This is a genomic window from Streptomyces lydicus (assembly GCF_000717345.1).
In the GTDB taxonomy this organism is placed as follows: domain Bacteria; phylum Actinomycetota; class Actinomycetes; order Streptomycetales; family Streptomycetaceae; genus Streptomyces; species Streptomyces lydicus.
The window spans coordinates 1-53,353 of the sequence record NZ_JNZA01000045.1 but is presented as its reverse complement, the minus strand read 5'-3'; the positions used below and the strand labels follow the sequence as shown (position 1 = coordinate 53,353).

Annotated in this window: 44 protein-coding genes and 1 pseudogene; 15 read left to right on the top strand and 30 right to left on the bottom strand. The window is 73.2% G+C overall.

Annotated features, from left to right (window positions below; genetic code table 11):
• Positions 1-250: 250 nt before the first annotated feature.
• On the bottom strand, positions 251-1,534 hold the full coding sequence (locus OO62_RS32235) for a DUF6986 family protein (RefSeq protein ID WP_033271210.1): 1,284 nt from the start codon (positions 1,532-1,534) through the stop codon (positions 251-253).
• A gap of 199 nt (positions 1,535-1,733) precedes the next feature.
• Here OO62_RS32235 and OO62_RS32230 point away from each other — a divergent pair, with 199 nt between their 5' ends.
• Both OO62_RS32230 and OO62_RS32225 read left to right on the top strand, forming a co-directional pair.
• Positions 1,734-2,252 carry a DinB family protein gene (locus OO62_RS32230; RefSeq protein ID WP_033271222.1) on the top strand — a complete coding sequence of 173 codons (519 nt, stop codon included), beginning with the start codon at positions 1,734-1,736 and terminating at the stop codon, positions 2,250-2,252.
• Between the two features lie 193 nt (positions 2,253-2,445).
• Positions 2,446-2,760 (top strand): putative quinol monooxygenase, encoded by a 315-nt coding sequence (locus OO62_RS32225; protein WP_033271209.1) that lies wholly within the window; start codon positions 2,446-2,448, stop codon positions 2,758-2,760.
• 114 nt (positions 2,761-2,874) lie between these two features.
• On the opposite strand, the gene OO62_RS32220 is transcribed toward OO62_RS32225, so the two are convergent.
• From OO62_RS32220 to OO62_RS32205, 4 genes are all read right to left on the bottom strand, one after another.
• On the bottom strand, positions 2,875-3,837 hold the full coding sequence (locus OO62_RS32220) for an electron transfer flavoprotein subunit alpha/FixB family protein (RefSeq protein WP_033271208.1): 963 nt from the start codon (positions 3,835-3,837) through the stop codon (positions 2,875-2,877).
• Positions 3,838-3,887: 50 nt separating this feature from the next.
• Positions 3,888-4,673: an electron transfer flavoprotein subunit beta/FixA family protein gene (locus tag OO62_RS32215; protein WP_033271207.1), complete on the bottom strand. Its 786-nt coding sequence runs from the start codon at positions 4,671-4,673 to the stop codon at positions 3,888-3,890.
• Between the two features lie 213 nt (positions 4,674-4,886).
• Positions 4,887-5,393, bottom strand: coding sequence for a flavin reductase family protein (locus OO62_RS32210; protein WP_033271221.1), 507 nt, complete (start codon positions 5,391-5,393; stop codon positions 4,887-4,889).
• 225 nt (positions 5,394-5,618) lie between these two features.
• Positions 5,619-6,047 carry a TlpA family protein disulfide reductase gene (locus OO62_RS32205; protein WP_033271206.1) on the bottom strand — a complete coding sequence of 143 codons (429 nt, stop codon included), beginning with the start codon at positions 6,045-6,047 and terminating at the stop codon, positions 5,619-5,621.
• A gap of 75 nt (positions 6,048-6,122) precedes the next feature.
• On the opposite strand from OO62_RS32205, the gene OO62_RS32200 reads away from it, so the two are divergent.
• On the top strand, positions 6,123-6,539 hold the full coding sequence (locus tag OO62_RS32200) for a DUF4395 domain-containing protein (protein ID WP_033271205.1): 417 nt from the start codon (positions 6,123-6,125) through the stop codon (positions 6,537-6,539).
• Positions 6,540-6,697: 158 nt separating this feature from the next.
• Entirely contained in the window at positions 6,698-7,414 is a 717-nt protein-coding gene (locus OO62_RS32195) for a lysophospholipid acyltransferase family protein (RefSeq protein ID WP_033271204.1), read from the top strand.
• 11 nt (positions 7,415-7,425) lie between these two features.
• Here OO62_RS32195 and OO62_RS32190 read toward each other — a convergent pair whose 3' ends face one another.
• From OO62_RS32190 to OO62_RS32170, 5 genes are all read right to left on the bottom strand, one after another.
• Positions 7,426-8,151, bottom strand: a complete 726-nt coding sequence (locus tag OO62_RS32190) for a B3/B4 domain-containing protein (protein WP_033271203.1) — start codon at positions 8,149-8,151, stop codon at positions 7,426-7,428.
• A gap of 11 nt (positions 8,152-8,162) precedes the next feature.
• Positions 8,163-8,780 (bottom strand): transglutaminase-like domain-containing protein, encoded by a 618-nt coding sequence (locus OO62_RS32185; RefSeq protein ID WP_033271202.1) that lies wholly within the window; start codon positions 8,778-8,780, stop codon positions 8,163-8,165.
• A gap of 170 nt (positions 8,781-8,950) precedes the next feature.
• Positions 8,951-10,042: a threonine aldolase family protein gene (locus tag OO62_RS32180; protein WP_033271201.1), complete on the bottom strand. Its 1,092-nt coding sequence runs from the start codon at positions 10,040-10,042 to the stop codon at positions 8,951-8,953.
• Positions 10,021-10,782 carry an SDR family NAD(P)-dependent oxidoreductase gene (locus tag OO62_RS32175; RefSeq protein WP_180290095.1) on the bottom strand — a complete coding sequence of 254 codons (762 nt, stop codon included), beginning with the start codon at positions 10,780-10,782 and terminating at the stop codon, positions 10,021-10,023. The genes OO62_RS32180 and OO62_RS32175 overlap by 22 nt, the downstream gene beginning before the upstream one ends.
• 59 nt (positions 10,783-10,841) lie before the next feature.
• A complete protein-coding gene (locus OO62_RS32170; protein ID WP_033271199.1) occupies positions 10,842-12,239 on the bottom strand; it encodes a DUF6421 family protein in 1,398 nt (465 codons plus the stop codon).
• 508 nt (positions 12,240-12,747) lie between these two features.
• On the opposite strand from OO62_RS32170, the gene OO62_RS32165 reads away from it, so the two are divergent.
• On the top strand, positions 12,748-13,431 hold the full coding sequence (locus tag OO62_RS32165; protein ID WP_033271198.1) for a glycerophosphodiester phosphodiesterase: 684 nt from the start codon (positions 12,748-12,750) through the stop codon (positions 13,429-13,431).
• Positions 13,432-13,537: 106 nt separating this feature from the next.
• Here OO62_RS32165 and OO62_RS41055 read toward each other — a convergent pair.
• Positions 13,538-13,668 (bottom strand): annotated as a pseudogene (locus tag OO62_RS41055) (GNAT family N-acetyltransferase); the annotation flags it as partial.
• Positions 13,669-13,800: 132 nt separating this feature from the next.
• Between OO62_RS41055 and OO62_RS32160 the strand changes: the two are divergent.
• Positions 13,801-14,187 (top strand): VOC family protein, encoded by a 387-nt coding sequence (locus OO62_RS32160; RefSeq protein WP_033271197.1) that lies wholly within the window; start codon positions 13,801-13,803, stop codon positions 14,185-14,187.
• Between the two features lie 57 nt (positions 14,188-14,244).
• Positions 14,245-17,253 carry an AAA family ATPase gene (locus OO62_RS32155; RefSeq protein ID WP_078617473.1) on the top strand — a complete coding sequence of 1,003 codons (3,009 nt, stop codon included), beginning with the start codon at positions 14,245-14,247 and terminating at the stop codon, positions 17,251-17,253.
• Between the two features lie 57 nt (positions 17,254-17,310).
• On the opposite strand, the gene OO62_RS32150 is transcribed toward OO62_RS32155, so the two are convergent.
• The 10 genes from OO62_RS32150 to OO62_RS32105 form a co-directional block, all read right to left on the bottom strand.
• Positions 17,311-19,434 (bottom strand): condensation domain-containing protein, encoded by a 2,124-nt coding sequence (locus tag OO62_RS32150; protein WP_033271196.1) that lies wholly within the window; start codon positions 19,432-19,434, stop codon positions 17,311-17,313.
• Between the two features lie 53 nt (positions 19,435-19,487).
• Positions 19,488-20,330: a hypothetical protein gene (locus OO62_RS32145; protein ID WP_033271195.1), complete on the bottom strand. Its 843-nt coding sequence runs from the start codon at positions 20,328-20,330 to the stop codon at positions 19,488-19,490.
• A 54-nt stretch (positions 20,331-20,384) separates the two neighbouring features.
• Positions 20,385-21,665, bottom strand: a complete 1,281-nt coding sequence (locus tag OO62_RS32140; protein WP_033271194.1) for a class I SAM-dependent methyltransferase — start codon at positions 21,663-21,665, stop codon at positions 20,385-20,387.
• A gap of 94 nt (positions 21,666-21,759) precedes the next feature.
• Positions 21,760-22,416 carry a dTDP-4-dehydrorhamnose 3,5-epimerase family protein gene (locus OO62_RS32135; protein ID WP_033271193.1) on the bottom strand — a complete coding sequence of 219 codons (657 nt, stop codon included), beginning with the start codon at positions 22,414-22,416 and terminating at the stop codon, positions 21,760-21,762.
• On the bottom strand, positions 22,398-23,702 hold the full coding sequence (rfbH, locus tag OO62_RS32130) for a lipopolysaccharide biosynthesis protein RfbH (protein WP_033271192.1): 1,305 nt from the start codon (positions 23,700-23,702) through the stop codon (positions 22,398-22,400). Before rfbH ends, OO62_RS32135 begins: the two co-directional genes overlap by 19 nt.
• Before the next feature lie 10 nt (positions 23,703-23,712).
• On the bottom strand, positions 23,713-24,735 hold the full coding sequence (locus OO62_RS32125) for an NAD-dependent epimerase/dehydratase family protein (RefSeq protein WP_051733798.1): 1,023 nt from the start codon (positions 24,733-24,735) through the stop codon (positions 23,713-23,715).
• Positions 24,732-25,766, bottom strand: a complete 1,035-nt coding sequence (locus tag OO62_RS32120) for a Gfo/Idh/MocA family protein (RefSeq protein ID WP_228332400.1) — start codon at positions 25,764-25,766, stop codon at positions 24,732-24,734. Before OO62_RS32120 ends, OO62_RS32125 begins: the two co-directional genes overlap by 4 nt.
• Positions 25,745-27,097 (bottom strand): NDP-hexose 2,3-dehydratase family protein, encoded by a 1,353-nt coding sequence (locus OO62_RS32115; protein WP_033271190.1) that lies wholly within the window; start codon positions 27,095-27,097, stop codon positions 25,745-25,747. The genes OO62_RS32120 and OO62_RS32115 overlap by 22 nt, the downstream gene beginning before the upstream one ends.
• On the bottom strand, positions 27,094-28,335 hold the full coding sequence (locus OO62_RS32110; RefSeq protein ID WP_051733796.1) for a cytochrome P450 family protein: 1,242 nt from the start codon (positions 28,333-28,335) through the stop codon (positions 27,094-27,096). The genes OO62_RS32115 and OO62_RS32110 overlap by 4 nt, the downstream gene beginning before the upstream one ends.
• Positions 28,332-29,186, bottom strand: coding sequence for a glycoside hydrolase family 16 protein (locus tag OO62_RS32105; RefSeq protein ID WP_078617472.1), 855 nt, complete (start codon positions 29,184-29,186; stop codon positions 28,332-28,334). The genes OO62_RS32110 and OO62_RS32105 overlap by 4 nt, the downstream gene beginning before the upstream one ends.
• A gap of 208 nt (positions 29,187-29,394) precedes the next feature.
• Between OO62_RS32105 and OO62_RS32100 the strand changes: the two genes are divergently transcribed.
• The 5 genes from OO62_RS32100 (at position 29,395) to OO62_RS32080 (ending at position 35,294) form a co-directional block, all read left to right on the top strand.
• A complete protein-coding gene (locus OO62_RS32100) occupies positions 29,395-30,570 on the top strand; it encodes a nucleotide disphospho-sugar-binding domain-containing protein (RefSeq protein ID WP_078617471.1) in 1,176 nt (391 codons plus the stop codon).
• A 113-nt stretch (positions 30,571-30,683) separates the two neighbouring features.
• Positions 30,684-31,211, top strand: coding sequence for an allene oxide cyclase barrel-like domain-containing protein (locus tag OO62_RS39230; RefSeq protein WP_033271188.1), 528 nt, complete (start codon positions 30,684-30,686; stop codon positions 31,209-31,211).
• Between the two features lie 83 nt (positions 31,212-31,294).
• Positions 31,295-32,275, top strand: a complete 981-nt coding sequence (locus OO62_RS32090) for an asparagine synthetase A (RefSeq protein WP_033271187.1) — start codon at positions 31,295-31,297, stop codon at positions 32,273-32,275.
• A complete protein-coding gene (locus tag OO62_RS32085) occupies positions 32,272-33,594 on the top strand; it encodes a glutamate synthase-related protein (protein WP_051733794.1) in 1,323 nt (440 codons plus the stop codon). Before OO62_RS32090 ends, OO62_RS32085 begins: the two co-directional genes overlap by 4 nt.
• On the top strand, positions 33,591-35,294 hold the full coding sequence (locus tag OO62_RS32080) for an amino acid adenylation domain-containing protein (protein ID WP_228332401.1): 1,704 nt from the start codon (positions 33,591-33,593) through the stop codon (positions 35,292-35,294). The genes OO62_RS32085 and OO62_RS32080 overlap by 4 nt, the downstream gene beginning before the upstream one ends.
• A gap of 147 nt (positions 35,295-35,441) precedes the next feature.
• Here OO62_RS32080 and rfbB read toward each other — a convergent pair whose 3' ends face one another.
• The 4 genes from rfbB to OO62_RS32060 are packed head-to-tail and all read right to left on the bottom strand — an operon-like array spanning position 35,442 to position 39,296.
• Complete coding sequence (rfbB, locus tag OO62_RS32075; protein ID WP_033271186.1) at positions 35,442-36,428, bottom strand: dTDP-glucose 4,6-dehydratase; 987 nt, start codon at positions 36,426-36,428, stop codon at positions 35,442-35,444.
• Complete coding sequence (locus tag OO62_RS32070; RefSeq protein ID WP_033271185.1) at positions 36,425-37,492, bottom strand: glucose-1-phosphate thymidylyltransferase; 1,068 nt, start codon at positions 37,490-37,492, stop codon at positions 36,425-36,427. The genes rfbB and OO62_RS32070 overlap by 4 nt, the downstream gene beginning before the upstream one ends.
• Positions 37,489-38,838 (bottom strand): methylaspartate mutase, encoded by a 1,350-nt coding sequence (locus OO62_RS32065; RefSeq protein WP_078617469.1) that lies wholly within the window; start codon positions 38,836-38,838, stop codon positions 37,489-37,491. The genes OO62_RS32070 and OO62_RS32065 overlap by 4 nt, the downstream gene beginning before the upstream one ends.
• On the bottom strand, positions 38,835-39,296 hold the full coding sequence (locus OO62_RS32060) for a cobalamin B12-binding domain-containing protein (RefSeq protein ID WP_228332402.1): 462 nt from the start codon (positions 39,294-39,296) through the stop codon (positions 38,835-38,837). The genes OO62_RS32065 and OO62_RS32060 overlap by 4 nt, the downstream gene beginning before the upstream one ends.
• Before the next feature lie 460 nt (positions 39,297-39,756).
• On the opposite strand from OO62_RS32060, the gene OO62_RS32055 reads away from it, so the two are divergent.
• Positions 39,757-41,742, top strand: a complete 1,986-nt coding sequence (locus tag OO62_RS32055; RefSeq protein WP_106974928.1) for a HelD family protein — start codon at positions 39,757-39,759, stop codon at positions 41,740-41,742.
• A 112-nt stretch (positions 41,743-41,854) separates the two neighbouring features.
• Here the strand turns inward: OO62_RS32055 and OO62_RS32050 are convergent, their stop codons facing one another.
• On the bottom strand, positions 41,855-42,496 hold the full coding sequence (locus OO62_RS32050; RefSeq protein WP_033271183.1) for a TetR/AcrR family transcriptional regulator: 642 nt from the start codon (positions 42,494-42,496) through the stop codon (positions 41,855-41,857).
• Positions 42,497-42,668: 172 nt separating this feature from the next.
• Here OO62_RS32050 and OO62_RS32045 point away from each other — a divergent pair, with 172 nt between their 5' ends.
• Together OO62_RS32045 and OO62_RS32040 are read left to right on the top strand one after the other, a co-directional pair.
• Positions 42,669-44,165 carry a DHA2 family efflux MFS transporter permease subunit gene (locus tag OO62_RS32045; protein ID WP_033271182.1) on the top strand — a complete coding sequence of 499 codons (1,497 nt, stop codon included), beginning with the start codon at positions 42,669-42,671 and terminating at the stop codon, positions 44,163-44,165.
• Positions 44,166-44,286: 121 nt separating this feature from the next.
• A complete protein-coding gene (locus tag OO62_RS32040) occupies positions 44,287-45,531 on the top strand; it encodes a cytochrome P450 family protein (RefSeq protein WP_033271181.1) in 1,245 nt (414 codons plus the stop codon).
• Between the two features lie 50 nt (positions 45,532-45,581).
• Here the strand turns inward: OO62_RS32040 and OO62_RS32035 are convergent, their stop codons facing one another.
• The 4 genes from OO62_RS32035 to OO62_RS32020 form a co-directional block, all read right to left on the bottom strand.
• Positions 45,582-47,129, bottom strand: coding sequence for a prenyltransferase/squalene oxidase repeat-containing protein (locus OO62_RS32035; protein ID WP_033271180.1), 1,548 nt, complete (start codon positions 47,127-47,129; stop codon positions 45,582-45,584).
• A complete protein-coding gene (locus OO62_RS32030) occupies positions 47,126-47,983 on the bottom strand; it encodes a glycoside hydrolase family 16 protein (RefSeq protein ID WP_157850182.1) in 858 nt (285 codons plus the stop codon). The genes OO62_RS32035 and OO62_RS32030 overlap by 4 nt, the downstream gene beginning before the upstream one ends.
• 41 nt (positions 47,984-48,024) lie before the next feature.
• On the bottom strand, positions 48,025-48,807 hold the full coding sequence (locus tag OO62_RS32025) for a thioesterase II family protein (protein ID WP_051733792.1): 783 nt from the start codon (positions 48,805-48,807) through the stop codon (positions 48,025-48,027).
• The coding region (locus tag OO62_RS32020; protein WP_157850181.1) for a type I polyketide synthase at positions 48,804-53,353 on the bottom strand (4,550 nt) is incomplete at its 5' end. The genes OO62_RS32025 and OO62_RS32020, both read right to left, overlap by 4 nt.

The following is a 53,353-nucleotide window of genomic DNA, read 5'->3' as shown; positions in this document are numbered from 1 at the left end:
CTCCTCCCCCTTCGGGGGAGGGGGCGGGGGGTGGGTTCGGGGGTGGGGGGAGGAATCAGCGTCGGGAAAGGGGCCGGTGGGGGCGGGAGTGGGCTCGGCGTTGGCGAACGGCTCAGGTTCGGGGCGGCCCTGGCCTCGGCCCCGCCAACAGCCAGCCCCAACCGTGGCCCCGTCGACGACCGGACCCCAGCCTCAGCACCGGCGTCGGCCGACCCCCGCCCCGGCGCCGCCGACAGCTCGCGCCCCAGCCTCAGCCCGTCTTCGTCGGGCGGCCCGCCAAGGCGTCGAGGTCGGTGCGGGTCAGGCCGGTGAGGTGGGTGACCTCGGTGGGGTCCACGGCGCCGCAGTCCAGGCCGCGCAGGAGGTAGCCGCTGAGGGCCTTGGCGGTGGCGGGCTCGTCCATGACATCGCCGCCGGCCTTGGCCACGTACGCGGCGAGTCGGGCTGCCGCCTGTTCGAGTCCCTCGCGGTAGAAGGCGTAGACCGCCGCGTAACGGGTGGGCAGATGCGCCGGGTGCATGTCCCAGCCCTGGTAGTAGGCGCGGGCCAGGGAGCGGCGGACGAGGCCGTGGTGCAGTCGCCAGGCGTCGTGCACCTGCTTGGTGGGGCCGACCGGGAGGACGTTCGTGGAGCCGTCCGAGAGGCGGACGCCGGTGCCCGCCGCGGCCACCTGCATGACGGCCTTGGCGTGGTCGGCCACCGGGTGGTCGAGGGACTGGTGGGCCGCGCTGACGCCGCAGGAGGCGCTGTAGTCGAAGGTGCCGTAGTGCAGCGAGGTGGCCCGGCCCTCGGCGGCCTCGATCATGCGGGACACGGTGGCCCGGCCGTCGGCGCCCAGGATCGACTGGGTGGTCTCGATCTGGATCTCGAAGCCGATCCGGCCGCTCTCCAGGCCGCGCGCCTTCTCAAACGCCTCCAGCAGCCGCACCATGGCGGTGACCTGCTCGGCGTAGGTCACCTTCGGGAGCGTGAGGACCAGGCCGTCGGGCAGGCCGCCGGCCTCCATGAGGCCGGTCAGGAAGATGTCGAGGGTGCGGATGCCGCGGTCCCGGACGGCGGCCTCCATGCACTTCATCCGGATGCCCATGTAGGGGGCCGCGGTGCCGTTCCCGTACGCCGCGGCGACCAGGGCGGCGGCACGGGCCGCGGCCGCGTCCTCCTCGGCGTCCGGGCGCGGGCCGTAGCCGTCCTCGAAGTCGATCCGCAGGTCCTCGATGGGCTCCCGGGTCAGCTTGGCGCGTACGCGGTCGTGGACGTCGGCGGCGAGCGCGTCGGGGATGTCCAGTACGGCGGCGAGCGCGCCGGCGTCGGGGGCGTGCTCGTCGAGGGCGGCGAGCGCCTGGTCGCCCCAGGAACGCACGGTGTCGGCGGCGAAGGCGTCACCGGGGACGTAGACCGTGTGCACCGGCTGGCGGGTGCCGGGGTCGCCGGGGTAGCGCCGCGCCAGGTCCGCGTCCACCTCTGCGAGGGCGGCTCCGATGCCCTCGCGTACGGTGTCCGCGAGGCTCGTCGCCACGGTCTCGTGCTGCCCCATTCGATACCTCCCGGTGACTACGTCCGACGCTGACGCGCGGGCGTTTTCCGCTTAATGGAATCAACAATCCGTAGAGCGAAGTTAACGGGGTCGGTTGACGAGGTCAACACCCTCTCGCCCGAGGCGGCGCAGGTCACGGGCCCGGCCCGGGGCCCAAAACCCGTGGCGCCCACCCGTGGACAAGGTCAGACTCGCCGTCATGACTTGGATCGCACCCTCCATACAGCGCAGAGAACTCCCGACCACGGCCGGCGAACGGGAGATGCTGCAGGGCTGGCTCGACTTCCACCGCGACACCCTGCTCGCCAAGTGCGCCGGGCTCGACGGCGACCAGCTCGCCCTGGCGAGCAACCCGCCGTCCACCCTCACGCTGCTCGGTCTCGTGCGCCACCTGACCGATGTCGAACGCACGTGGTTCCGCCAGCGCTTCCTCGGCGAGGAGATCCCCGACGTGCACCTCACGGCGGAGAACCTGGACGCCGATTTCGACGACCTGGACCCGGCCGCCGCCGAGGCCGACCTGGCGGCCCTGCGTGCCGAGATCGCCGCCTGCGACAAGGCGGTGGCCGACCGCGGGCTGGACGACACCTTCCCGGCGTCGCGGGGACGCACGCTCAGCCTGCGCTGGATCTACGTCCACATGATCGAGGAGTACGCGCGCCACAACGGCCACGCGGACCTGCTGCGCGAGCGGATCGACGGGGTCACCGGCGACTAGGCCGATGCCTTTCGGATCATGTCCGGCCCGCCCTCAAGGATCCCCGCCGGCCGCTCCGGAGCCGTGCCGGGCGATCGGCCCGGAAGACACCCTCTAGGCTTCCGGTGTCCCAAAGGATCATGTCCGTCCAGCGACGGGGCGCCCGGACCTGACCGCGTCCGGCCGTGCCCGTCGCCGCACACCGGGAGGCTCCGTGCCCGTCGTCGTCGCCACCGTCAAGACCAAGCCCGGCCGCCTGGCGGACGTGCTCGCCGCGTTCCGCCGGCACACGCCCGCCGTGCACGCCGAGCCCGGATGCCTGCTCTACGCGGTGCACTCGGGCGAGGACCGGGTCACCGTCATCGAGAACTGGGCCGACCAGGCGAGCCTCGACGCACACTCGGCGGGACCGGCGCTGGAGGCGATCGGGGCGGAGATCGCCGAGGCGCTGGCCGCTCCGGTGGATGTCGCGGTGCTCCAGCCGGTCCCGGCCGGCGAGCCGGGCAAGGACCGGTTGCCGCAGACCTGACCGTCGCACACCTGAAGCGGTCCGTCCGCGCACGCCCGAGGCCCCGTACGCAGCGCGCGTACGGGGCCTCGGGCGTGCGCGGCGCCGCAGGTGCTCCGGCGCCGTCGGACGGGTTCAGCCCTTGCGGGTCTTGACCTCGTCGGTGAGGGCCGGGACGACGTCGAAGAGGTCGCCGACCACGCCGTAGTCGACCAGGTCGAAGATCGGGGCCTCGGCGTCCTTGTTGATGGCGACGATGGTCTTCGAGGTCTGCATACCGGCGCGGTGCTGGATCGCGCCGGAGATGCCCGCCGCGATGTACAGCTGCGGCGAGACCGACTTACCGGTCTGGCCGACCTGGTTGGTGTGCGGGTACCAGCCGGCGTCCACCGCGGCGCGCGAGGCGCCGACGGCCGCGCCGAGCGAGTCGGCGAGCGCCTCGATGACCGGGAAGTTCTCGGCACCGTTGACACCGCGGCCACCGGAGACCACGATCGCGGCCTCGGTCAGCTCCGGGCGACCGGTGGACTCACGCGGGGTGCGCGAGACGATCTTGGTGCCCTTGGAGGAGTCGGCGACGGTCACCGCGAGCTGCTCGACCGTGCCGGCGGCCGGCGCGGCCTCCGGGGCGGCGGAGTTGGGCTTGACGGTGATGACCGGGGTGCCCTTGCTGACACGGGACTTGGTGGTGTACGAGGCCGCGAACACGGACTGCGTGGCCACCGGGCCCTCGTCGCCGGACTCGACGTCGACGGCGTCGGTGATGATGCCGGAGCCGATACGCAGCGCCAGGCGGGCCGCGATCTCCTTGCCCTCGGCGGAGGACGGCAGCAGCACGGCGGCCGGCGAGACCGCGTCGTAGGCGGCCTGCAGCGCGTCGACCTTGGGGGCGACGAGGTACTCGGCGAACTCCGGCGCGTCGGCGGCGAGCACCTTGACCGCACCGTGCTCGGCGAGAACCTTCGCGGCCTCCTCGGCGTTCGGGCCGAGGTGGACGGCTACCGGGTCGCCGATGCGGCGGGCGAGGGTGAGCAGTTCGAGGGTGGGCTTGCGGACGGCGCCGTCCACGTGGTCGACGTAGACAAGGACTTCAGCCATGGGATTGCTCTCCTGCGGGAAGAATGAGGGCGGTTGAGGTAAGGACGGGCCTAGATGAACTTCTGGCCCGCGAGGAACTCGGCGAGCTGCTTGCCGCCCTCGCCCTCGTCCTTGACGATCGTGCCGGCCGTACGGGCCGGACGCTCGGCCGCGTCCTCGACCTTGGTCCAGGCGCCCTCCAGGCCGACCTCGTCCGCGTCGATGCCCAGGTCGTCCAGGTCCAGGGACTCCACCGGCTTCTTCTTGGCGGCCATGATGCCCTTGAAGGAGGGGTAGCGCGCCTCGCCCGACTGGTCGGTGACGGACACGACGGCGGGCAGCGCGGCCTCCAGCTGCTCGCTGGCGGTGTCGCCGTCCCGGCGGCCGGTGACCTTGCCGTCGGCTACGGAAACCTCGGAGAGCTGGGTGACCTGAGGGACGTTCAGCCGCTCGGCCAGCAGCGCCGGGAGCACGCCCATGGTGCCGTCGGTGGAGGCCATGCCGCAGACGACGAGGTCGTAGCCGGTCTTCTCGATCGCCTTGGCGAGCACGAGCGAGGTGCCGAGCGCGTCGGTGCCGTGCAGGTCGTCGTCCTCGACGTGGACGGCCTTGTCGGCGCCCATCGACAGGGCCTTCCGCAGCGCGTCGTTGGCGTCCTCGGGACCGACGGTCAGGACCGTGATCTCCGCGTCGTCGGCGGCTTCCTTGATCTGCAGGGCCTGCTCGACGGCGTACTCGTCGAGCTCCGAGAGGAGGCCGTCCACGTCGTCACGGTCGACGGTCAGGTCCTCGGCGAAGTGCCGGTCGCCGGTGGCGTCGGGCACGTACTTCACACAGACAACGATCCTCAAGCTCACGCCGGCTCTCCTACCTGCTTCGTCTCTTCAGAACTGCCTTGTATTGGCAGCATAGGCGCCTGTTGGGGCGGCTCCCGGTCGGACGTGGATCCCCCACGCCGACCGCCATATTACTCGCCAGTACATACAGTCTGGTGCCCCGAATCAAGGCCGTCGAAATGTGACCTTGCCAACGGCCCTGAACGGAGGAACGAGGCGCCCTGCCGGAACCTCTCAGTTCCGCAGCGCGTTGAAGCGACCCTGGTGATAGAGGAGGGGGCGGCCGGGTCCCGCGGGGTCGCCGACGACGGGCTCGGCGAGCACGATCCGGTGGTCGCCGGCCGGCACCCGGGCGACGACCCGGCACACCATCCAGGCCAGTACGCCGTCCAGCAGGGGCACGCCCTCGGGGCCGGTGCGCCAGGAGGTGGCGGGGCCGAAGCGGTCGGCGCCGCTGCGGGCGAAGGTGGCGGCCAGCTCCTCCTGGTGCTCGCCGAGTATGTGGACGCCGACGTGGGCGGCCTCGGAGACGGCCGGCCAGCTGGAGGCGCCGGTGCCGATGCCGAACGAGAGCAGCGGCGGATCGGCGGCGACGGAGGTGAGGGAGGTGGCGGTGAAGCCGACGGGGGCGGCGCCGTGTGCGGTGATCACCGCGACGCCGGCGGCGTGCTGGCGGAAGACGGAGCGCAGGAGGTCCGGAGTGGCGGTGCGAGGCGTGCCGAGGTCGGGCGAGGCCGTCATGGAGTTGTCCTTCTCCTGTGGTGTACGGGCCGAGGCGGCGCCGCGGGCGGCCCGATAGCTGCCGGCGGCGGTGGTGTCGTCGCTGCTCACACGCCCGGACAGCGCGCGCTGGCGGTCCGCAGAAGGTCGACGTGGGCGCGTCCGTAGAGAAGGGGTCCTGGCCGCATCACGTCAGAGTGACGATGCGGACACCACAGCGTCAAGGGCCGCCCACCATCTGGGAGATCAATCACGGACCGCCGTGCCCAGTGCCGCGATCACATCGGCCTTACGGGGCTGGCCCGCGGCGCGGCGCACGATCCGGCCGTCCGCGTCGAGCACGAGGACGGTGGGCGTGCGCAGCACGTTGAGTTCCCGCACCAGGTCGAGGTGGGCCTCCGCGTCAATCTCGACATGGGCCACGCCGTCGATCATTTCGGCGACCTCGACGAGGGTGCGGCGGGTGGCGCGGCAAGGCTGGCAGAAGGCACTGGAGAACTGCAGCAGGGTGGCCCGCTCCCCCAGCTCCGCGCCGATCTCGGTGGCGCCCAGCCGTGGCGCGTCGCCGTGGTCGTCCCTCTTGTGCACCGTCAGCCTCCCGTTGCGGCGTTGGTGCCACATGCCGAAGGCGCTCGCCGCCGCGAGCACCGCGATGCACACCATGAGTCCGGTCATCTCCGGGTGCAGCGTTCACGAGACCGCAAAGATTCCCGGGCTCCCGGGCGGCCCGTCCTGGGGGAGGGTGGAGACATGACTGCCGAGAGGATCGATGTACGGGGTCCGAGGTTCGGGGCCGCACTGACGACGGTGGTGCTGGCGGCCGTGCTGATCAGCGGGAGCGCGCCGCTACTGGCCCTGCAGACCCTGGTGTTCGCGGTCGGTGCGGTGGCCGGTGTCCAGCACTCGCCCTATGCCCGGCTGTTCAGGGTGGCGGTGCGGCCGCGGCTGTCCGCGCCGACCGAGTTCGAGGACTCCGCTCCGCCGCGCTTCGCCCAGAGCGTCGGACTGTTCTTCGCCGCGGCGGGGCTGACCGGCTACCTCGTGGGGCCGGAGTGGCTGGGGCTCGCGGCCACCGGTTGTGCGCTCGCGGCGGCGTTCCTCAATGCGGTTTTCGGGTACTGCCTGGGGTGCGAGATGTACCTTCTGCTGCGCAGGGCGGTCGGCTGAGCCGGTCGCCACGTGACAAGAATCTCGCCTCCGTGGCGTCCCGTGCGCTGGCCGCCAGGGCCGGGATCGGGCACGATCTCCCGAAAGCCGCAGTTACGGCGGCGTAGCTTTCCGCCGGGAGAACCCTCCCCAGGCACGGAAAAGGGGTCCTCCCGACAATGGCAGAGCTCGTCTATCCGCCCGTGATCGGCGCCGCGCGCACGCTCTTCAAGGCGCTCGATCTCAAGTTCGACATCGCCGGGGCGGATCACATCCCGCGCCGCGGCGGGGCGGTGCTGGTGAGCAATCACATCGGGTACCTCGACTTCGTCTTCGCGGGGCTCGCCGCGCGGCCGGCCAAGCGCCTGGTGCGCTTCATGGCGAAGGAGTCGGTGTTCCGGCACAAGGTGTCGGGGCCGCTGATGCGCGCGATGAAGCACATTCCGGTGGACCGCGCGCAGGGGATGCACGCCTACAAGCACGCGCTGACCGCGCTGCGTTCGGGCGAGATCATCGGGGTCTTCCCGGAGGCGACGATCTCCGAGTCCTTCACCCTCAAGACCTTCAAGTCGGGTGCCGCCCGGCTGGCCCAGGAGGCCGGGGTGCCGCTGCTGCCGGTGGCGCTGTGGGGCACCCAGCGGCTGTGGACCAAGGGCCACAAGCGCGACCTGGGCCGGCACCACATCCCGATAACGATCCGGGTCGGCGAGCCGCTGGAGGCCGACCCGGCCGAGCCCGCCGAGAAGATCACCGACCGGCTGCGCTCCCGGGTGCAGGACCTGCTGGAGGCCGCACAGCGCGCCTACCCGGTGCGTCCCCGCGGCCCGGAGGACACCTGGTGGATCCCGGCGCACCTGGGCGGTACGGCACCGGCGGCGCCGGGGAGCACCGCGTAACGGAGCCCGGATCACCGGGTCCGGACGTCACCGATCTCGATACGGGCGTCGGGGCATGCCTTCTGCAGCGCCTCGGCCAGTTCGGTGCCGGCGGCCGTCAGGTCGTCCAGGGGCATCGGGGCCATCCGCTCCAGCAGGAAGAGGGCGTTGACGGAGTCCTCGGTCAGCCGGGTGCGGGTGCCCTGGCGCCAGTTCCAGCGGCGGCAGGTGACGCCCTCGTCGTCGCACCACACGACCTCGCCCGCGTCCGGGTGCTCGATGACGTCCTCGCCGCCGGCCGCGGTGGCGAACGGCTCGTCACCGGTGGCCCGTACGAGCCGCATCCCGCCCTGGATGCGGTCCAGGTCCTCGCCGCCCACCGGGAGGAGATGGGCGACGCTGACGGCGTTGTAGAGGTCGACGAGGCGGTTGATGCGCGGCAGCCCGCCGTCCGCGAGGGCCCGCTTGGCGAGCGCTTCGGCGGAGTTGCGGGTGCGCGAGGGCTTGCTGCCGAAGGCGGTGTAGGCGGCGCGCCAGGCCGCCATGTGCGGATCGTCCTGCGGGGCGCGCCCGTCGAGGCGCCGGGCGAGGCGGCGGGCGGCGTCGTCCAGGAGCGCGGACCCGGCCTCGTCGCTGGGCCCGTTGGTCAGCCCGTGCGCCGTGACGGCGAGGTGGCCGAAGCCGGGCGCCAGGGCGCTGACCTCGTCGGAGACGGACAGGGGAAGGGTCGCGCCGGAGACGCGCCGGGGGCTGGGCATCGGGCCGTTCCTCAGAGTGCGGTGGGCAGGAGCTGCGCGAGACGGGGCCGGTCGACGGCGTCTCGCAGGCATTGGAGCACGGCCGGGTGCGGTTCAGCAAATAGCACCGGATAGTCCACTTCATTGAACTCCGGGCGGACGGCGAAGGCCAGCTGCTCGCAGTCGAGCCGGAACTGTGCGCCCGCGCCCGCCTCGCCGCCCCGCGCGTCCTGCCGCACCCAGCGCTCCCGGCCGGGCAGCTTCAGCGCGATCAGACCGTGGACGGCCTCGAACTTCTGATAGCAGAGGGCCGCCGGGATGCCCCGGGCGCGCAGCAGGGCGACGAGGGCGTGCGACTTGGCGTAGCAGATGCCGGTGCGCGTCTCCAGGACGTCCGAGGCCCGCCAGGTGACGCTCCCCCAGCCTTCGGCCGGGGGGACCCCCATCTCGCTTCGCTCGTCCCCGGAGTCGAAGCTGTGCGGGATGGCGTCACGCACGAAAGTGAAGGCCGCCTCGGCGTATGCATATGCGTCCGGCGCGTCGGCGGACAGTGTCGCGGCGGTGCGCCGGACGACCGGATGTTCATGGTCGATGGCGTCGTCGGCCGCCAAATAGGCAGCGAGATCAGGGGTGTTCTGGATCAGCTCCATGGACGGGGAGCGTAGCCAGGCACCCGCCGCAGGGCAATGAAATTTCGCAATGTCGCATACCTATGCGTCGAGTCCCTTGCGGCCCGCGCTGCCCTCCCCCGCCACACACGCGCCCGCCGCGGGGGCAACGGCGTGAAGCCCCCGCGGCGGGAAGGTCGGCGACCCGGGAATCAGCCCGCGCGCAGCTCCTCGCGCAGGGCTGCGAGGAAGCCGTCGACGTCCTCCTCGCGGGTGTCGAACGCGCACATCCAGCGGACGTCGCCGGCCTGCTCGTCCCAGAAGTAGAAGCGGTAGCGCTTCTGGAGGCGTTCGCTCACGTCGTGCGGGAGGCGGGCGAAGACCGCGTTGGACTGGACGGGGTAGAGGATCTGGACCCCGTCGATCTGCCGTACGCCGGCCGCCAGCCGCTGGGCCATGGTGTTCGCGTGGCGGGCGTTGCGCAGCCACAGGTCCTTGGCGAGCAGCGCCTCCAACTGGACGGAGACGAAGCGCATCTTGGAGGCGAGCTGCATGGACAGCTTCCGCAGGTGCTTCATCGCGCGCACCCGGTCGGGGTTGAGCACGACCACGGCCTCGCCGAAGACCGCACCGTTCTTGGTGCCGCCGTAGGAGAGGATGTCGACGCCCACGGCGTTGGTGAAGGCCCGCATCGGGACGTCGAGGGTGGCCGCGGCGTTGGCTATCCGCGAGCCGTCCAGGTGGACCACCATGCCGCGCTCATGCGCGTGGTCGCAGATCGCCCGGATCTCGTCGGGCGTGTAGACCGTGCCCAGCTCCGTGCTCTGGGTGATCGAGACGACCTGCGGCATGGCGCGGTGCTCGTCGTCCCAGCCCCACGCCTGGCGGTCGATCAGCTCGGGGGTGAGCTTGCCGTCCTCGGTCGGTACGGTCAGCAGCTTGAGCCCGCCGACGCGCTCGGGCGCACCGCATTCATCGACGTTGATGTGTGCGGTTTCGGCGGCGACCACCGCGCCCCAGCGGTCGGTCACGGCCTGGAGGGCGACGACGTTGGCGCCCGTGCCGTTGAAGACCGGGAACGCCTCGGCGCGCTGCCCGAAGTGGCTGCGGAAGACACGCTGGAGGTGCGCGGTGTAGTCGTCCTCGCCGTAGGCGACCTGGTGGCCGCCGTTGGCGAGGGCGAGCGCCGCCAGGACCTCCGGGTGGGCGCCGGCGTAGTTGTCGCTGGCGAAGCCGCGGATCCCGGGATCGTGGTGCTGCCGTGCGTCGGTCGTCGCTCCGCTTACGGCTCGGGGGTCAGCCACAGACGCTGTCCATTCACTTCCTGGGCGGGCCGGTCCCAGACGCCGGCGATGGCCTCGGCCAGCTCCTTGACGTCCGTGAAGCCCGCGAACTTTGCGTTCGGTCGCTCGGCACGCATCTGGTCGTGGACGAGCGCCTTGACGATCAGGATCGCAGCCGCGGCGCGCGGCCCCTGCTCGCCCCCCGACTTGCGGAAGCCGTCAGCCATGGCGAGCGTCCACGCCTCGGCGGCGGCCTTCGCTGCGGCGTAGGCGGCGTTGCCGCCGGTGGGCTTGGAGGCACCGGCCGCGCTGGTGAGCAGGTAGCGGCCGTTGCCGCTGCGCTCCAGGGCGTCCTGGAAGGCGAGGGAGGTGTGCTGGACGGTGCGGATCAGCAGCTTGTGCAGGAGGTCCCAGTCCCCCAGGTCCGTCTCCGCGAAGGTCGACGAGCCGCGCCAGCCGCCGACGAGGTGCACCAGGCCGTCGATCCGGCCGAATTCCTTCTCCGTACGGGCCGCCCACTCGCGGGTCTGGTCCAGGTCGAGGAGGTCGACGGTCTCCCCTATGACCGTGGCACCGCCATGGGCGTAGCGGGCCGCGTCCACGGCCTCGGCGAGCCGCTCGGGGTTGGAGTCCGAGCCGACGACCACCGCGCCTGCCTCGGCCAGCCGCATCAGCGTGGCCCGGCCCGCCGGTCCGGCCGCTCCGGCCACCGCGATGACCGCGCCCTCCAGCGGCCCCTGGCCGCCCGTCGAAGTAACCATCTCCGTCGCCTCCTCGTCCTGCTCCTGGACGGCCTGTGGCCGGGTGTTCCGGTCGTTGTTCACGCCGCCGCCAGTTCGTCGCTGTGAGCAGTGATGCCCTTGGTGGAGGCGATCACACCGCGCAGCTTCTTGGCGAGCGCCTCGTAGAACATGCTCAGCGGGAACTCGTCGGGGAGCACGTCGTCCACGAGCTTGCGCGGCGGCAGGTCCAGGTCGAGGGCGTCGGGACCCTTGGCCCAGACCGAACCCGGGTGCGGCGCGAGGTAGGTCGAGACGAGGTCGTACGCGGCGAACCAGTGGACCAGCTTGGGCCGGTCGATGCCGTCGCGGTAGAGCTTTTCGATCTCACCGCACAGCTGGTTGGTGACCTTGGGCGCCCGCTCCCAGTCGATGTGCAGTGTGTTGTCCGTCCAGCGTACGACGTCGTGCTTGTGCAGGTAGGCGAAGAGCAGCTGGCCGCCGAGGCCGTCGTAGTTGCGGACCCGGTCGCCGGTGACGGGGAAGCGGAACATCCGGTCGAAGATCACCGCGAACTGCACGTCACGGGCCTGGGAGTATCCCTCGGCCTCCAGCTTCACGGCCTCCTTGAAGGCGGTGAGGTCGCAGCGCAGCTCCTCCAGGCCGTACATCCAGAACGGCTGGCGCTGCTTGATCATGAACGGGTCGAAGGGCAGGTCGCCGTGGCTGTGGGTGCGGTCGTGGACCATGTCCCACAGGACGAACGCCTCCTGGCAGCGCTCCTGGTCGGTCAGCATCTCCCGGATGTCCTCGGGGAGTTCGATGCCGAGCGTCTCGACGGCGGCCTCGCTGACCCGGCGGAAGCGGGCGGCCTCGCGGTCGCAGAAGATGCCGCCCCAGGTGAAGCGCTCGGGGGCCTCGCGCACCGCGATGGTCTCCGGGAAGAGCACGGCGGAGTTGGTGTCGTAGCCGGCCGTGAAGTCCTCGAAGGCGATACCGCAGAAGAGGGGGTTGTCGTAGCGGGTGCGCTCCAGGTCGGCGAGCCAGTCCGGCCAGACCATGCGCAGCACGACGGCCTCGAAGTTGCGGTCCAGGTTGCCGTTCTGCGTGTACATCGGGAACAGCACGAGGTGCGGGAGGCCGTCGGCGCGCTGCCGGGCGGGCTGGAAGGCGAGCAGCGAGTCCAGGAAGTCCGGCACGCTGAAGCCCTCGTCGGCCCAGCGGCGCAGGTCGGCGACGAGCGCGCGGTGGTAGGCGTCGTTGTGCGGCAGCAGCGGCGCGAGCTCCTCGACGGCCGCTATCACGCGCTCGACCTCGGCGCGGACGGCGCCGGCGGACGGCGCGCCCTCCGCGGCCAGGTCGATCGAGCCGTCCTTGGACTGCCACGGCCGGATGGCCTCGACGGCGTCCTTGAGCGCGGGCCATGCAGGGTGCGCGACCACACGCTCTGCGGTGGGAGTGCCTCCCTGGACACCCACAGGCGAAAGAATTTCCGTCATGACTGCCCTCCGGCGGTAGATCGTGCTGTCAGCACACGGTAACCAGCCGGGGTTCGCCGACTCAAGTGGGGTTGCCGAAAATTATTCTGTGGACCCCCGGCAGTCACGCAACTTTTTCCTGTTGGTAGCGACTCGGACCTCACTTCCTGCCAGCAATGCCAAGGGATTCCGCGCTTCCTCCGGCGGCCGACGCTGTCGGCACAGGACGTACGGCGCTCCCGCGACGGCCGTATGGCATATGCCACACGACTACTCCATGCTGCCCGGAATGCCCCTTCCGCCCCCTTGGTGTCAGCGCGGCGCGGGCGCGCCCACGCACGGGTGAGTGTCTGGGCCCCCGATATGGCGGGTACCCGTACTGGACACACCGCGGTCGACTCCGCAACCGGTTCATCGCCTCGTGGGCCCGTTAGGCTGAGCGCCATTTCGTTCCGCCGTTGTCGACGGTCGACGGTCGACACTGACGAAGAGCCGACAGCAGTACCGAGCCGACAGAAGCGAGGCAGCCTTGTCCTTTCTGACCATCGGACACCGCGGGATGATGGGCGTCGAGCCCGAGAACACCCTGCGCTCCTTCGTACGCGCCGAGCACGAGGGTCTGGACGTCATCGAACTGGATCTGCACCTGAGCAAGGACGGCGCGCTCGTGGTCATGCACGACGCGGACGTGGACCGGACCACCGACGGCACCGGCCCGATCGCCGAGCGCACCCTGGCCGAGCTGCGGGAACTGGACGCCGGGAAGGGCGAGCGGATCCCCGTCTTCGAGCAGGTGGTGGAGGCGGTCAAGGCGCCGCTCCAGGCCGAGATCAAGGACGTGGCGGCCGCGCAGGCGCTGGCCGAGGTGATGCGGGCGCGCGATCTGGTCGGCCGGGTCGAGGTGATCTCCTTCCACGACGAGGCGCTGGCGGCGATCCGCACCCTGCTGCCGGGGGTGCGCACCGCGCTGGTGGCCAGTCGCTACGGCGCCGATGTGGTGGACCGCGCCCAGGCCGTGGGCGCGACGATGCTCTCGCTGAACATCCGGCGGCTCACCCTGGAACTGGTCGAGCGGGCGCACGCCGCCCATCTGAAGGTCGTCGCCTGGACGGTCAACACCCACGACCAGCTGCGACTGGCGCGCGGCCTGGGGCTGGACGGTGTGGTGACCGACCTCCCGGAGATCCGGCGGGCGGTGCGCTTCACCGCGTAACGGCGCGCCCGGTGGGGGAAAACTTCGCGCCCGGTGAGACGAAGTAAGGGCGGAGAGCAGTCCGGGCCGGTCCCGGACAAGGAGAGCCGGGGCGCCGCCTCCGCCAGCCCAGCGGCTTGACCAGGAGTTCGAACTCCAGGTCGGCGACCTGCGGGACGCCGAACCGCTCGTCGCCGTACGGGAACGGGTGCACTGCCCGGTGCGCCGGTAGCCGCAGCGCTCGTACCAGGCGACCAGTGGAGATCCGCCTCCGTCGTCCATGCCGCCCGGCCGGTGTCCCCGCGGTAGGCAGAGCCGCGGGCGATGTCAGGGCCGTACGGCCGGGTCTTTCCCCGGGCCGGGCGGGGGCGGCGGCGTAGGGTCGCCGGCATGGTGCACGTACTGAGCAGCCGAGTGCTGTTGCGGCCGTCCGATCCCGAGCGCTCGCGGGCGTTCTACGGCGAGGCGCTGGGGCTGGAGATCTACCGGGAGTTCGGCACCGGGCCCGAGCGCGGCACGGTGTACTTCCTCGGCGGCGGCTTCCTGGAGGTCTCCGGCCGCGCCGCGCAGCCCGCCACCGACACCCTCAAGCTGTGGCTCCAGGTGGCGGACGCGGCGGCGGCGCACCAGGAGCTGCTGGCACACGGGGTCGAGGTGCTGCGGCCGCCCGTCCAGGAGCCGTGGGGCCTGATCGAGATGTGGATCGCCGATCCGGACGGCCACCGGATCGTGCTGACCCAGGTCCCGGCGGACCATCCGCTGCGCTACCGGCCCTGAGGGGCATTACCAAACCTGACGGGCGAAGTGCGGCAGCGGCGCGCGGGGGCGTGCGTAATGCCCCTATACGCCCGTGTTACCTATGTCACAAGTCGCCCGCCGGCGGACATGCGCTCGATATCGTCTGGATCATTCCGAGCTGTTCGGGGGAATGCTCGTCGACCAGGTGCGCGTGGATCATCGCGCCATCTCGAGGTTCTCCTGACCAGGAAGCACTATGTCGGGGGAAGCACGATGACGTTAGTCGGTCGGAAAGAGGAAACGACGGTCCTGCGAAGGATGTTCGCGGACGTCCAATGCGGCAGAGGCGGCGTCATCATCGTCACCGGCTCCGCCGCTCTGGGAAAAACCGGGATGCTGCACGCTGCGGCCGAGCACGCCCTGCAGTCCGGTGCCCGATGGCTCAGTGCCACGGCCTGCTCCTCGGAGCAGGCCCTCCCGCTGGGCGTGATGAGCCAGCTGCTGCGGAGCGCGCCGCTGGACGAGCCGGCGACCAGGCGGGCCGAACAACTCCTGAGAGAAGGCGCCGTGCCGGCGGCGGACGGCCCGGACGCCGCGGAGGGCAGGTCCGCGCGCATCCACCAGGGACTGTGCGAAGTACTGCTGACGCTCGCGGCGGAAACCCCCCTCGTCATCACGGTGGACGACGTCCACCAGGCGGACACGGCGTCCATGCGCTGTCTGTCCCACCTGACCCGGCGGCTTCGCTCGGCCCGCATCATGGTCGTGCTGAGCAAGCAGCTGGAGGCCGAGCCCGACCTGACGCCGTACACCGACATGTCCCGGGAACCGCACGTCGGACACCTGGGGCTGCGGCCGCTGACCGAGTCCGATGTCGCCGCACTGCTCGGCCGTCGCTTCGACGACGCCGCCGCGCGGCGGCTGGCTCCGGCGGTGCTCGCGGTCTCCGGCGGCAATCCGCTGCTGGCGACCGTCCTGGCCGATGCCACCGGGTCCGCCCGGGCGGGCCGTACGGGCCGGGCCGCGGTGCCCGCCGAGCCGGTGGTCGACGAGATGTTCCGCCAGGCGGTGCTGACCTGCCTGCGGCGCGGGGACGCCAAGACGGGCCGGGTCGCCAGGGCCCTGGCCGTGCTGGACGACGCCTGGTCCTTCGACGTGCTGTGCCGCGCACTGGACATCGACACGCTGTGCGCCGAGCGTGCCGTACGCATCCTGGAGGCGGCCGGGCTGCTGGTCGCCGGGCGCTTCAGGCACCCCGCGATGCGGTCCGCGATCCTCGACGGCATGCCGGCCGAGGAACGGACCCGGCTGCACCGGCGGTGCGCACGGCTGCTGCATGACACCGGGGGCCCGGCGCTGGACATCGCCCGGCAGCTGATCGGCGCCGGCGGGGCGCCCGACCCCGAGGCGGTCCCCGTCCTGCGCGAGGCGGCCGAGCAGGCGCTGGCCGGCGACGACGCGGCAACCGCCATCCGGTGCCTGGAACTTGCCCACCGGGCGGCCCTGGACAACCGACAGCACGTCGCCGTCATCGCGGACCTGGCCCGTGCCGAACTGCGGGTGAACCTCCCCGCCGCCACCCGCCACCTGCGGTCCCTGCTGGCCCCGGCGCGGGACCCGCACCAGCGCTCCGCCGGTGTGCTGGCCGTGATCCGGCGCCATCTGCTGTGGTCGGTCGAGGAGCGGCAGGCCGTCGAGGCGCTGCGGGCGCCGGGTCCGTCCGGTGCCGGGGAGGACCGGCAGCTCGCGGCCGAGCGGCACCTCTCCCGGGTGTGGCTGGGCTGCACCTTCCCGTCCCTGGTGAAGGAGTTACCGGCGTGCCCGTCGGAGTCGGCGCCCGACGGCAGCACCCCGGCCACCATCGCCCTCAATCCGGAGCTCCTGGCGGCGACGCTGCTGTCCACCGCGCTCCGGGACGAGGACGGCAAGGACGTGGTGGCGGACGCCGAGCACATCCTGCAGAACTCCGCGCTCAGCGACCACACCTTCGAGATGCTGGCCTTCGCGATCCTGGCGCTGTTCCACGCCGACCGGCTGGACAAGGCGGCGGTCTGGTGCCGGAGTCTCCAGGCACAGGCGGTCGCCCGCCGGGCCCCCACCTGGCAGGCGGTGTTCGCCGCGCTGCAGGCGCAGATCGCGCTGCGGCAGGGAGAGCTGTCGGCGGCCGAGGAGCACGCCCGCGCCGCGCTGCGGCTGATCCCGCGGCGGATCTGGGGACCGTTCGGCTTCCTGGCCTCCAGCGCCATGGCGCTCGCCTGCACCGCGATGGGCAAGGACACGGAAGCGGCGGACCAGCTGTCGGGCCCCCTGCCGGAGACCGCCTTCGACTCGCTGTACGGCCTGTACCACCTGCACGCCCGCGGACAGCACCACTTCGCCAACAACCGTCTGCAGGCGGCCCTGGGCGACTTCCTGGCCTGCGGCGAGCTGATGACGGACTGGGGGGTGGACGTCCCCACGCTCGTACCGTGGCGCTCCGCGGCGGCGGAGGTCCTGATCCAGCTCGGGGACCGGGCGCGGGCCCGCGAACTCCTCGACGCGCAGCTGGCCCGCCCCCGCGCGAACGGCCCGCGCCTCCGGGGCACCACGCTCCGCCTGCTCGCCGCGACCGTCGAACTCCAGCGGCGCCCGGCGCTGTTGACGGAGGCGGTGGAGGAGCTCCAGTCGGCGCACAATCCGTACGAACTGGCCCGGGCGCTGGCCGATCTCGGTGACGCGCACCGTGCGCTCGGTGCCGCGGGGCGGGCGCGGATGGTGTCCCGGCAGGCGTGGAACGCCGCCCGGCACTGCCAGGCCGAGCCGCTGCTGCGCCGGCTCAAACCGACCGGCGGTGCCGAGGAGGTTGACCGGCCGCTGCGTGTCCAGGCCGGCCCCGCCGACATCGCCTCGCTGAGCAGCGCCGAGCGGAGGGTGGCCACCCTCGCCACGCTCGGCTACACCAACCGCGAGATCAGCCGCAAGCTGCACATCACGGTCAGCACGGTGGAGCAGCATCTGACGCGGGTGTACCGCAAGCTCAATGTGCGGCACCGCACGGAGATCCCCTCGGACCTGGACCTGGTGGTGGACAGCCGGCGGGTGGGGGCCGAACGGCCGGTGGGCTGACACCTCGGCCCACCGGACGGGGCGGCGTACCCGCGGGGTACGCCGCCCCGTTGCCGTTCAGGCGCGGGCGGCGCGCAGATGCTCGGCCAGGGTGAGCGGGGTCGGGTTGGCGAAGACGTCGGCGAGCCTGACCCGTACGCCGGCCAGCTTGCCGCTGCGCTGTGCCACCTTCGCGGCGAGCAGGGAATGGCCGCCCAGCTCGAAGAAGTTGGCCTGCGGGCCGACGTCGTCCCGTTCCAGGACGTCGTTCCACAGCTCGACCAGGTCCGCCAGCAGCTGCCCGTCGGCGTCATCGGCGCCGGTGGTCCCTCCGGCGGCGGCCCGGCGCTCCAGCTCCGCGAGGTCCGGCCGCCCGTCGGCGGCCGTGGGCAGCGCGTCCAGGACCACGAAGGAGCCCGGTTCGGCGGCGGCCGGCAGTTCGGCGCCGATGCGCTTGCGCAGCCGGTCCAGGAGCTGCGGGTCGTCGGGGGCGGCGAGGAAGGCGACCAGTCCGCCGGGGTCGGTGTCGTCGCCCTTCCGCAGCACCACGGCCGCCGCCCGCACGCCGTCCTCCGAGGCCAACAGGGCCTCCAGGCGGTCGAGTTGAACCGGGACGCCGTGGACGGTGACCCGGCGGTCCGCCCGGCCGAGGATCTCCAGCGTGCCGTCGTAGCCGCGGCGGGCCAGTTCGCCGGTGCGGCGGTAGGGCCCGTGCTGCGGGTGTGCGCCGTCGTGCCCGTCGTCGGCCGCGGGGCGGGACGTGGCCACGAGGCACAGCTCGCCGCGCACGCCGGGCAGCGCCTCCCGGCCGCCGGCGGAGGCCACGAACCCGGCCGTCCCCCCGGCGCGGACCGCCTCCTCGTACCCGGTCCGCAGCGCGGTGCGGTCGGCGTCGGTGCCCACCTCGATCTCCGCCACGGTCCGGTCCGCCGCCTCACCCAGGCCGGACAGCAGGGCGTCATAGCGCCGTACCAGCGCCCGGGCGTCCGCCTCGGCGAGCGCCTCGGTGCCGTGGACCACGCGCAGGGAGAGGGTCTCCGGCGTCGCGAGAACGTTCAGTTCCAGGTCGAACTTGCAGTACCCGGACTCGGCGGGCTCCGTGCGGGCCGGGGTGTCGCCGAAGGCCAGGCCGGCGTCGCCCGGGGCGGGGACGTAGTTGAACACATGGCGGAAGAGCGAGCCGCGCCAGGACGCGCCGGGCCGGGCGACCTCCGCGAGCAGGGCGTCGACGGGGGCGTCCGCATGGGACAGGGCGCCGAAGAAGACGTTCCGGGTGCGGGTGACGAGCGCGCGGAACGACTCGCCGGGGTCCACCGCCGTCCGCAGCGGCAGGGTGTTGACGTGGTAGCCGATGGCGTCCGCCGCGCCGTCGCCGCGGACGTTGACGGGCGTGCCGACGACGAGGTCGGGGCCGGCGCCGTGCGCGGCCAGCAGCAGGTAGTAGGCGGCGAGCAGCACCACGGCCTCGGGGGCGCGCAGTTCCTTGGCCAGCTTGCGCACCGCCGCGGTCGCCCCGGGCGTGAGGGTGTGGTCCAGCCTGCCGCCGGCCAGCGTGGGCCGGGCGGGGTTGTGGCCGGTGCCGCAGTCCGTCTCCAGCGCGCCGGGGTCGAAGCCGGCCAGGTGGTCGCGCCAGAAGTCGGTGCTCTGCGGCCGAGGGGCGGGTTCGTCCAGCACCGGGACCGGGCCGGCGCCCTCGTCGGCCGGGTACGGCTGCTCGCCGCGCAGCACCCGTGCGTACGCCCGGGCCAGGGAGCGGGTGAAGACGCCCGCGGAGACGGTGTCGAAGACCAGGTGGTGCACGACGAAGCAGAGCACGTCGTCGTCGCCGTCGGCGAGGAGGCCCACGCGGATCAGCGGGCGGCCGTCGAGGGCGAACGGCGTGGCGGCGAAGGCCGTCAGGGCGGCCTGCGGCCCGTCCGCCGAGGGCGTGATCTCCTGGACGTCCAGGTCCGTCCCGCCGGGGGCGAGCACCGAGGCGGTGAGGGTGTCGTCGGCGGCGTGGAAGACGGTGCGCAGGGCGTCGTGGCGGCGTACCACCGCGGTCAGGGCCGTCCGCAGGGCCGGGCGGTCCAGCCGGCCGCCGATCCGCAGGGCCGCCGGGACGTTGTTGGCGCCCGCGTCGGGTACGAGCCGGTCGAGCATCCACAGCGACCGTTCCTTGGGGGAGGCGGTGCGCGCTGTGGCCCCCGTCGAGAGTGACATCGCGGTTGGTCCTTCCTTGCTGTGTGTGACGTGCGGTTGAGGTGCGGGGTGGGTCAGCGGGGAGCGGTCAGCAGCTCGGTCACCGCCCGGCCGACGCCGGGGTCGCGGAGGATGTCGAGGTGGTCGATGTCGAACTGGATCTCGCGGCCGGCGAGGTCGGCGGCCGGGGTCGAGTCCCGTGAGCTGACGGCGGTGCCCCGCGCCCAGACGCGGCTGGGGTCCACCTGCCGGGCGGCGACCAGGTAGCGGACGAAGGAGACGAAGGTGTCCGACAGTTCGCGGCCCAGCTCGACGTCCAGTTCGCTGCGGACGAAGGCGGTCTCCACGACCTCCTCGAACATCCGGGAGTACCGCGCCCCCAGCCGGTCGAAGTCGTCGTCCTCGGCGAACAGCCGGTGCGCCTCGGCCTTGCAGTGGACGACCTCGTCCTCGGTGAGGATGGTCGCGTAGTGGTCGATGACGTTGCAGAAGTCATGCCGGAGGTTGACCGAGACCGGCACGGAGGGGTCGAACATCAGCACCGCGGGCGGCTCGGCCTGGATCCGGCCGATCTCCTCGGCCAGCGCGGCCGCGAAGACGCTGCCCACGCAGTAGCCCATGACGGCCCGGACGTACCGGCCGGACTCCGTGACCGCGCGCATCCAGCGGGCCACGTACGCGGCGCCGCCCATCTCGGTCTCCTGCCCGAGCGCGGGCTGGGTGGTCTCCCAGACGGTCCGGTCCGCGGGCAGGTTGGGGACGATGTCGAAGAAGCTGGACTCGCGCCGGCCGGTGGAGGCGTAGTCGACGGCCAGCACCAGTTCGCCGGGGCCGCCGTCGTGGAGCACCTTCCAGCCGTCCGGGGCGGCGGGGGCCGCCGCACGGGGTGCGTCCGACGCGTTCAGGGATGTATTCACGAGGGCCTCATCTGTGGGAGTTCGTCGGCGTGCCGCGGGATTCCTCGCCGGGCGTCACCGGGCGGCGACCAGGAACGGGAATTGACTGCTCGTCAATTGCAGCCGCGCGCTGCGCACTTCGGCCGGGGTGGGGGTGGCACCCAGGTCCGCGAGCAGCTGCCGGATCGTGCGCTCGCCGTCGACGGCGTCGTACAGGGGGCGGACCGCGGCGGGCGGCTTGGCCGCGGGGAAGGCCGTGGTGGCCGCCGCCTCCTGGTAGCCGCCGTCCGGCTGCCGGGTCCAGCGGCGCTGGCGGGCGGCGCTGTGGCGGTGCACGGTGTCCAGGAACGCGCGGTCGCGCTCGGCCTCGGTGCGGCGCGGCCGGCCGGCCCGGCCCAGGTAGAACCACAGCATCGGCGAGCGGTCCATCAGCAGCAGGTTGACCAGCTGCCAGCGCGTCGGGTCCGGCAGCGCGTCATAGCGGGCGCGCAGCTCGCCGTCCGGCACCGGGACGTCCCACTGGTTGCTGTCGCTGACCTGGTCGAAGGCGTTGACGGTGGGCGTCTCCAGGGCGAGGCCGCAGCCGTCCGCCATCGCCGCCAGCTCCTCGACGGAGTAGCTGTGTTCGAGGGGACTCATCCAACTGTCGGCCCAGGCCGCCTCGTCGGTGTACTCGAACATCTCCATCTTGCGGCCGAGCAGCCCGTCGGCCGGTACGGACTCCCCCAGCCCGCGGGCCAGCGCGAGCCGCTCGGGCAGCTCCCCCACCTGGTCGATGCCGATCAGGGTGAGCGCCTTCTGGAAGGCGATCATCTCCTGGCGGTGGTAGGTGTTGTAGACCATCAGCTCCAGCACGGCGTCCGGCCGCAGGGCGGCGGCCAGCGACCGCAGACAGACCGACGGGTCCGGGTTGTGGTGGATGACGCCGGTGCACAGGACGTAGTCGAACTGCTCGCGGTACGCGGCCTTCGTCAGCCCCTCGTGACGGAGCGTCAGGTTGCTGACGCCGAGGCTGCGGGCGTTGGCCTCGCACAGCGCGAGGGAGTTCTCGGAGGCGTCGGTGCCCAGGACGCGGGCGCCCGGGAAGCGCAGGGCGGTGATCAGCGCCTGGTTCGTGCCGCAGCCGGCGACCCAGATGTCGGCGTCGACGGGGACCCGGCCGCCCGTGTCGTCGCCCACGTCCTGGCACAGGAAGCGGGTGTAGAAGGCCGGGTCGTCCAGCGTGGTCAGCTGGTGCGGCGACCAGGGGTAGGGGAAGGCACCGTAGAAGGAGTTGAGGGTCTGGCCCTCGTGGTCCCCGCGCGCCGGTTCGGGGGCGCTGGGGGGCTGGTGCGTCGGTACGCGCTGCTCGGACACGGCTGTTACGACCCTCCGGGTTCGGTTGCGTCGCCCACCTGCGCGCGCGGGGCGCGCGGAGGGCGGGGGTGTGCGGGCGGGGAAAGGCGGTGCGTCACGAGGGGGCCGCCGCGGTCCGGGCGCCCGGGTCCGGCGGCGCGGAAGGGTCCGCGGCCCGGCGGAGCCGCTCGTAGAGCGCCAGGCAGTCGCCGTAGCGGGGCAGCAGCCCGGACCGCGCCGCCTCGGCGAGCCCGGGCGCCCGCCGGTCCTTCTCCGAGACGTGCAGGTCCTTCGCCGGTCCCCAGTCGATGGCGAGGTCCGGGTCGAAGGGGTCGAGGTCGATCTGGGTGCCCGGTACGAACGGGGTGGAGCACAGGTACCCCACGCAGGTGTCGTCGGTGAGGGCGAGGAAGGCGTGTCCCAGGCCCTCGGCGAGGTACACGGCCGCGCCGGACTCGGCACGCAGCACCTGGCTCTGGTGCCGGCCGAAGGTGGGCGACCCCTGGCGGAGGTCGACGATCACGTCCAGTACGGCGCCCCGGTGGCAGGTGACGATTTTGGCCTGGCCGGGCGGGGTGAGCGTGCCGTGGATGCCGCGCAGCACCCCGTGTGCCGAGACGGAGAAGTTGGTCTGGGCGACGGTGAAGGGGTGGCCCGCGTGGTCGGCGAGTTCACCGGGCCGGTACGCCTCGTAGAAGCAGCCGCGGGAGTCGGTGATCTTGTCGGGGGACAGCAGCAGGCCGCCCTCGATGCTCAGTTCGCGGTACCGCATACGAACTCCCGGATCGAGGCGCTGACGTAGTCCGTCATCTCCTCGGTCAGGCCCGGGAAGACGCCGATCCAGAAGGTGCTCCCGGTCACCGTGTCGGAGTTGGCCAGGTCCCCCACGACCCGGTGCGGCCGGTCGAGGTAGGCGGGGTGGCGGGTGAGGTTGCCGCTGAAGAAGCGGCGGGTGCCGATCTTGCGGGACTCCAGGAAGTCGGTGAGCTCCTTGACCTTGAACGAGGCGTCGGGCAGCACGGTGAGGGCGAAGCCGAACCAGCTGGGGTCGCTGCCCTCGGTGGCCCGCGGCAGCAGCAGTCCGGGCACGCCCTCCAACCCGTCCCGCAGGCGCTGCCAGTTGCGGCGGCGGGCCTCGCCGAACGCGGGGAGCTTGGCGAGCTGGCTCAGCCCCAGGGCGGCCTGGAGGTCGGTGGACTTCAGGTTGTACCCGACGTGGGAGAAGATGTACTTGTGGTCGTAGCCGTGCGGCAGCGTGCCCATCTGGTAGTCGAACCGCTTGAAGCAGGTGTTGTCCTCGCCCGGTTCGCACCAGCAGTCCCGGCCCCAGTCCCGCAGTTGCTCGACGATCCGGGCGAGCACGAGGTTCGACGTGAGGACGCTGCCGCCCTCGCCGGTGGTGATGTGGTGCGCGGGGTAGAAGCTGACGGTCGCCAGGTCCCCGAAGGTCCCGGTGAGCTGCCCGCGGTAGGTCGAGCCCAGGGCGTCGCAGTTGTCCTCGACGAGGAACAGGTCGTGCGCCTCGGCGAGTTCGGCCACCTCGGCCGCGGCGAACGGGTTGCCCAGCGCATGCGCAACCATGATCGCGCGGGTGCGGGGCCCGATCGCCTCGGCGATCCGCTCCGGGGTGGTGTTGTACGTCCCCAGCTCGACGTCGACGAAGACCGGGACCATGCCGTTCTGGAGGATGGGGTTGACGGTGGTCGGGAAGCCGGCCGCCACGGTGATCACCTCGTCACCGGGCCGCAGCCGGCGGTCCTCCAGCTGCGGTGAGGTCAGCGCCGACAGGGCCAGCAGGTTCGCCGAGGAACCGGAGTTGGTCAGGTGCGCCTTGCGCAGGCCGAGCGCCTTGGCCAGCTCCCGCTCGAACCGGCGCGAGCTGACCCCGGCCGCGATCCGCATGTCCAGCGCCGCCTCGACCAGCGCGACCCGGTCGTCCTCGTCGAGTACGGCGCCCGACGGCCAGATGGGGGTGACCCCCGGTGTGAATCCCCGGCGTTCGTTCTCCTGGTGGTAGCCGCGCACCTGCTCCAGGATCCGCGCCTTGCTGTCGGTCATCGCCTCTTCCTCATTTCCTCGCGCCCCGGCCGGACGCGTACGGCGGGTCGCCGGCCGCGAGCCACAGACACCGCAGGGAGTCGTCCAGTTCTCTGCTCGGTCGCCAGCCCAGTGCCCGGCGGGCGAGGGTGATGTCGAGCCGCTGTGCGTAAGCGGTGCCGCCCGGTGCCGCCGGGACGGCCGCCGGCTGCTGCCGTTCGACGAGCTCGGCGGGCCGGCCGCTGACCGCCAGCAGCCGCCGGACCAGGTCCCCGGCGGCGACCGAGGTGCCCCGGCCGATGTTCACGACGGGTACGGCGGCCGGCGCGGCGGCGGCCGCGACCACGGCCTCGGCCACGTCGGTGGCGTCGACGAAGTCGCGGCGGGCGGTCAGCGGGCCGAGCCGCAGGACGGCCGGGGCGCCGTCGCCCGGTGCCGCGGCCAGCGCCGCGGCGACCCCGCCCAGCAGGCTGGCCGGGGGCAGTCCGGCGCCCACGGCGTTGGAGATGCGCAGCACCGTCGCCTCCAGCGCGCCGTCCCGCGCCGCGCCGAGCACGGCCTCGCTCGCCCGTGCCTTGGTCCGTCCGTAGCCGGAGACCGGGCGCAGCGCCGCCGCCTCGGTGACCGGGCCGTCGCCCAGGGGCGGTCCGTACTCGTGGACGGTGCCGAGCTGGAGCAGCCGCGGCGGCCGGGGCAGCCGCGGCAGGACGGTCAGCAGGCGGTCGACGAGGAGGACGTTGCCGCGGGCCATCTCCTCCTCGGACGCGGCCCACACCGCGCCCGCGGCGTTGACGACGACGTGCGGGGCGGTCCGGGTCAGGACCTCGGTCAGCGTGCCGGGGTCCGCACCCGGCACGTCCAGCGCCAGCATGCGCGCCGCCGGCTCCGGGCCGCCGGCCGGCTGCCCGGCCTCCCCCGAGCGGGAGACGGCGGTGACCTGCCAGCCCGCGCGGTGGAAGGCGGCGGTGAGGTGCCGGCCGAGGAAGCCGCTGCCGCCCAGGACCAGGACGCGGCGGGCCGTGCCGGGGGCGTCCCGCTGCTCGCGGCCGGTCACCGGCCCGGCTCCCGGTCCGTCATCCCGGCGGCGCGGCGGATCTCCTCGATCAGCTCCGCCTGGCGCCGCATCGTCCCGTGCCCGGCGGCCGTTTCACCGGTGCGTACGGCGCGGACGAAGGCGGCGAGGGTGTTGACGCACTGGTCGGCGGCGGGGGTGGGGAGGGTTTCGGTGCCGTCGGCGCGGTCCAGCCGGATCTCTCCGACGTGGTCGGCGGGCGGGGTGAAGGCGCGGTCGACGGTGATCCGGCCGGTGCTGCCGAGAATCTCGTAGCGACTCACATAGGCGTGGTCGAGGCCGAACGTAAGCGCGGCCACCGTGCCGTCGCCGGCGACCAGCAACGCGCTGCCCCCGCAGTCGACTTCGGCCGCCCCGTCGGTGCGCAGGGCCGCGCCGGCGACCCGCAGGTCCGGGCCGAGGAAGTACTGGGCGGCGCGCAGCGGATAGCCGCCGATGTCCAGCAGCGCGCCGCCGCCCAGCTCCGCGGAGAGCCGGATGTCGCCCGGCGGCCGCCGGGGGACGGTGAAGGCGGCGGTGAACGTCTGCGGCACCCCGACGGCGCCGTCGGCGACGAGCCGGCGTACCCGTTCGTGCCGCGGGTGGTGCACGAACATCACGTTCTCGGCCAGCACCCGTCCCGAGGCGGCGGCCAGCGCGGTCAGTTCGGCGGTCTCGGCGCTGCTCGTGGTGAGCGGCTTCTCGGCGAGGACGTGCTTGCCGGCCGTGAGGGCGCGCCGGATCCACTCCGGGTGCAGGGCCGGGGGCAGGGGCAGGTACACGGCGTCGATGTCGTCGCGTGCCAGCAGGGCCTGGTACCCGGCCACCGGGGCGCAGCCGAAGGTGTCGGCGACCTGCCGGGCACGGGCGGAATCGCGGCTGGCGACGGCGGTGAGCCGGGCGCCGGGGGTCCGGAGCAGGGCCGGCAGCACCCGGCGCCGGGCGATGTCGGCACAGCCCAGGACGCCGAAGCGGAGCGGGGGTTCACGGTGCTGCGGATCGGCCACGGTGCTCATCCCAGGGTGTGCAGGCACGCCAGCAGGCTGCGGGCTTCGACATTGACGTGGCCGCCGCAGCGGACGAACCCGGTGAGTTGTTCCACCGTCATCCACACGTGGGTGTCCGGCACGTCGCGCTCCGCGTCCGGGCCGGCCTCGGCGATCACATAGCGGGTCTCGGCGTGGTGGAAGCGTCCGCCCTCCTCGGAATGCACGGCGTCGAAGCGCACGGCGGACGGCGGGGCGGTGCGGATCCGGTCCAGGTACGGGGGCCGTTCGGCGGGGTCGTCCCGGTCGTCCCGGCCGGGGAAGCACTGCACGGTCGGGCCCATCTCCACCGCGTCGAAGGTGCCGGGCTCGGTGTGGGCCTTGACCAGCACATGCGGCACGCCGTCGAGCCGCCGGACGAGGAAGGCGGCCAGTCCACGGCCCGTGGGGGCCACCATGGGCTGGGTCCAGTGCGGCACCTCACGGCCGCCGGCCTCGACGTCGACACCGATGACGGTGAACGGGCCGCCCTGCCGGTGCGCGAGGCGCCCGTCGCGGTACTCCCAGTCGGCCAGGTCCGCCAGCGGAACCCGGCGCTGCACCAGGGGGTTCGCGGTCCGGGCCTCGGTGAACCAGCTGCGCAGATACGCGGTGTCGTGCCGTGCGCGGCCGTCGGGCGCGGGCCGGAAGAAGCCGTCGGTCCCGGCCGTTCCGGCGGCCGGTGGGGTCGGCGGCATGCCGGACAGGACGGTGCGGGAGTCCATGTTGACGAGGTTGTCGGTGTGCAGCAGGGAGCGGAGTTCGGCCAGTTCGACCCACCGGAAGTCGTCCAGGACGGGCACGTCCTCGTCCGGTTCCACCTCGACGATCATGTTGCGGTTGCGCTTGCCGAGGAACCACGCGCCCTGTTCGGACTGCAGGACGTCCAGCAGGACCCGGCCGCGGCGGGGCGCGGTGAAGTGCTCCAGGTAGGGGACGCGGTTGCCCTGGTGGACGCGGGTGTAGTTGCTGCGGGTGGCCTGGACGGTCGGCGAGAGCTGCAGCGTGTTGATGTTGCCCGGCTCCATCTTCGCCTGCATCAGGCAGTACGGCACCGTCCCGAACCGCTTGACGAGGATGCCGAGGATGCCGGTCTCCGGCTGCACGATGACCGGCTGGCTCCAGCGGGCCCGGCCCTCTTCGCCGACGTACGTCCGGAGCCCCTCGACCGTGAAGAACCGGCCGCTGCGGTGGACGAGGTTCCCGGTGTCCTCGTGGAACCGCCAGCCGTCGAGCCGGTCCAGCGCGAGGGGCCGTACCCGGTGCTCGTGGGCGGCCTTGCGGGCCTCGAACCACTCCTGGAAGGCGGGCGCCCGCGGCGGGACGGCGGTGGTGGTCATCCGCCGCCCCCGAGGCGGACGGGCAGCGAGTGCAGGCCCCGCATCAGGGTGCTGGCCCGCCAGTACAGCTCGGCCGGCTCGGCCGCCAGCTCCATGTCCGGGTAGCGTTCAAGGAGTTGGCGGAAGGCGATCTGCGCTTCGAGGCGGGCGAGGGGCGCGCCGACGCAGTAGTGGATGCCGTGGCCGAAGGCCAGGTTGCCGCCGGGCGCGCGGGTCAGGTCGAGCCGGTCCGGGTCGGTGAAGCGCTCGCCGTCGCGATTGGCGGACACCAGTGAAACGAGGACCAGTTCCCCGGCGGGGATGCGGACGCCGTCCACCTCGACCTCGTCGGTGGTGTACCGGAACGTGGCGTGCTTGATGGGCCCTTCGAACCGCAGGAACTCCTCGACCGCGTTGGGCAGCAGGGCCGGATCGTCGAGCAGGGCACGCAGCTTGGTGCGGTCGCGCAGCAGATGGAGGGTGCCGTTGCCGATCAGGTTGGTGGTCGTCTCGTGTCCGCCGACCAGCAGCAGGAACGCCATCGGGACCAGTTCGCTGTCGGCGAGGCGGTCGCCCTCGTCGCGGGCCTGGACCAGGGCGCTGAGGATGTCGTCCTGCGGCTCGGCGCGCTTGGCCGCGGTCAGCTCGGTCAGGTAGCCGACCATCGACGCCTGGGCGGCGGCGACCTCCTCGGCGGAGGGGCCGGAGACCAGGCGCTGGGACCAGCGCGTGAAGTCGGCCCGGTCGGCCTCGGGGACGCCGAGCAGTTCGCAGATGACGGTGACCGGCAGCGGGAAGGCGAACTCCTCCAGCAGGTCGACCTGTTCGCGCCCCTTCATGGCGTCCAGCAGGCCGCTGGTGATGTCCTCGATGCGCGGCCGCAGCCGGTCCACGGCGCCCGGGGTGAACGCCTTGTTGACCAGTTTGCGCAGCCGGGTGTGGTCCGGCTGGTCGGAGTGGAGCATGTGCCGGGCGAGCACCGCGCCGAACGCGCCGCCGGCGGTGTCGGTGCCGTGCCGGGCGAACAGCGCGCTGGTGTGTTTGAGGTCGGTGCTCAGCCGGGGGTCGGTCAGCGCGGCCCGCACCGCGGAGTACGTGCTGACCACCCACACCGGCAGCCCGCCGAAGAGCGGTACGCCCTTGGGGAGCGTGGTGCGGTGCACCGGGCCCTGCTCGCGCAGCCGCCGGTAGACCGCGTGCGGGTCCTGCATGAAGTCGGCGTCGCCGAAGGCGTCCGCGACCGGTGTCCGCTCGCTCATCGCGGAGCCTCCCCGGCCGCGTCGGTGCCGCCCTTGGGGCCGCGCACCGCGACGGTGATCTCGTCGACGAGCATGGCGGCGGGGAAGGCGGCGGGGTCCGGCGTGCCCGGCGGCACCGGGCCGCCCGGGCTGCCGATGATGATGGCCAGGCACAGGTGGGCCGGCTGGTTGAAGAGCCAGCCCTCCGGGGTGGTGTCCTCGGGGGTCAGCTTGAGGTAGGGGCGGGCGTCGATGTGCCAGGTGACGGTGTCCGGGTCGCGGGTCCAGACCATGGAGTAGGTGTGGAAGCCGTCGCTCAGCGGTGCGCCGTCCACGGTCGCGCCGTGTCCGCCGATGCCGCAGGAGGGCAGCTGGTCGCAGGCCGGGGAGTGCAACGAGCCGTGGACCCGGTCGGGTTGGGAGCCGAGCACCTCGAACACGTCCATCTCGCCCGCCCGGAACCAGCGGTCCAGTTCGGCCTCACCGGGCTCCGGGTGCCGCATCGGGTTGCCCCAGGCCCACAGGGCGCAGTCCAGGCCGGGCCCCGGGGCGGTGCGGACCCGCGCCTGGATGCGCAGGGCTCCGCCGCTGGGCGGCAGCAGGTCCTCCCGGCGGCTTTCGAGCCAGGCAGCCGTGAAGCCGCCCGAGGCGTCGCGGGTGGCGGTCATCGCCAGCCGGCCGGCGCCGTCGAGCGCCGCATGACCGCTGTCGTCGGCATGCGTCTCGACCCCGGCGCCGAAGGGGCGGCCGGTGCGCGTCAGCCAGCGTCCGGCGTCGGGCGGGGAGCCGGCCGGGCCCGTGAAGTCGTCGTGCAACAGGACGCGCCACTGCGTCGCGGAAAAGGTGCGATCTTTGGGATCGGCTGTCGTCATCGGCCTCTCGCAGCGATAGCGTACCTACGTGCATTCACCGGACTCACGGTATGCCGGGCGCCCAATGGACGTAACCCCTAGCCCCCCTGACTAACCCCTAGATTCCGGGTATTGACATCGCTGCTAGTGTCGGCGACACATCGGGGCAGCATTGTGCGCGGCCGCTTTGCGGCACCGGCACGAGAGACAACCTTTATTCGGGGGCGTAATGCGGGCGCTGTTCATGTTCCTGTCCGGCTTCAGCCATATCTCTCCGTCCATTCCGTTGGCCTGGGCATTACGGTCGGCCGGGCACGAGGTTCTGTACACCGGAACCGGTGAACGGACCCGAGTGGTCGCCGAATCGGGGCTCTCCATGGCCGATACGGCCCCGGAGTCGGACGTGGAAGCGGTCCTTGTGAACCGCCCCGGAACTCAGCACCAGGCGCCCGGAGAAACCCAAGAGGAAAGCGACCGCATAGCCCATCTTTCGGGGATGTTCGACCCCGCGAAGATTATCGACGCGCGGGACGCGGCACGTATCGCCGAAACTTTCGCGGGTTTTGCCGCACTCACCCTGGACGGCGATCTGGAAATCGCCCGGCGCTGGCGTCCGGACGTCATCATCCATGAGCCGTCCCATATCGGAGCCCCCCTGGTGGCCACCCGGCTCGGAATTCCCCGGGTGCAGCTGGAGATTCATCTGCAGGGCGTGGACCGCTTCTTCCACCCGCAGTTCACCCGGTGGCTGGCCGCGCACCACGGCGTACCCGCCGTCGAACCCCCCGCCGTCGCCCTCGGCATGGCGCCGCCCAGCGTCGTCCCGCCCGAGCCCACGGCCCGGCCGATGCGCTATCTGCCGCACAACGGCGGCGGGATCCTCCCGGACTGGGTGACCCGGCCTGCCGGACGCCCCCGGGTGTGCCTCACGCTGGGCACGGTGGTCCCCGGCGTGGAAGGGGTGGGCCACCTCAAGCGGGTGGTGCACGAAGCGGCCCGTTCCGGCGCGGAGATCGTGCTGGCGGTCGGCGACAGCGACCTGTCGGCGCTGGGCGACCTCCCCGCCAACGTCCGCCCCACCGGCTGGATCCCGCTGCACGAACTCCTGCCGACCTGTGCAGCCGTGGTGCACCACGGCGGCGACGGTACGACCTTCACCGCCCTGGCCCGCGGCGTACCGCAGCTGATCGTGCCGCACGGCAACGAACAGCTCCTCAACACCAAGGCGGTGGCCGGCCGCGGGGTCGGCATCGGCGTCGAGCTGGACGCCTTCACCACCGGTCACCTCTCGGCGCTGCTGGAGGACGCGGCCTACCGCGCCGCCGCCGAGGAGGTGCGTACGGAGATCGAGGCGATGCCCGCCCCGGCGGACACCGTGCCCTCCCTCGTACGCCTCCTGTCCTGACGGCCCGGACCGCCCCGAGCTTCCCGACCGCCCCGCCCGTTCCCGCTGCGGTGATCGTCCCCAGCACCGTGCGGCGTGCCCCGGTACGCCGCGCACCACGACCCGGAGGAATCATGAAACGAGTTGTCCTCGGCCTCGGAGCCGCGGCCCTGGCCGTTGCCGCGACCGTCGGCGTGGCGGTGGCCGACCCCGGCGGGCCCGCCGCCCCCCGACCGTCCCTGGTGGTGCAGGAGCAGATCACCGACATCGCGATACCGGCGGACGCGAAGGTGGGCACCCCGTTCACCAGTTACGCCGACATCACCGACACCGCCCGGAAGAAGATCGGTGAGACCGGCGGCCAGTGCGCCATCGTCAAGGCCCACTTCGAGGGCCACATGTGGGCGGCCCAGTGCACCAGCATGTGGAAGCTGCCCGGCGGCCAGCTCAGCGTGAGCCAGCTGCTGCCCTTCGACACCGTCACCGGCGCCGCGCCGAAGAAGGCCCGTTCCGGGGCCGCCGCCGACTACGCCTTCGAGGGCGTGGTCACCGGCGGATCCGGCAAGTACCGCGGCGCCCGCGGCGAGGTCCGCTTCAGCCAGGTCCAGGACGCGCCCAGTGGATTCTTCGGGTTCCGGGCGGAGTTCACCCTTCGCCCCTGAGCGCCCCCTCCCCCTCCCGAACCTCACCGGCCGCACCACGCGCGGGCCCCCGGCCCCGTCAGCACCCCACGGAGTAAAGGCACATGAGCCAGCTGCCGCCCTCACCCCGGAAGCACCTCGACAGCCCCCGCACCCGCGCCGTTCTGCGCATCCAGCAGCAGATCGTCTCCGCGGCCCGCGACCATCTGCGCGCGCTCGGCTTCGTCGAGCTGCTGCCGCCCGTCATCGGCCCGGCCACCGACCCCGGCGGGCGCGGCGCCAAGCAGGTCGACGTCGACTACTACGGGCACCGCTACAAGCTGATGACCAGCGCGATCATGTACAAGCAGGCTGCGCTGCTGTCCTTCGACAAGATCTTCTGCGTGGCGCCCAACGTCCGTCTGGAGCCGCCGGAGACCTGCTCGACCCAACGGCACCTCGCCGAATTCCACCAGTTCGACGTGGAGATCGCGGGCGCCGGCGCGCAGGACGCGATGGGCGTCGCCGAGGACCTCGTCCGTGCCGCGGTGCGTTCGGTCACCGAGCAGCTGCCCGCGGACCTCGACGTGCTCGGCCGGGACCCGGACGCCTTCGCCGACCTGCTCGCCCAGCCATTCGACCGCCTCACCCACGCCACGGCGGTCGCCGAGCTGGCCGTCCTGGGACACGAGCAGAACCCGGACGCGGAGATCGACTGGGAGGGCGAGGCGATGCTGTCCCGCAAGGCCACCCGCCCGTTCTTCGTCACCAGCTACCCGAAGGGCTCGCGCGGTTTCTACGACCGCGAGGACCCCGAAGTGCCCGGCACCCTGCGGAACTTCGACCTGCTGGCGGCCGAGGGGTTCGGCGAGCTGATCAGCGGTGCGGAGCGGGAGTTCGACCACGCGCGGATCGTCACGCGGATGCGGGAGACCGGCGAGAACCCCGGCAAGTACCAGCACTTCCTGGAGGTGGCCCGGGAGGGCATTCCGGCCAGTGCCGGGTTCGGCATCGGCATCGAGCGCCTGACCCGCTACGTGTGCGGCCTGGACGCGGTCTGGGAGGCCACCGCGTTCCCGAAGATCCCCGGCGTGGTGTCGTTGTGACCGGCGGCAGCGGGCTGTCTGCCCCGGGGTTCCCCGAGGCAGCGGTGCGCGAGCGGGCACGTTCGGGCACCGCCGCGGCCTTCCCGCCGCTCTCCGGCTACGGGCACACGCTGCTCGGCGCGGCCCCCGGCGCACCCGAGGCGGGCGCCCCGTACGGCACGCCCGGTGAGCTGCTGGAGACCGGGCGCCTGGTGCCGCCGGTGTTCATGCCGCGGCGGCTGGAGAAGCTCATCGAGCTGGGCCGCGAGCCCCAGCACTCCGATGTCGACCTGACCACCGACATCGGCGGCTTCCAGGCCCCGCTGCCGCTGTACGTCTCGGCGTTCGGCTCGACCCGCGCCGCCGGCGACGGCCTCGGCACCGCCGTCGGCCGGCAGGCGGGCAGCCTCGGTCTGCCCCTGGTCATCGGGGAGAACGTGCTGCCCGTCAGCGGCTACGGACGGCCCGGCACCGCGTCCGACGGCGGCGGGAACGCCGCCGGCCTGCTGCGCCGCATCCGCGCGTACGCCGACGAACTGCCCGACGGCGTCGGCGGCATCGCCGTGCAGCAGAGCACCGAGGACGCCGACGCCGAGGTGTGGAACCTGGTGCACAGCGACCCGCACGTCCAGCCGCTGCTGGCGTCCGGGCGGCTGGCCTTCGAGCTCAAGGTCGGCCAGGGCGCCAAACCGGGCCTGGGCGGGATGACCCTGGTGGACGCGGCGGAGGCGGACCGGCTGGCCGATCGCTACCGGGTGCAGGACACCCTCGGCGAGAAGGGCGACGTGCTGCGCTGCAGTGCGCCGGGCACCGTCACCGAGGAGATCCTGCGCCAGCAGATCCGCTTCATGCGCAGCAACTATCCGCGGGTCCGGGTGTGGGTGAAGCTCTTCCCGGGCCGGGACGTGGACCGGGCCGCGGCGGTGGCGTGGCAGGCCGGTGCCGACGCGGTGACCGTCGACGGCGCCGAGGGCGGCTCCGGCTGGGCACCGCACGCGTTCCTCGACGGCGTCGGGCTGCCGCTGGGCGAGTGCCTGCGCCGGATCGCTGCGGGGCCGCACCCGCTGCTGGTCAGCGGGCGGATGTGGGAGGGCGGCCGGGTGGCCAGGAGCCTGGCCCTGGGCGCCCGCGCGGCCGGTCTGGGCCGGGCCGCGCTGCTGGCCGCCGACGAGGACCCGGACCGCGGGCTGATCCGGCTGACCGCCTGCCTGGAGCTCGAACTGCGCCTTCTGGTCAGCGCGTTGGGAAAGTACGCGGCGGCCGAACTGGCCCCGGAGGACCTGTGGCCGCAGCCGGCCGCCGAGCGGCGGCCGGACCCGACGACGAGGGAGCCCTCGTGAGCAATCCGTTCGAGGAGTACGACGGCGGCCATGTGGTCCTCACGGACGCCCTGGGCCGCCACAGCCTGTGGCCCGCCGGCATCGCCGTACCCGCCGGCTGGTCGGTGCGCCACGGCACCGACAGCCGGGAGGGCTGCCTGGCGCACATCGAGCACCACTGGACCGACCTGCGGCCCACCGGGCCCGCCGTGGAGCGGGCGCCCGCCGGGGCGTGCGTGCACGAGCTGTTCGAGGCGCAGGCCGCGCGGGCTCCCGACGCCGTCGCCCTGCTCCACGAAGCCGACGAGCTGACCTACGGCGCGCTCAACGAGCGGGCCAACCGTCTCGCGCACCGGCTGGTGGGGCTCGGCGTCGCACCGGGCACGCTGGTCGGCGTCCATCTGGAGCGCGGCTTCGACATGGTGGTGGCGCTGCTGGCGGTGCTCAAGGCGGGCGGCGGCTACACCATGCTCGACCCGCAGTTCCCGGTGGAACGGCTGGCCCTGTCCCTGGAGGACACCGGCGCGCCGCTGCTCGTCACCTCGCGGCCGCTGAGCGGCCGGCTGACGGGCACGACCACCCTGTACGTCGAGGACGAGGCGGCGTCCGACGCCCCCGCCGGGAACCTGGCCACCGGGGTCGGCCCGGAGGACGTCGCGTGCGTGATGTTCACCTCCGGCTCCACCGGCCGGCCCAAGGGTGTGATGTCCCCGCACCGCGCCCTGACCGGCACGTATCTCGGGCAGGACTACGCGGGGTTCGGGCCCGACGAGGTCTTCCTCCAGTGCTCCCCGGTGTCCTGGGACGCCTTCGGCCTGGAGCTGTTCGGTGCCCTGCTGTTCGGCGCGCGCTGTGTGCTCCAGTCCGGCCAGAACCCGGACCCGCTGGAGATCGGCGAGCTGGTGGCGCGGCACGGGGTGACCATGCTCCAGCTCTCGGCGAGCCTGTTCAACTTCCTGGTGGACGAGGTGCCGGAGGCGTTCGAGGGGGTGCGCTACGCGATCACCGGCGGCGAGCCGGCGTCCGTCCCGCACGTCGCCAAGGCCCGCCGGGACCACCCGGCGCTGCGTCTCGGCAACGGCTACGGCCCGGCCGAGAGCATGGGCTTCACCACCCACCACGCGGTCGTCGCCGGGGACCTGTCGGGCACCGCCCTGCCGATCGGCGTGCCCCTCGCCGGCAAGCGGGCCTACGTCCTGGACGACGACCTCAAACCCGCGGCGAACGGGGCGCTGGGCGAGCTGTACGTGGCGGGCGCCGGGCTGGCCCACGGCTATGTCAGCCGCCCGGCGCTGACCGCTGAACGGTTCGTCGCCGATCCCTTCGCCGGTCCGGGCGGGGAGCGGATGTACCGCACCGGCGATCTGGCCCGGCGGCGGGCGGACGGGGTGCTGGAGTACGTGGGGCGCGCCGACGACCAGGTCAAGATCCGCGGCTTCAGGGTCGAGCCGGGCGAGGTGGAGGCGCGGCTGGTCGGCCACCCCGCGGTGCGGCAGGCGGCGGTGCTGGCCCAGGACTCGCGGCTCGGCGACAAGCAGCTGGTCGCGTACGTGGTGGCCGAGCGGGCGGACGCGCCACCGGACGCGGCGGAGCTGCGCCGGCATGTGGCCGAGGCGCTGCCCGCGTACATGGTGCCGGTGGAGTGTGTGCCGGTGGACGAGCTGCCGCGGACGCCGAACGGGAAGCTGGACCGGCGGGCCCTGACCGGCAGCGGGAGCTGAGCCGCAGCCTTCCGCACCGGACAGCCACCGGGGTGGGTGCACCGGAAGGAGCCGGTCCGCGCGGCGGGCCGGCTCCTTCGGTGTCGGTGGGCGGCGCGGCCCCGGAACGGCGCGGGTGGTTCGCCGTCCCTGGCCGTACCGCCCGGCTCACAGTCCCGCGCGGCGCTTGAGCGGCTCCCACCACTCGCGGTGCGTGCGGTACCAGTCGATGGTCTCCGCCAGGGCGGAGTCGAAGTCGCGGTGCGGCGCGTACCCCAGCTCGGTGCGGATCTTCGTCCAGTCCACCGAGTAGCGCCGGTCGTGGCCCTTGCGGTCCGCGACGTGGTCGACCCGCTCCCAGCCCGCGCCGCACGCCTCCAGCAGGCGCCCGGTCAGGGCCGTGTTGGACAGCTCCGTGCCGCCGCCGATGTTGTAGACCTCGCCGGGGCGGCCCTTGGTGCGCACCAGCTCGATGCCCTGCACATGGTCGTCGATGTGCAGCCAGTCGCGGATGTGCAGGCCGTCGCCGTACAGCGGGACCTGCTTGCCGTCCAGGAGGTTGGTGACGAACAGCGGGATGAGCTTCTCGGGGAAGTGGTGGTGGCCGAAGTTGTTGGAGCACCGCGTGACCCGTACGTCGAGGCCGTGGGTGCGCCCGTAGGCCAGCGTGATCAGGTCGCTGGACGCCTTGGCCGCGGCGTACGGGGAGTTGGGGGCGACGGGGTGGCTCTCGGTCCAGGAACCGGTGTCGATGGAGCCGTAGACCTCGTCGGTCGATATGAGGACGAAGGTGCCGAAGGAGTCCTGATGGTGCAGCGCCGCGTCCAGCAGGGTCTGGGTGCCGACGACGTTGGACATGATGAAGTCGGACGCGCCGGCGATGGAGCGGTCGACGTGTGACTCCGCGGCGAAGTGCACCACGGTGTCGTGGTCCGCGACGAGCTTGTCGACCAGCCCGGCGTCACAGACGTCGCCGCGCACGAAGGTGAACCGCGGGTCGTCCCACACGGTGGCGAGGTTGGCGGTGTTGCCGGCGTAGGTGAGCTTGTCCAGCACCGTCAGCCGGCCGCAGTCCGCGGCACCGGGCGTGCCCAGCAGCGTCCGGACGTAGTGCGAGCCGATGAATCCGGCGCCTCCCGTGACCAGGATGTTCATGACGCGATCTGCACGGTGCTGTGGTCGCCGAGGACGAGGCGGTGGGTGCGGGGGCCGGGCGCGGCCGGGCTGACCTCCACATTGCGTCCGATCAGCGAGGCGGCGATGCGGCGCACTCCGGTGATGCGGGTCTCCGGCAGGACGACGGAGTACTCGACCTCGCAGTCGTCGAGCCGGCAGCGCTCGCCGATGGAGGTGAACGGACCGACGTAGGAGCCGGTGATCCGGCTGTCCGCGCCGATCACGACCGGGCCGACGATGCGTGAGCCGCGGATCTGGGACCCGGCCTCGACCACGACCCGGCCGATGATCTCGCTGTGCTCGTCGACCAGCCCGTCCAGCCTGGGTTCGGCGCTCTCCAGGACGGTGCGGTTGACCTCCAGCATGTCCACCACGCTACCGGTGTCCTTCCAGTAGTCCTCGATGAGGGTGGAGTCCACCCGCCGCCCGGCGTCGATCAGCCATTGCAGGGCGTGGGTGATCTCCAGCTCGCCCCGCCGGGAGGGCTCGATGGCCCGCACCGCTTCGTGGACGGCCGGGGTGAACAGGTAGACGCCGACCATGGCGAGGTCGCTGCGCGGCTGCTCCGGCTTCTCCTCCAGCCCCACGACCCGCCCGTCCGGGCCGAGCTCGGCCACGCCGAAGGCGCCGGGGTCGGCCACCCGGGTCAGCAGGATGTGTGCGTCGGGCCGTTTGACCTGGAAGTCCGCCACGAGTCCGGTGATCCCGCCGCAGATGAAGTTGTCGCCGAGGTACATGAGGAAGTCCTCCTCCCCCAGGAAGTCCCGGGCGACCAGCACCGCGTGGGCCAGGCCGAGCGGCGCGTGCTGCGGGATGTAGGTGACCTTCAGGCCGAATCTCGATCCGTCCCCGACCGCCGCGCGGATCTCCGCCGCGGTGTCGCCGACGACGATGCCGACGTCGATGATCCCGGCACGGGCGATCGATTCCAGGCCGTAGAACAGCACGGGCTTGTTGGCCACCGGCACCATCTGCTTGGCCGAGGTGTGGGTGAGCGGACGCAGTCTGGTCCCGGTCCCGCCGGCCAGCACGAGTGCTCTCATCGGTCTTCGACCGCCTTTCCGCGCGGGCGCCCGCGCAGCTCGCCGTACGGGTCGCCGTCGAAGGTGCGGCGCACATAGGACAGGGCACTCATCAGCTCGCCGGAGGTGACCGGCCGGCTGCGGCCGGCCCCGACCAGCGGGGCCAGCGGGAGCGAACCGACGTCGGCCCAGCGCAGCCGGCCGTCGCGGTCCAGATAGCTCCGGCTGCGGCCGGCGTTGTCCGGGTGGAGGCAGTAGGGGATGTCCAGCAGCCCGCGCTTGAACGCCTGCACCAGGGCCCGGCCGATGTCCGGCGCGGCGTTGAGCACCGCGTCGATGAGGGCGTACGCCTCGGCGTGCACCTGGGAGTCGTCGTCGGCGCCGGCCGGGGCCTCCGCGCGGTGGCGGCGGGCGGTGCGGGCCGCGTGTTCCAGCGCGGCGACGTTCTCGGCGACCGTGGGGATGCGGTCGGCCTCGGCCTCGGTCTTGACGATGAGCCGTTCGGCTCCGGTGGCCCGGGCCAGCCGCGTGGCCTCGCCGAGCAGCGCCCGGGCGCCGTCCGCGGTCTGCGGGAACAGACCCATGTAGGCGTAGACCACGATGTGCACGTCCGCGTCGGGCAGCAGCCGCGCGCACAGGACGCGCAGCGCCCGGACCGCCTCCCGGTCCTGGCCGGGGTGGCTCTGCTGGGCGTAGCTCACCGAAATGCTGCGCACGCCGTGGCGGTGGAAGAACAGCGCCTCCAGGACGCTGAGCGCCACCAGCTGGCCGGGCGGGCACAGCTGCCCGAGCATGCAGCCGCCGAAGGTCTCCAGGTGCGGCCGTACGCCCGGCCGCCGCGGTTCGGCGAAGTCCTCGCAGCACCGCGCCCAGCTGTCGACGGACTTCTCCAGCGGCGTGCGGCCGTAGGGCAGGCAGTAGGAGACCGGTCCGCCCTCGGTCGCCGAGAGCCCGGCGGCGGTCAGGGCGGTGAAGATGTGGCCGGGATCAGCCGAGCCGTGCCGGACCTGTACGGGGAAGTCGTCGGCCGCGATGCCCGCGAGGACCTGCGCGGTGGTCTCCCGTGGGTGCGTCGCGAGGGGGTAGCCGTTGAGCGCGATGCCCGCGCGCAGGGCGTCGCGGGCCGCCGCCAGGTCGCCGACGCGGGTGTAGCTGTCGACGGTGAGGGTGCCCACGGTGGTGGCCGCGGCGCGCCGGGTGGCCAGCAGTCCGGCCCGCATCCGCGCGGGATCGCTGAATCCCATGCGCGGTTGGACGACGAGTTCGCCGGATGCGGCCCGGTGGCGTACGAACTCGCCGAAGCCGGTGGAATTACCGGCCGTCCCGTCTTCCGCCGTGTGCGACGGAACACGGAATTCGACGGTCATGACGCGACTCGTTCGAAGACATGACTCAGATAGCGCTCGAATTCCGGTACGGCGTCGGGCCCGTCGGGGAACACCGCGTCAAATCCGGCGTCCAGCAGCCGGTCCGCGCGCAGACCGTCCCGCGCTCCGGATATCCCGAGCTTCCCGCCGATCACCATGCGGGTCCGGGCGAGCGGCGGGCGCCGGCGCAGTTGGGCGATGACGCGCAGGCCGTCCTGATATCCGTGCCCGTTCACGCTGCTGATGACCACCATGTCCGGGGCGCGGTCCAGGCATTCGGCGACGAGCAGTTCATCGGGTACGCAGGCACCGAGATTCACCACCTCGAAACCGTGCTCTTCCAGCAGCAGTTGAAGATAGACGAGGTTCCAGGTGTGGGCGTCGGAAGCGAGACTGCTGACGATCACCACTCCGCTGTGCCGTGCGTCGTCGCATGCGCGCTCCATTGCCTTGCCCATCCACCCACCCCGAATAGTCGGACTCGCAAAACCTGTGTGTCGCTTTCCGCAGGCTAGCCCGCGGAAAGAGCGCCCCAAAACCCCTACAGCCCCTATCTGCGTGGCGGCGCAGGGGTGTTGGCCCGGCGCCCGCGGGGCACCGGGAGGGCGGCTCCGGGCCCGTCTCCGCAGGGCGGACGCGACGGCGCGGTCCGCCCCCGGGACCACACCTCCGTAGGGGCAACCCGGTAAGTCTCTTAACCCGGTTCAGTTATGCTGTGCGGGTCAACCGCCGCCGGCTCCGTACGGCGTACGGACGACGCAGACGCAGCACAGCAAGGCGGTCACTGCGGAAAGGTCGCGATCGATGACGTCATACGCCCAGGACGCGTACACCCCGGACTCCCGCGCCGGCGATGCCACCGGGCTGGACGACGAACTCGCCGAGGAGCGGCGGTACGTCGCCCTGTGCCGGAGCGCGATGACCCGGCAGGTGGAGGACGCGGGCCTGCAGGTCACCGAGGGGCAGGACGTCTCGGGCGACGGCGCGAGCGCGGAGGCGCTGGGCCGGTATCTGCGCACCCGCGCACGGGACATGGCGCAGGAGCCGGACAGCCCGCTCTTCTTCGGCCGGCTGGACTTCGACGACGCGCCGGAGACCGGGGACCACCGCCGGCAGCGCTACTACATCGGGCGCCGCCGGGTCTCGGAGCACCCGGCCGCGCCGCCGCTGGTCGTCGACTGGCGGGCGCCGGTCTCGCGCACCTTCTATCAGGCGAGCGCCCTGGAACCGCAGGGCGTCGCGGTCCGCCGGCGCTTCGGCTGGGCACCGCTGAGCAGCGGCGAGCCGAAGGACCTGACGGGCATGGAGGACGAGCACCTCGACCGGCAGGAGGACGTGCCGGCCGGGGCGAGCCGGATCGTCGCGGCCGAGATCGAGCGCCCGCGCACCGGCCCGATGCGCGACATCGCCGCCACCATCCAGCCGGAGCAGGACGACCTGGTGCGCCGCGAACTGGCCGATTCGGTGTGCATCCAGGGGGCACCGGGCAGCGGAAAGACCGCGGTCGGTCTGCACCGTGCGGCCTACCTGCTGTACACCTACCCGCAGCGGCTGCAGCGCAGCGGTCTGCTGATCATCGGCCCCAACCAGACGTTCCTGCGCTACATCGCCCAGGTGCTCCCGGCGCTCGGCGAGATCGACATCGCGCAGTGCACGGTGGAGGACGTGGTGGCCCGCCATCCGGTGCAGGCCGTCGACGGCGAACTGGCGGCGGCCGTCAAGCAGAGCCACCGGATGGCGGCCGTACTGGAGCGCGCCCTGTACAGCAGGGTCACCGCGGTCCCCGACGGCATCACCGTCCCGGACGGCTCCTACCGCTGGCGGGTGTACGGCGACGAGTTGAGCCGCATCGTCGAGGAGGTCCGCGAGCAGGCGCCGCCGTACGCGGTGGGGCGCGAACACGTCCGCTCGCGGGCGGTGTCGCTGGTGCAGGAGCAGGCCGAGCGCCGGGCGGGCCCCAAGAACATGACCTGGCAGCGGAAGATCGGCCGCTGCCGCCCGGTCGCGGCCTTCCTGGACGCCGTGTGGCCCACGGTCCGGGCGGAGGAGGTGGTCGCCGGTCTGCTGGGCGATGCCGAGGCGCTGGCCCGGGCGGCGGACGGGCTGCTGGACGCGGACGAGCAGGCGGCGCTGGTGTGGGACAGGCCGCCGCGATCGGTCAAGAGCGCCAAGTGGTCCGTCCAGGACATGCTGTTGATCGACGAGGTAGCCGGCCTGATCGAGCGGCCCGGCAGCTTCGGCCATGTGGTCGTCGACGAGGCCCAGGACCTCTCCCCCATGCAGTGCCGGGCGATCGCCCGCCGCAGCGGCTTCGGTTCGCTCACCGTACTGGGTGACCTGGCACAGGCCACCGCTCCGTGGGCGGCGCGCTCCTGGGCCGAGCAGCTGGCGCATCTGGGCAAGACCCAGGGGACGGTCACCGAGCTCACCACCGGCTTCCGGGTGCCGGCCGCCGTGATGTCCCTGGCCAACCGGCTGCTGGGCGCGCTCGACGTGGACGTGCCGCCGGCCCGGTCCCTGCGCCAGGACGGCGAGTTGTCGGTCCGCCGGGTACCGGACACGCTGTCCGCGACGGTCGAGGCCGCGCGGCAGGCGCTGACGCAGGAGGGGGCCATCGCGGTGATCACCGCGGACGCCGAGGCGGAGCGGACGGCCGAGGCGCTGCGGGCGGCGGGCCTGGAGGTCGCCACCTCCGAGGACGTCGGTACGGCGGCGCGGCTCGCGGTCCTGCCGGCGAAGGTCGTCAAGGGCCTGGAGTACGACCACGTGATCGTCGTGGAGCCGTCGGCCATCGTGGCGGCCGAGCCGCGCGGTCTGCACCGGTTGTACGTGGCCGTGACGCGTGCGGTGTCCCGCCTCGACGTGCTGCACGCGCACCCGCTGCCGGAGCCGCTGGCCGGCTGACGCGACAGGCGAAAGGAGCACGCCCCGGCCCCGGGGCGTGCTCCTTTATGTGACGCGCTTGCGTGACGTGTATGTGACGCGCTTGCGTGACGTGCTCGTGTGGCGTGCGGCCTCAGGCGGTGCGGGCTGCCGAGGGGCCGGCGAGTCCCCACTCCAGCAGCGCGAAGGCATGGTCGGCGTCGGCGACCGCCTGCGGGTAACTGCCGTCCGCCGTGGCGCCGTCGACGATCCGCTGCCAGTTGGCCGCGGCCAGGATGCGCTGGGCGGCGACGACCTGACCGGCCAGCAGCCGGGGCGTGACGTCGGCGGGCCCGGCGTCCAGTGCCTCGGCCAGCGCCTGCGCCAGCGCTTCCTCGGCGCGGCTCTGGTACTGCACCACGCGGGTGAGCAGGCTGGGCGTGGAGTACACCAGACCGTGGAAGTCGAGGACCTCCTGCTCGTCGTTCAGGCCCGTGATGGGGTCGCGGCGGGCCAGCCCGTCGACGAAGTGCTGGTGCAGGGCGGCGAGCGGTGAGACGCCGGAGCGGCGCTCGCGCACGATGGTGCCCGCCACCGTCTCGTGGTCGGCGAAGCGGTGCACCACCAGGTCTTCCTTGGTCGGGAAGTACTTGAACAGCGTCGGCTTGGACACCTCGGCCGCCGCCGCCACGTCCACGACCGAGACCTGGTCGAACCCGTGCTGGAGGAACAGTGAGATCGCGGCGTCGGAGATCGCCTGCCGCGTCCGCTGTTTCTTGCGCTCCCTGAGCCCCATCGGCTCGTCTCGCTCTTCCACCCCTGCACCCTAACACGAGGCTTACCGAGTCAAGGAGGTGACCAGGTTTACATCTTGACTCGGTTAAGCAATTGGGTTTTACTGCTGCTACCGCAGTCCGGTGCCGCGCCGGCCTGCGTCAACGAGCGCGGAAAGACGAAAGAGGAGCGACATGACGCAAGCGACCGCGGCCTCGACCACGAGGCAGGCGCGCTTCCGGTGGTGGGGCCTGGCGGTGATCGGGATCGCCCAGCTGATGGTCATGCTGGACACCACGATCGTGAACATCGCCCTTCCCTGGGCGCAGCGGGCCACGGGCATGTCGGACGCGGACCGGCAATGGGTGATCACCGCCTACACCCTCGCCTTCGGCGGACTGCTGCTCCTGGGCGGCCGGATCGGCGACCTCATCGGGCGCAAGCGGGCCTTCGTCATCGCGGTCGCCGGATTCACCGCCGCCTCCGCGGCCGGCGGCGCCGCGCCGACCGCCGCGATCCTGGTCGGCTCCCGCGCCGCACAGGGACTCTTCGCCGCGCTCCTGATCCCCGCGACCCTCGCGATGCTCACCACGACGTTCACCGAGCCCCGGGAGCGCGCCAAGGCGTTCGGCGTCTTCAGCTCGGTGGCCGCGGCCGGCGGAGCGCTGGGTCTGCTCTGCGGCGGCGTGATCACCCAGTACCTCGACTGGCGCTGGTGCCTGTACGTCAACGTCCCCATCGGGGTCCTGGTGGCCGTCGGCGCCTGGCTGCTGCTGCCCGGTCTGCCGGCCCAGCGGGGCGTGCGGATCGACGTCCCCGGCGCGGTGCTCTCCAGCGGCGGCATGGTGGCGCTGGTCTACGGCTTCAGCGAGGCCGCGGACGAGGGCTGGGGCTCGGGCCGGGTGGTCGGCCTGCTGGTGGCCGCGCTGGTGCTGCTGACCGCCTTCGTGGCGCTCCAGGCCAAGGTCCGCGATCCCCTGCTGCCGCTGCGGGTGCTGGCCGAACGCAACCGCGCCGGCGGCTTCCTCACCATCGCGCTGGCCATGGTCGGCATGTTCGGGCTGTTCCTGATCATGACCTACCAGCTCCAGGTGGTCATGCACTACTCACCGGCCCGTGCCGGGCTGGCGCTGCTCCCGGCGACCCTGGCGACGGTGCTCACCACGACCCAGGTCACCGCCCGGCTCATGCCGCGGGTGCCGGTGCGGCTGCTGGTGGCGCCGGGCCTGCTGCTGGCCGCGGCCGGACTGTTCAACCTCGGCCGGCTGACCCCGGAGAGCCCGTACGCGTCGACGCTGCTGCCCACCCAGATCCTGCTCGGCGCCGGACTGGGCCTGGTGATGACGCCGTGCGTCAACATCGCGACGAACAAGGTGCCGCCCGCCGACGTCGGTGTCGTCTCGGCGTTCGTCAGCACCTCGCAGCAGATCGGCGGCTCCATCGGGACGGCGCTGCTCAACACCATCGCGACGAGCGTGACGGCCACCGCCCTGGCCTCCCGGGCGCCCGGAGCCGCGGCCACCGCGGAGGCGACCGTGCACGGCTACGCGGTGGCGAGCCTGTGGGCCGGCGGGATCCTGCTGGTCACCGCGGTCGTCGCGGCGGTCCTGATCAAGGTCGACCTGCGGACGCCGGCTCCGGCCAAGGCGCCGGCCGCGCCCGCCAAGGAGGAAGTCGCCCCGGGCACCTGACCGCAGGTCACCACGAGCCAGCAGTCGCCGGGTTCCCCCGGCCCAGCGGCTGCCGCCGGCCGCCCCACCGTTCCTTTGCCCCGGTGGGGCGGCCACATTCTTTCCGTGGAGGAAGTGCCACATGTCAGAGAACCCGGTCCGCTCACGCCTCCGGCAGCTCGACGCCGCCTTCATGCAGGACCCGCATTCCCTCTACGCCGAACTGCACGGCGACGGCCCGGCCCACCAGGTCGTCCTCCCGCCGGACCTCCCGGTCTGCGGCGGCCTGCCGGTGTGGGTCGTGACCGGCTACGACGCGGTGCGCGCGGCGCTCACGGACCCCCGGCTCAGCACCGATCTGCGCAGGACGGACCCGCTCTTCGCGCAGAACGCACCGGACAGCGACAAGCGCGGCGCCTTCTCCGCCTCCCTCGCCACGCACATGCTGCACAGCGACCCACCGGACCACACCAGGCTCCGCCGGCTCGTCAACAGCGTGTTCACCACCCGCGCCGTCGAGCGGTTCCGCCCCGACATCGAGCGCCTCACCCATCAACTGCTGGACGGTCTGCCCGACGAGGGCGTCGTGGACCTCCTGGACCGCTTCGCGTTTCCGCTGCCGATCGCGGTGATCTGCCTGCTGCTGGGGATACCGCCCGGGGAGGAGGCAGCCTTCAGTACCTGGTCCAGGGCGCTGGTCGCCGGTGGCACCTCGGAAGCGGCCGCCGCCGCATCGGCCGAACTGACCGGCTATCTGCGCGACCTCATCGAGCGCAAGCGCCGCGCACCGTCCGGCGATGTGCTGTCCACGCTGGTGGCCGCCCGCGACGACGAGGACCGGCTGAGCGAGACCGAGCTGCTGTCGATGACGTTTCTGCTGCTGGTCGCCGGCCACGAGACCACCGTCAACACCCTGGGCAACGGGGTGTTCCATCTGATGGCGGACCGCGACCAGTGGGAGAAGCTGCTCGCCGACCGGTCGCTGCTGCCCACCGCGGTGGAGGAATTCCTGCGAATCGAGGGGCCGTTGAAGCACGCCACGTTCCGCTGCGCCACGGAGTGCGTACGCATCGGTGACGTGGACATCCCCGCCGGGGACTTCGTGCTGCTGTCGCTGGCCTCCGCCAACCGCGACCCGCGGCGGTTCACCCGGCCGCACGACCTGGACGTCTCCCGCGCGACCGGCGGCCACCTGGCGTTCGGGCACGGCATCCACCACTGCCTGGGCGCGCCGCTGGCCCGGCTGGAGGCCCGGATCGCCTTCGACGCGCTGCTCCAGCGGTTCCCCGGCATGGAACTGGCCGTCGCACCGGGCGAGTTGCGCTGGCGGTCCAGCACGCTCATCCGCGGCCTCCGCACGCTCCCGGTCCGTCTGCACCGCGCGTGAGACGGGCCGGAGGCGGGCCGTACGGTCCGCCTCCGGCCCGCCGGCGGCGGTCAGTCGAGCCGCTGTGCGGCCAGCAGTGCGCCCAGGACGGCGGCGCGGACGATGTGGGCGGGGGTGTAGAGCTCCTTGCCGATCCACAGGGGCGGATGACGGTCGCCCGGACCGTGCCGCAGGAGGTGGTCGCGGCCGCGCAGCGCGGCGCGCACGGCCTCCTGGTCCCCCTCGGCCCGGGTGTCCAGGAGGATCCGCACCGCGTACGCGGTCTCCTCCGCGGTGCCGCCCCAGTGGCCCCACGATCCGTCGTCGTGCTGGTTGCGCAGCACCCAGCGGACGGCCCGCCGCACCGTTTCGGCGGACTGCGCGCCGGCATGCCGGTGCAGGGCGAGGACGCAGCGCGCGGTGGCGAAGAGCGGGGAGGCATGCCACTTGTCCGACCAGCTGCCGTCCGGCTGCTGCCGCTCCCCCAGCCAGCGGGCGATCCGGGTGACCGCGTCGCGGTAGCGGGCGGCGTCGGCGGGGTGCTGCTCGGCGTAGCCGCCGAGCGCTTCGAGGACGTGGGCGTTGGTGGTGTTCGAGGGCTGGTGTTCCGGGAGGGTGGACATGAAGTGGCTGCCCGCGTCGTACTGCCACAGGTAGTGGGGTTCTTCCGGGGCGTCCAGGTGGGCGAGCGCCGTCAGGACGATGGCGCTGGTCTCGGCCTCGTAGGCGAACCCCGGTGCGGTGGGCGCGCCCGAGCGTCCGACGTCGGGCGGCAGTCCCTCCGCCAGCGGCGCGAGCAGCTCGACGGGGGCGCCCGCGGTGGCGAGGTTGCCCAGGATCCAGGCCCGTTCGTAGTACGTCAGCGAGGTCATGGCGGGGACCGGTCCGCCGAGCCGGGCCTGGGTGGCGGTGAGGAAGCGCACCGAGGGGTGGTCCGGGTCGGTGGGTTCGTCGGGGCCGAGCCAGGCCGCGGTCGCCGCGGCCGAGCAGCCCACGGCCCCGTCGACGGGCTGCATTTCGCGGGCGTTGACCGCGACCGGCCCGACGATCTCCAGGTAGTGGCCGGCCAGCGGGTTGCGCCAGGCGTCCGTCCGCAGGCTGCGCAGTACGGCGTCGGTCATGCCGTGCGGCAGCGGCAGCGGGCGCAGGGCGGTGCCGGGGAGGCCGGGCGGCGGGGCGGCCAACCGTGCGTTGATGTCCTCCACCAGGGCCGGAATGATCATGAAGTAAACGACCGTGGGCGGCACCGCGCACTGCTCGCTCTTGGCGAGTACCGCGGCCGCGGCGGTCAGTCCCCGTACGGCGGCGGAGGCGACGGCCTCCCTCGGGACGGGCAACGCCGCGGAGCCGTCCCGGCCGAGGAGGGCCAGCAGGGCCTGCACCGCGCTCAGGGTGGGGACCAGCGCATAGCCGTCCGGGCCGGCCCAACTGCCGTCCGGGTTCTGCTCGTCGAGGAGGAAGGCGATCCGCGCCGCGTGGCCCGGGAGCCAGGGGGCCAGCGCGGTCAGCCGGGCCGTCTCGTAGACGGAGGGGCCCAGCGCGCCCGTCGGATCCCGGCGGACGTCGTGCACCAGCGCGGTGATCAGCGGATGGAGGTCCTGTGCGGTGGGCTGGTTCACGCCCGTGTCCCCTCGGTCGGTTCGGTCTCTTCGGAGATGGTGAGGTGGTCGACGAGCAGCGCGGACGGGAACGCGGACGGGTCCGGTGTGCCCGGCAGCACGGGTCCGCCCGGGCTGCCGATGATGACGGCCAGGCAGAAGAAGACGGGCTGGTGGAACAGCCATCCCTGGGGCGTGGTGTCCTCGGGTATCAGCCGCAGGTACTCACGGCCGTCGAGGGACCAGGTGAGGGAGTCGGGGTCCCGCCGCCAGACGACCGCGTAGGTGTGGAACCGGTCGCTGAGCGCGCTGCCGTCGCCGGTGGTGGTGGGGCCGCCCATGCCGAGGGAGGGGATCTGGTGGCACTCCGGGGAGTGCACCGCGCCCCAGACGGAGTCGGGTTCGGAGCCGAGCACCTCGAACACGTCGATCTCGCCGGCCCGGTACCACGCCTGGACCGGGTCCTCGTCCCCACGGTGGCGCAGCTGGGTGCCCCAGGCCCACATCGCGCAGTCGAGGCCGCTGCCGGGGGCGGTGCGGACCCGGGCCTCGATGCGCAGCGCGCCGCCCGGGCGGGGAACGAAGTCCTCCCGCCGGGTCTCGATCCACGCCGCCCGGTACCGGCCCTCGGTGCCGTCGGGTCCGGTCCCGGCCTCGTACGTGGCGGTCAGGCGCAGGTGCCCGTCGCCGTCGAGCGCCAGGTGCCCGGGGTCGTCGGTGTGCTCCTCCACGCCGGCGCCGAAGGGGCTGCCGGTGACGGCCCGCCAGCGCTCCGGGTCCGGGGGCGCGCCCGCGTCCCCGTCGAAGGTGTCCTGCCAGATGACCCGCCAGCGGTCCGGGGCAGGTGGGGGCCGGTGCGCGGTGCGCTCGCTCATGAAGTCCTTTCCGGGTGCCGGACGGGGGCCGTCGACGGTCGTCATGCCGTCGCCGCGAGCGTCCGCAGTCGTCGGGCGACGGCGGCGAGGACGTCCGCGGACCGGTCCGCGAGGAAGAAGTGGCCACCGGGGAAGATCTCGATGTCGCAGCCGCCGGTGGTGTGACCGGACCAGGCCCGCGCCTCCTCGACGGTGGTGTGCGGGTCGGCGTCACCGGTGAGCACGGTGACCGGGCAGCGCACCGCGGCGTCGGGCGGGCAGCGGTGGGATTCGATCGCCCGGTAGTCGGCGCGCAGCGCGGGCAGGATCATCTCGACGATCTCGGGGTCGTCCAGCATCGCGGGGTCGGTGCCGCGCAGCAGCCGGAGTTCCCGTATCAGCGCCGCGTCGCCGCCGTCGCTGACCCGGTCGCCGCGGCGGCAGGAGGGCGCCCGGCGGCCCGAGAGGAACAGCGCGAGGGGGCCCGCGCCGGCGTCCCGCTCCATCCGCCGGGCCACCTCGAAGGCGACGATCGCGCCCATGCTGTGGCCGAACAGTGCGAGCGGACGGCCGGCCAGCGGCGCGAGCGCCTCGTGGGCGCGGTCGGCGAGTTCCGCGAGGTTGTCGATCGCCGGTTCGCCGTACCGCTCCTGACGTCCCGGGTACTGCACGGCCACCACCTCCACCTGCGGGGACAGCGCGCGGGAGACCGGGTGGTAGAAGGTGGCCGAGCCCCCGGCGTGCGGGAAGCAGACCAGGGTCAGCGCGCCGTCCGGAGCCGGGTGGTAGCGATGGATCCAGGGGTTGGCGCGGTGGATCGCGGATGCCGTCGCGGAGGTGGTCATGAAACGGGCTCCTTCAGCTGTTGCACTTCTTCGAGCAGGTACGTGGCGAGGGCTGCCGGTGTGGGGCAGTCGTAGATCAGGGTCGGCGGCAGCTCCACTCCGGTGTCCGCGACCAGTTGGTTGCGCAGTTCGACGGCGGTCATGGAGGCGAAGCCGATGTCGAGGAAGTCGTCGTCGGCGCCGACGGACCGCGGGTCGGCATGGCCGAGCACGGTGGCGGAGCGGGCCCGGACCAGCTCCAGCAGCAGGGCCGGCCGCTGGTCCGCCGGCAGTCCGGCCAGGCGCCGCCGCAGCTCCTCGGGCGTCCAGTCGCCCGGCCCGGTGGCCTGCCCCGGCGCGTCCCCGTCCCGGCCGTACGGTGCGGCGTGTGCGGCCAACGCGGCCTGTACCGGCGGTAGTTCGCGGAACAGCGGGCTGATGCGGCCGGCGGGGCAGCCGGCGACGTACCGCTCCCAGTCCACGTCCGCCACGATCCGGTCGGTGCCGCCGCCCGCGTCGAGGATCCGGTGCAGCGCGCGGACGGCCGCGGCCGGGGGCAGCGGGGTGAGTCCGTCGCCCGTGGCCGCCCCGTCCGTGGGGTCGTTCCCGGCCCACGGCCCCCAGGCGACCACGGTCACCGGCAGCCCCGACTCCCGGCGGCGGGCGGCCCAGGCCGAGAGGTGGGCGTCGGCGGCGGCAGCGGCCGCCTGCCCCTCGGCGCCCCAGGTACCGGCGGCGGAGGAGCAGACGACAAAGGCGTCCAGGGCGTCGTGGTCGAGCAGTTCGGCCAGGTGCTCGGCGCCCGCGACCCGGGCCGGCAGGGTGTCGGCCAGGACGGCGCGCGGGGTGCCGCTCGGCGGGGCCGGGTGCGGCGTTCCGGTCGTGTGCACGACCGTACGCACCGGCCGGCCGCTCGCGGTCAGCGAATCGAGCAGCGCGGCCAGCGCCGCCCGGTCGCGGGTGTCGCACCGGGCGACGGTGACCTCGGCTGTCAACTCGGCCAGTTCGTCGGCGAGTTGTTCGGGCGTGTCGGTGCCGGGCGGTGCCAGCAGCACCAGGTGTTCGGCACCGGCGCGGGCCAGCCAGCGGGCGAGGTGCGGGCCCTCGGGCGTCGTCACGTCGGTGAGCAGTGCCGTACCGCGCGTGGTCCAGGCGGGGGCGCGGCCGGTGGCCGGCTGCGGGGCCGGCACGAGACGCCGGGCGTACGCGCCGGACGGCCGCAGGGCAACCTCGTTCTCCGGGCTCGCGCCGGCCGTTCCGGTCTCCGTGAGCGCGCCGGCCTCACTGTTCGCTCCCTTCGCGTCCCCTCCGATCGCGCCGGCGAGTACCGCACGCAGCCGGGCCCGGGCCCGCACGTCGAGGTCCACAGGCAGGTCGACCAGACCGCCCCAGCGGTCGGCCGCCTCCCGGGCGGCGGCCCGGCCCAGCCCCCAGGTCTGCGCCTGGGCAGGGTCGGCCGGCCGGTCGGAGCGGCCGACCGATACGGCGCCGCGGGTGGCCACCCAGACCGGTGCCCTGCCACCCGGCACGTCCCCGGCGTCGAGGGCGCGCAGCAGTTCCAGGGTGAGGGCCGGGCCAGGGGCGGTGCCGGGGTGTCCGGGCCCCTCCCCCTCGGCGAGCCCCAGCAGCGAGAGCACGCCCTCGATCTGCCGTCCGCCGGCCGCACGGTGCAGCCGGTCCGCGAGCGAGGCAGCGCCGGCCGCGGCGCGGTCCCCGTCGGTGTCGTCCGCCTCGTTGCCCGCCTCCCCCGCCGGCTCGACCAGGACCACCTCGGCGCCGCCCTCCTCCAGCGCCGCGACCGTGGCCGCCACCAGGGCGTCGTCCGGGCGGCGGGCCGGGGCGACGACCAGCCAGGTGCCGGTGGGGGCCGGCGCGGTGGCACGGTCGGTCAGCGGGTGCCAGGCGAGACGGTGGAACCAGTCCGCGCCCGGTTCGGCGTCGCCCGGTCCCGCCGCGGCCGGCACCTCGGCGCGGCCGTCGCGCCAGTCGGACAGCAGCGCGAGCACAGCCTTCAGCGAGGGCTCCTCGCGTGCCGAGTCCACGTCCAGCAGGGTGGCCAGCGCGCCGAGATCGCGGTCCGCGACCGCCCGCCAGAAGCGGTCCTCGGGCGCCCCGTCCGGCCGTACCGGCGCGGGGGCGTTCGGCGTGGCGGACCGGGCGGCGCGGGCGCCCGCGGCAGACGGGCCGGACCGCAGCCAGTAGCGGTCCCGCTGGAACGCGTACGTCGGCAGCTCCACCCGTCGCGCACCGGTGTCCGCGAATACGCCCTGCCAGTCCACGCGCACGCCGCCGACGTGGAGTTCGGCGAGGGCGGTAGCCACCGCCCGGCACTCCGGCCGGTCCCTGCGCAGGCTCGCCACGGCCACCGCGTCCGCGCTCCGGCTCTCCCGCGCCATGGCGGTCAGTACGGCATCCGGCCCCACCTCGACGAAGGTGGTCACGCCCCGGCCGGCCAGCGTGCGCACCTGGTCCGCGAAGCGCACCGCCTCCCGGGCGTGGCGCACCCAGTACTCGGGGTCGGCCAGCTGCTCGTCCGTCGCGGTGTCACCGGTGACGTCCGAGACCAGCGGGATGCGCGGGGCGTGGTAGGTCACCTCGCGGGCCACCTGCCGGAAGGCGTCCAGGGCCGGATCCATCAGCGGCGAGTGGAAGGCGTGGCTCACCCGCAGCCGGCGGGTCCTGCGCCCCAGCGCCTCGAAGTGCGCGGCGACGTCGGCGACGGCGCCCTCGGTGCCGGAGACGACCACCGACGCCGGGCCGTTCACCGCCGCGACGGCCACCTCTCGTTCGCGTCCGGCCAGCAGCGGCAGCACCTCGTCCTCGGCGGCCTGGAGGGACACCATGGCCCCGCCACCGGGCAGCGCCTGCATCACCCCGCCCCGGGCGGTCACCAGCCGGGCCGCGTCGGCCAGGTCGAACACCCCGGCGACATGGGCCGCCGCGAGCTCGCCGATCGAGTGCCCGGCCACCGCGTCCGGCCGCAGGCCCCAGCTCTCCCACAGCCGGAACAGCGCGACCTCGACGGCGAACAGGGCCGGCTGCGCGTACTCCGTACGGTCCAGCAGCGCGGCGTCCGGCGACTCGGGCGCCGCGAACACCACCTCGCGCAGCGGCCGTGCCAGCCGCGGGTCGAGGTGGGCGCAGACCTCGTCAAAGGCCCGTGCGTAGACGGGGAAGGAGGCGTACAGCTCCGTCCCCATGCCCGCGCGCTGACTGCCCTGACCGGAGAAGAGGACCGCGGTCCTGGCGCCGGCCGTCGCGGTTCCCCGCAGGGCGCCGGGCGCGCTCTCCCCCCGGGCCAGGGAGGCCAGCGCCGCCAGGGCACCGGCCCGGTCCCCGGCGACGACCGCGGCGCGGTGCTCGAAGGCGGTACGGGTGGTGGCGAGCGAGAACCCCAGGTCCGCGGCGGCGGTCTCCGGCCGCTCGGTGAGCAACTCCCCCAGCGCCGCAGCCTGTTCGCGCAGCGCCGCGGGCGTCCTGGCGGAGAGCACCCACGGCAGCACGGGCGCCGGTCCGCCGGGCTGGTTGGGGACGTCGGACGTGTCGGAGCCTGCGCCCATGGCCACGGGGGCGGGCTGCTCCAGGATCACGTGCGCGTTGGTGCCGCTGATCCCGAAGGAGGAGACACCGGCCCGGCGCGGCCTGCCGGTCTCCGGCCAGGGAACCTGCTCGGTCAGCAGCGACACCGCGCCCGCCGACCAGTCCACGTGCCGCGACGGCCGGTCCACATGCAGCGTCCGGGGCAACACCCCGTGCCGCAACGCCAGCACCATCTTCATCACACCACCCACCCCGGCCGCGGCCTGGGTGTGTCCCATGTTGGACTTCAACGAGCCCAGCCACAGCGGGTGTTGGTCCTCAGGCCGCTGCCCGTAGGTGGCGAGCAGTGCCTGCGCCTCGATGGGGTCGCCGAGCGTGGTGCCGGTGCCGTGCCCCTCGACCGCGTCGACATCCGCCGGCCCGAGGCGCGCGTGGTCGAGGGCCTGCCGAATGACGCGTTGCTGGGCGGGGCCGTTGGGGGCGGTCAGGCCGTTGCTGGCACCGTCCTGGTTGACGGCGCTGCCACGGACCACGGCGAGCACCGGATGCCCGTTGCGCCGTGCGTCCGACAGCCGCTCCAGCAGCAGCACCCCCACGCCCTCGCCCCAGCCGGTGCCGTCCGCGCCGTCGGCGAACGCCTTGCACCGCCCGTCGGCGGCGAGGCCCCGCTGCCGGCTGAACCCGACGAAGGTCCCCGGGGTGGCCATCACGGTCGCCCCGCCGGCGAGTGCGAGGGTGCACTCGCCGCTGCGCAGCGCCTGTGCCGCCAGATGCAGCGCCACCAGCGACGACGAGCACGCGGTGTCCACCGTCACCGCCGGGCCCTCCAGCCCGAGGGCGTACGACACCCGGCCGGAGGCGATGCTGCCCGCGCTGCCGTTGCCGAGGAACGCCTCGACGTCCTCGGGTACGTCGTCCAGTCCGCTGCCGTAGTCGTGGTACATCACGCCGGTGAAGACACCGGTACGGCTGCCCCGCAGGGCACGGGGATCCAGCCCCGCCCGCTCGACCGCCTCCCACGACGTCT

What these genes read in the sequence shown, in the direction of transcription:
- OO62_RS32235 (WP_033271210.1), bottom strand. Translation starts at nt 1,534, where the DNA reads ATGGGGCAGCACGAGACCGTGGCGACGAGCCTCGCGGACACCGTACGC.
- OO62_RS32230 (WP_033271222.1), top strand. Translation starts at nt 1,734, where the DNA reads ATGACTTGGATCGCACCCTCCATACAGCGCAGAGAACTCCCGACCACG.
- OO62_RS32220 (WP_033271208.1), bottom strand. Translation starts at nt 3,837, where the DNA reads ATGGCTGAAGTCCTTGTCTACGTCGACCACGTGGACGGCGCCGTCCGC.
- OO62_RS32210 (WP_033271221.1), bottom strand. Translation starts at nt 5,393, where the DNA reads ATGACGGCCTCGCCCGACCTCGGCACGCCTCGCACCGCCACTCCGGAC.
- OO62_RS32205 (WP_033271206.1), bottom strand. Translation starts at nt 6,047, where the DNA reads ATGACCGGACTCATGGTGTGCATCGCGGTGCTCGCGGCGGCGAGCGCC.
- OO62_RS32200 (WP_033271205.1), top strand. Translation starts at nt 6,123, where the DNA reads ATGACTGCCGAGAGGATCGATGTACGGGGTCCGAGGTTCGGGGCCGCA.
- OO62_RS32195 (WP_033271204.1), top strand. Translation starts at nt 6,698, where the DNA reads ATGGCAGAGCTCGTCTATCCGCCCGTGATCGGCGCCGCGCGCACGCTC.
- OO62_RS32190 (WP_033271203.1), bottom strand. Translation starts at nt 8,151, where the DNA reads ATGCCCAGCCCCCGGCGCGTCTCCGGCGCGACCCTTCCCCTGTCCGTC.
- OO62_RS32185 (WP_033271202.1), bottom strand. Translation starts at nt 8,780, where the DNA reads ATGGAGCTGATCCAGAACACCCCTGATCTCGCTGCCTATTTGGCGGCC.
- OO62_RS32175 (WP_180290095.1), bottom strand. Translation starts at nt 10,782, where the DNA reads ATGGTTACTTCGACGGGCGGCCAGGGGCCGCTGGAGGGCGCGGTCATC.
- OO62_RS32170 (WP_033271199.1), bottom strand. Translation starts at nt 12,239, where the DNA reads ATGACGGAAATTCTTTCGCCTGTGGGTGTCCAGGGAGGCACTCCCACC.
- OO62_RS32160 (WP_033271197.1), top strand. Translation starts at nt 13,801, where the DNA reads ATGGTGCACGTACTGAGCAGCCGAGTGCTGTTGCGGCCGTCCGATCCC.
- OO62_RS32155 (WP_078617473.1), top strand. Translation starts at nt 14,245, where the DNA reads ATGCCCCTATACGCCCGTGTTACCTATGTCACAAGTCGCCCGCCGGCG.
- OO62_RS32150 (WP_033271196.1), bottom strand. Translation starts at nt 19,434, where the DNA reads ATGTCACTCTCGACGGGGGCCACAGCGCGCACCGCCTCCCCCAAGGAA.
- OO62_RS32135 (WP_033271193.1), bottom strand. Translation starts at nt 22,416, where the DNA reads ATGCGGTACCGCGAACTGAGCATCGAGGGCGGCCTGCTGCTGTCCCCC.
- rfbH (WP_033271192.1), bottom strand. Translation starts at nt 23,702, where the DNA reads ATGACCGACAGCAAGGCGCGGATCCTGGAGCAGGTGCGCGGCTACCAC.
- OO62_RS32115 (WP_033271190.1), bottom strand. Translation starts at nt 27,097, where the DNA reads ATGACCACCACCGCCGTCCCGCCGCGGGCGCCCGCCTTCCAGGAGTGG.
- OO62_RS32110 (WP_051733796.1), bottom strand. Translation starts at nt 28,335, where the DNA reads ATGAGCGAGCGGACACCGGTCGCGGACGCCTTCGGCGACGCCGACTTC.
- OO62_RS32105 (WP_078617472.1), bottom strand. Translation starts at nt 29,186, where the DNA reads ATGACGACAGCCGATCCCAAAGATCGCACCTTTTCCGCGACGCAGTGG.
- OO62_RS32100 (WP_078617471.1), top strand. Translation starts at nt 29,395, where the DNA reads ATGCGGGCGCTGTTCATGTTCCTGTCCGGCTTCAGCCATATCTCTCCG.
- OO62_RS39230 (WP_033271188.1), top strand. Translation starts at nt 30,684, where the DNA reads ATGAAACGAGTTGTCCTCGGCCTCGGAGCCGCGGCCCTGGCCGTTGCC.
- OO62_RS32090 (WP_033271187.1), top strand. Translation starts at nt 31,295, where the DNA reads ATGAGCCAGCTGCCGCCCTCACCCCGGAAGCACCTCGACAGCCCCCGC.
- rfbB (WP_033271186.1), bottom strand. Translation starts at nt 36,428, where the DNA reads ATGAACATCCTGGTCACGGGAGGCGCCGGATTCATCGGCTCGCACTAC.
- OO62_RS32070 (WP_033271185.1), bottom strand. Translation starts at nt 37,492, where the DNA reads ATGAGAGCACTCGTGCTGGCCGGCGGGACCGGGACCAGACTGCGTCCG.
- OO62_RS32065 (WP_078617469.1), bottom strand. Translation starts at nt 38,838, where the DNA reads ATGACCGTCGAATTCCGTGTTCCGTCGCACACGGCGGAAGACGGGACG.
- OO62_RS32060 (WP_228332402.1), bottom strand. Translation starts at nt 39,296, where the DNA reads ATGGGCAAGGCAATGGAGCGCGCATGCGACGACGCACGGCACAGCGGA.
- OO62_RS32055 (WP_106974928.1), top strand. Translation starts at nt 39,757, where the DNA reads ATGACCCGGCAGGTGGAGGACGCGGGCCTGCAGGTCACCGAGGGGCAG.
- OO62_RS32050 (WP_033271183.1), bottom strand. Translation starts at nt 42,496, where the DNA reads ATGGGGCTCAGGGAGCGCAAGAAACAGCGGACGCGGCAGGCGATCTCC.
- OO62_RS32045 (WP_033271182.1), top strand. Translation starts at nt 42,669, where the DNA reads ATGACGCAAGCGACCGCGGCCTCGACCACGAGGCAGGCGCGCTTCCGG.
- OO62_RS32040 (WP_033271181.1), top strand. Translation starts at nt 44,287, where the DNA reads ATGTCAGAGAACCCGGTCCGCTCACGCCTCCGGCAGCTCGACGCCGCC.
- OO62_RS32030 (WP_157850182.1), bottom strand. Translation starts at nt 47,983, where the DNA reads ATGAGCGAGCGCACCGCGCACCGGCCCCCACCTGCCCCGGACCGCTGG.
- OO62_RS32025 (WP_051733792.1), bottom strand. Translation starts at nt 48,807, where the DNA reads ATGACCACCTCCGCGACGGCATCCGCGATCCACCGCGCCAACCCCTGG.